Source organism: Flavobacterium sp. UW10123 (assembly GCF_040538975.1).
Classification (GTDB): domain Bacteria; phylum Bacteroidota; class Bacteroidia; order Flavobacteriales; family Flavobacteriaceae; genus Flavobacterium.
Genome location: NZ_JBEWQE010000009.1, coordinates 1 through 57,671, shown reverse-complemented (window position 1 = coordinate 57,671; position 57,671 = coordinate 1). Strand labels below are relative to the sequence as shown.

The 57,671-nt window shown below is 33.4% G+C and carries 52 protein-coding genes (1 of these 52 running past the window's edge); 32 read left to right on the top strand and 20 right to left on the bottom strand.

The window, feature by feature from the left end; translation table 11 throughout:
• The 4 genes from kbl to ABXT06_RS11605 all read right to left on the bottom strand — a co-directional run.
• Window positions 1-563, bottom strand: the beginning of a protein-coding gene (gene kbl / locus ABXT06_RS11620) for a glycine C-acetyltransferase (protein WP_286965179.1). It extends 631 nt beyond the left edge of the window; the window shows 563 of its 1,194 coding nt (coding positions 1-563); its start codon is at window positions 561-563; the stop codon falls past the left edge of the window.
• Between the two features lie 82 nt (window positions 564-645).
• Entirely contained in the window at window positions 646-3,804 is a 3,159-nt protein-coding gene (locus tag ABXT06_RS11615; protein WP_354590914.1) for a UvrD-helicase domain-containing protein, read from the bottom strand.
• A gap of 85 nt (window positions 3,805-3,889) precedes the next feature.
• Entirely contained in the window at window positions 3,890-4,486 is a 597-nt protein-coding gene (locus ABXT06_RS11610) for a lipoprotein signal peptidase (protein ID WP_354590913.1), read from the bottom strand.
• A 118-nt stretch (window positions 4,487-4,604) separates the two neighbouring features.
• Window positions 4,605-4,820, bottom strand: a complete 216-nt coding sequence (locus ABXT06_RS11605; RefSeq protein WP_354590912.1) for a hypothetical protein — start codon at window positions 4,818-4,820, stop codon at window positions 4,605-4,607.
• Between the two features lie 180 nt (window positions 4,821-5,000).
• Here ABXT06_RS11605 and ABXT06_RS11600 point away from each other — a divergent pair, with 180 nt between their 5' ends.
• Both ABXT06_RS11600 and ABXT06_RS11595 read left to right on the top strand, forming a co-directional pair.
• Window positions 5,001-5,357, top strand: coding sequence for a roadblock/LC7 domain-containing protein (locus tag ABXT06_RS11600; RefSeq protein ID WP_109190909.1), 357 nt, complete (start codon window positions 5,001-5,003; stop codon window positions 5,355-5,357).
• A 35-nt stretch (window positions 5,358-5,392) separates the two neighbouring features.
• A complete protein-coding gene (locus ABXT06_RS11595) occupies window positions 5,393-5,773 on the top strand; it encodes a hypothetical protein (protein WP_354590911.1) in 381 nt (126 codons plus the stop codon).
• 258 nt (window positions 5,774-6,031) lie between these two features.
• Here the strand turns inward: ABXT06_RS11595 and ABXT06_RS11590 are convergent, their stop codons facing one another.
• The 5 genes from ABXT06_RS11590 to gdhA form a co-directional block, all read right to left on the bottom strand.
• On the bottom strand, window positions 6,032-6,412 hold the full coding sequence (locus ABXT06_RS11590) for a TraR/DksA family transcriptional regulator (RefSeq protein ID WP_008465297.1): 381 nt from the start codon (window positions 6,410-6,412) through the stop codon (window positions 6,032-6,034).
• Window positions 6,413-6,418: 6 nt separating this feature from the next.
• Window positions 6,419-9,820, bottom strand: coding sequence for an isoleucine--tRNA ligase (gene ileS / locus ABXT06_RS11585; RefSeq protein ID WP_354590910.1), 3,402 nt, complete (start codon window positions 9,818-9,820; stop codon window positions 6,419-6,421).
• Between the two features lie 130 nt (window positions 9,821-9,950).
• Complete coding sequence (gene recO / locus ABXT06_RS11580; RefSeq protein WP_354590909.1) at window positions 9,951-10,664, bottom strand: DNA repair protein RecO; 714 nt, start codon at window positions 10,662-10,664, stop codon at window positions 9,951-9,953.
• 73 nt (window positions 10,665-10,737) lie between these two features.
• On the bottom strand, window positions 10,738-13,020 hold the full coding sequence (gene porZ / locus ABXT06_RS11575) for a type IX secretion system anionic LPS delivery protein PorZ (RefSeq protein ID WP_354591057.1): 2,283 nt from the start codon (window positions 13,018-13,020) through the stop codon (window positions 10,738-10,740).
• A 126-nt stretch (window positions 13,021-13,146) separates the two neighbouring features.
• Window positions 13,147-14,490 (bottom strand): NADP-specific glutamate dehydrogenase, encoded by a 1,344-nt coding sequence (gene gdhA, locus ABXT06_RS11570; RefSeq protein ID WP_177211774.1) that lies wholly within the window; start codon window positions 14,488-14,490, stop codon window positions 13,147-13,149.
• Window positions 14,491-14,818: 328 nt separating this feature from the next.
• Between gdhA and ABXT06_RS11565 the strand changes: the two genes are divergently transcribed.
• Window positions 14,819-15,610, top strand: coding sequence for a THC0290_0291 family protein (locus tag ABXT06_RS11565; protein ID WP_354590908.1), 792 nt, complete (start codon window positions 14,819-14,821; stop codon window positions 15,608-15,610).
• Window positions 15,611-15,770: 160 nt separating this feature from the next.
• Here ABXT06_RS11565 and ABXT06_RS11560 read toward each other — a convergent pair whose 3' ends face one another.
• On the bottom strand, window positions 15,771-16,913 hold the full coding sequence (locus ABXT06_RS11560) for a cystathionine gamma-synthase (protein WP_354590907.1): 1,143 nt from the start codon (window positions 16,911-16,913) through the stop codon (window positions 15,771-15,773).
• 104 nt (window positions 16,914-17,017) lie between these two features.
• Between ABXT06_RS11560 and ABXT06_RS11555 the strand changes: the two genes are divergently transcribed.
• Complete coding sequence (locus tag ABXT06_RS11555) at window positions 17,018-17,761, top strand: DUF3298 and DUF4163 domain-containing protein (RefSeq protein ID WP_354590906.1); 744 nt, start codon at window positions 17,018-17,020, stop codon at window positions 17,759-17,761.
• A 97-nt stretch (window positions 17,762-17,858) separates the two neighbouring features.
• Here ABXT06_RS11555 and ABXT06_RS11550 read toward each other — a convergent pair whose 3' ends face one another.
• The 4 genes from ABXT06_RS11550 to ABXT06_RS11535 all read right to left on the bottom strand — a co-directional run bounded on the left by ABXT06_RS11550 (window position 17,859) and on the right by ABXT06_RS11535 (window position 21,356).
• Window positions 17,859-19,004 (bottom strand): ATP-binding protein, encoded by a 1,146-nt coding sequence (locus ABXT06_RS11550; RefSeq protein ID WP_354590905.1) that lies wholly within the window; start codon window positions 19,002-19,004, stop codon window positions 17,859-17,861.
• 108 nt (window positions 19,005-19,112) lie between these two features.
• Window positions 19,113-19,868 carry an SDR family NAD(P)-dependent oxidoreductase gene (locus ABXT06_RS11545; protein ID WP_354590904.1) on the bottom strand — a complete coding sequence of 252 codons (756 nt, stop codon included), beginning with the start codon at window positions 19,866-19,868 and terminating at the stop codon, window positions 19,113-19,115.
• A gap of 87 nt (window positions 19,869-19,955) precedes the next feature.
• Window positions 19,956-20,462: a GNAT family N-acetyltransferase gene (locus tag ABXT06_RS11540; RefSeq protein WP_354590903.1), complete on the bottom strand. Its 507-nt coding sequence runs from the start codon at window positions 20,460-20,462 to the stop codon at window positions 19,956-19,958.
• 18 nt (window positions 20,463-20,480) lie between these two features.
• On the bottom strand, window positions 20,481-21,356 hold the full coding sequence (locus tag ABXT06_RS11535) for an aldo/keto reductase (RefSeq protein WP_354590902.1): 876 nt from the start codon (window positions 21,354-21,356) through the stop codon (window positions 20,481-20,483).
• A gap of 212 nt (window positions 21,357-21,568) precedes the next feature.
• Between ABXT06_RS11535 and ABXT06_RS11530 the strand changes: the two genes are divergently transcribed.
• The 8 genes from ABXT06_RS11530 (at window position 21,569) to ABXT06_RS11495 (ending at window position 30,911) form a co-directional block, all read left to right on the top strand.
• Window positions 21,569-22,573, top strand: coding sequence for an AAA family ATPase (locus ABXT06_RS11530; RefSeq protein WP_111425207.1), 1,005 nt, complete (start codon window positions 21,569-21,571; stop codon window positions 22,571-22,573).
• A gap of 80 nt (window positions 22,574-22,653) precedes the next feature.
• Complete coding sequence (locus ABXT06_RS11525; RefSeq protein WP_354590901.1) at window positions 22,654-23,517, top strand: DUF58 domain-containing protein; 864 nt, start codon at window positions 22,654-22,656, stop codon at window positions 23,515-23,517.
• Window positions 23,518-23,581: 64 nt separating this feature from the next.
• The gene (locus tag ABXT06_RS11520; RefSeq protein WP_354590900.1) at window positions 23,582-25,219 is read left to right on the top strand and encodes a hypothetical protein; all 1,638 of its coding nucleotides are present in this window, start codon (window positions 23,582-23,584) and stop codon (window positions 25,217-25,219) included.
• The gene (locus ABXT06_RS11515; protein ID WP_354590899.1) at window positions 25,219-26,220 is read left to right on the top strand and encodes a vWA domain-containing protein; all 1,002 of its coding nucleotides are present in this window, start codon (window positions 25,219-25,221) and stop codon (window positions 26,218-26,220) included. The genes ABXT06_RS11520 and ABXT06_RS11515 overlap by 1 nt, the downstream gene beginning before the upstream one ends.
• Before the next feature lie 142 nt (window positions 26,221-26,362).
• Complete coding sequence (locus ABXT06_RS11510) at window positions 26,363-27,397, top strand: vWA domain-containing protein (protein ID WP_354590898.1); 1,035 nt, start codon at window positions 26,363-26,365, stop codon at window positions 27,395-27,397.
• Between the two features lie 39 nt (window positions 27,398-27,436).
• Entirely contained in the window at window positions 27,437-28,201 is a 765-nt protein-coding gene (locus tag ABXT06_RS11505) for a tetratricopeptide repeat protein (RefSeq protein ID WP_354590897.1), read from the top strand.
• A 117-nt stretch (window positions 28,202-28,318) separates the two neighbouring features.
• A complete protein-coding gene (locus ABXT06_RS11500; protein WP_354590896.1) occupies window positions 28,319-30,064 on the top strand; it encodes a BatD family protein in 1,746 nt (581 codons plus the stop codon).
• Between the two features lie 100 nt (window positions 30,065-30,164).
• Window positions 30,165-30,911, top strand: coding sequence for a tetratricopeptide repeat protein (locus tag ABXT06_RS11495; RefSeq protein WP_354590895.1), 747 nt, complete (start codon window positions 30,165-30,167; stop codon window positions 30,909-30,911).
• Window positions 30,912-31,013: 102 nt separating this feature from the next.
• Here ABXT06_RS11495 and ABXT06_RS11490 read toward each other — a convergent pair whose 3' ends face one another.
• From ABXT06_RS11490 to ABXT06_RS11480, 3 genes are all read right to left on the bottom strand, one after another.
• Window positions 31,014-32,564, bottom strand: a complete 1,551-nt coding sequence (locus tag ABXT06_RS11490) for a vWA domain-containing protein (protein ID WP_354590894.1) — start codon at window positions 32,562-32,564, stop codon at window positions 31,014-31,016.
• 299 nt (window positions 32,565-32,863) lie between these two features.
• Window positions 32,864-33,433, bottom strand: a complete 570-nt coding sequence (locus tag ABXT06_RS11485) for a 5-formyltetrahydrofolate cyclo-ligase (protein WP_354590893.1) — start codon at window positions 33,431-33,433, stop codon at window positions 32,864-32,866.
• Window positions 33,420-34,400, bottom strand: coding sequence for a succinylglutamate desuccinylase/aspartoacylase family protein (locus ABXT06_RS11480; RefSeq protein WP_354590892.1), 981 nt, complete (start codon window positions 34,398-34,400; stop codon window positions 33,420-33,422). Before ABXT06_RS11480 ends, ABXT06_RS11485 begins: the two co-directional genes overlap by 14 nt.
• 134 nt (window positions 34,401-34,534) lie before the next feature.
• Here ABXT06_RS11480 and uvrC point away from each other — a divergent pair, with 134 nt between their 5' ends.
• Both uvrC and ABXT06_RS11470 read left to right on the top strand, forming a co-directional pair.
• Entirely contained in the window at window positions 34,535-36,334 is a 1,800-nt protein-coding gene (gene uvrC / locus ABXT06_RS11475) for an excinuclease ABC subunit UvrC (RefSeq protein WP_354590891.1), read from the top strand.
• Window positions 36,335-36,336: 2 nt separating this feature from the next.
• A complete protein-coding gene (locus tag ABXT06_RS11470) occupies window positions 36,337-36,852 on the top strand; it encodes an XAC2610-related protein (protein WP_354590890.1) in 516 nt (171 codons plus the stop codon).
• Between the two features lie 49 nt (window positions 36,853-36,901).
• Here the strand turns inward: ABXT06_RS11470 and ABXT06_RS11465 are convergent, their stop codons facing one another.
• Entirely contained in the window at window positions 36,902-37,075 is a 174-nt protein-coding gene (locus ABXT06_RS11465; RefSeq protein ID WP_354590889.1) for a hypothetical protein, read from the bottom strand.
• 1 nt (window position 37,076) lies between these two features.
• Here ABXT06_RS11465 and ABXT06_RS11460 point away from each other — a divergent pair, with 1 nt between their 5' ends.
• From ABXT06_RS11460 to ABXT06_RS11425, 8 genes are all read left to right on the top strand, one after another.
• Window positions 37,077-39,269 (top strand): patatin-like phospholipase family protein, encoded by a 2,193-nt coding sequence (locus ABXT06_RS11460; protein ID WP_354590888.1) that lies wholly within the window; start codon window positions 37,077-37,079, stop codon window positions 39,267-39,269.
• A 318-nt stretch (window positions 39,270-39,587) separates the two neighbouring features.
• The gene (locus ABXT06_RS11455; RefSeq protein WP_160783022.1) at window positions 39,588-40,745 is read left to right on the top strand and encodes a homogentisate 1,2-dioxygenase; all 1,158 of its coding nucleotides are present in this window, start codon (window positions 39,588-39,590) and stop codon (window positions 40,743-40,745) included.
• Window positions 40,746-40,858: 113 nt separating this feature from the next.
• Window positions 40,859-41,218 carry a four helix bundle protein gene (locus ABXT06_RS11450; protein ID WP_274254640.1) on the top strand — a complete coding sequence of 120 codons (360 nt, stop codon included), beginning with the start codon at window positions 40,859-40,861 and terminating at the stop codon, window positions 41,216-41,218.
• A gap of 79 nt (window positions 41,219-41,297) precedes the next feature.
• The gene (gene hppD, locus ABXT06_RS11445; RefSeq protein WP_354590887.1) at window positions 41,298-42,458 is read left to right on the top strand and encodes a 4-hydroxyphenylpyruvate dioxygenase; all 1,161 of its coding nucleotides are present in this window, start codon (window positions 41,298-41,300) and stop codon (window positions 42,456-42,458) included.
• Between the two features lie 298 nt (window positions 42,459-42,756).
• Entirely contained in the window at window positions 42,757-43,527 is a 771-nt protein-coding gene (locus ABXT06_RS11440) for a DUF3108 domain-containing protein (RefSeq protein ID WP_354590886.1), read from the top strand.
• Window positions 43,527-44,468, top strand: a complete 942-nt coding sequence (locus tag ABXT06_RS11435; protein ID WP_354590885.1) for a tryptophan 2,3-dioxygenase family protein — start codon at window positions 43,527-43,529, stop codon at window positions 44,466-44,468. Before ABXT06_RS11440 ends, ABXT06_RS11435 begins: the two co-directional genes overlap by 1 nt.
• A 25-nt stretch (window positions 44,469-44,493) precedes the next feature.
• Complete coding sequence (locus tag ABXT06_RS11430) at window positions 44,494-45,714, top strand: peptidoglycan DD-metalloendopeptidase family protein (protein ID WP_354590884.1); 1,221 nt, start codon at window positions 44,494-44,496, stop codon at window positions 45,712-45,714.
• Between the two features lie 23 nt (window positions 45,715-45,737).
• Window positions 45,738-46,358 (top strand): hypothetical protein, encoded by a 621-nt coding sequence (locus ABXT06_RS11425; protein ID WP_354590883.1) that lies wholly within the window; start codon window positions 45,738-45,740, stop codon window positions 46,356-46,358.
• A gap of 16 nt (window positions 46,359-46,374) precedes the next feature.
• Here the strand turns inward: ABXT06_RS11425 and ABXT06_RS11420 are convergent, their stop codons facing one another.
• Window positions 46,375-47,217: an AraC family transcriptional regulator gene (locus ABXT06_RS11420; RefSeq protein ID WP_354590882.1), complete on the bottom strand. Its 843-nt coding sequence runs from the start codon at window positions 47,215-47,217 to the stop codon at window positions 46,375-46,377.
• 95 nt (window positions 47,218-47,312) lie between these two features.
• On the opposite strand from ABXT06_RS11420, the gene ABXT06_RS11415 reads away from it, so the two are divergent.
• The 6 genes from ABXT06_RS11415 (at window position 47,313) to ABXT06_RS11390 (ending at window position 54,336) form a co-directional block, all read left to right on the top strand.
• Window positions 47,313-47,873 (top strand): short chain dehydrogenase, encoded by a 561-nt coding sequence (locus ABXT06_RS11415; protein ID WP_354590881.1) that lies wholly within the window; start codon window positions 47,313-47,315, stop codon window positions 47,871-47,873.
• Between the two features lie 11 nt (window positions 47,874-47,884).
• The gene (locus tag ABXT06_RS11410; protein WP_354590880.1) at window positions 47,885-48,370 is read left to right on the top strand and encodes a lipocalin-like domain-containing protein; all 486 of its coding nucleotides are present in this window, start codon (window positions 47,885-47,887) and stop codon (window positions 48,368-48,370) included.
• Window positions 48,371-48,487: 117 nt separating this feature from the next.
• The gene (gene pgi, locus ABXT06_RS11405; RefSeq protein WP_354590879.1) at window positions 48,488-50,131 is read left to right on the top strand and encodes a glucose-6-phosphate isomerase; all 1,644 of its coding nucleotides are present in this window, start codon (window positions 48,488-48,490) and stop codon (window positions 50,129-50,131) included.
• Between the two features lie 324 nt (window positions 50,132-50,455).
• Window positions 50,456-53,227, top strand: coding sequence for a TonB-dependent receptor (locus tag ABXT06_RS11400; RefSeq protein ID WP_354590878.1), 2,772 nt, complete (start codon window positions 50,456-50,458; stop codon window positions 53,225-53,227).
• A 107-nt stretch (window positions 53,228-53,334) separates the two neighbouring features.
• On the top strand, window positions 53,335-53,757 hold the full coding sequence (locus tag ABXT06_RS11395; RefSeq protein ID WP_354590877.1) for a hypothetical protein: 423 nt from the start codon (window positions 53,335-53,337) through the stop codon (window positions 53,755-53,757).
• Between the two features lie 90 nt (window positions 53,758-53,847).
• On the top strand, window positions 53,848-54,336 hold the full coding sequence (locus tag ABXT06_RS11390; protein ID WP_354590876.1) for a septal ring lytic transglycosylase RlpA family protein: 489 nt from the start codon (window positions 53,848-53,850) through the stop codon (window positions 54,334-54,336).
• A 30-nt stretch (window positions 54,337-54,366) separates the two neighbouring features.
• Here ABXT06_RS11390 and ABXT06_RS11385 read toward each other — a convergent pair whose 3' ends face one another.
• Window positions 54,367-54,822 (bottom strand): DinB family protein, encoded by a 456-nt coding sequence (locus tag ABXT06_RS11385; RefSeq protein WP_354590875.1) that lies wholly within the window; start codon window positions 54,820-54,822, stop codon window positions 54,367-54,369.
• A gap of 80 nt (window positions 54,823-54,902) precedes the next feature.
• Between ABXT06_RS11385 and ABXT06_RS11380 the strand changes: the two genes are divergently transcribed.
• The 4 genes from ABXT06_RS11380 to nadD all read left to right on the top strand — a co-directional run bounded on the left by ABXT06_RS11380 (window position 54,903) and on the right by nadD (window position 57,568).
• Window positions 54,903-55,250, top strand: coding sequence for an arsenate reductase family protein (locus ABXT06_RS11380; RefSeq protein WP_354590874.1), 348 nt, complete (start codon window positions 54,903-54,905; stop codon window positions 55,248-55,250).
• 95 nt (window positions 55,251-55,345) lie between these two features.
• The gene (locus ABXT06_RS11375) at window positions 55,346-56,206 is read left to right on the top strand and encodes a YicC/YloC family endoribonuclease (RefSeq protein ID WP_354590873.1); all 861 of its coding nucleotides are present in this window, start codon (window positions 55,346-55,348) and stop codon (window positions 56,204-56,206) included.
• 96 nt (window positions 56,207-56,302) lie between these two features.
• The gene (gene gmk / locus ABXT06_RS11370) at window positions 56,303-56,875 is read left to right on the top strand and encodes a guanylate kinase (protein ID WP_354590872.1); all 573 of its coding nucleotides are present in this window, start codon (window positions 56,303-56,305) and stop codon (window positions 56,873-56,875) included.
• 111 nt (window positions 56,876-56,986) lie between these two features.
• On the top strand, window positions 56,987-57,568 hold the full coding sequence (gene nadD, locus ABXT06_RS11365; RefSeq protein WP_354590871.1) for a nicotinate (nicotinamide) nucleotide adenylyltransferase: 582 nt from the start codon (window positions 56,987-56,989) through the stop codon (window positions 57,566-57,568).
• Window positions 57,569-57,671 lie beyond the last annotated feature (103 nt).

The following is a 57,671-nucleotide window of genomic DNA, read 5'->3' as shown; positions in this document are numbered from 1 at the left end:
CCATCCATAGAAAAAACTCCATCGGTTACAATCAATTTAAAGCGAGCCCCAGCTTCATTGGCTTTAATTAATTGTTGTTCCAGGTCTTCCATATTATTATTTTCATAACGATAGCGAGCCGCCTTACACAAACGAACTCCGTCAATAATAGAAGCATGATTTAAACTGTCTGAAATAATTGCATCGTTTTCTCCTAGTAAAGGTTCAAACACACCTCCGTTAGCATCAAAAGCAGCTGCGTATAAAATAGTGTCTTCCGTGCCATAAAAATCAGCAATCTTTTTTTCCAATGTTTTATGAATATCCTGCGTTCCACAAATGAAACGTACAGATGACATTCCGAAACCATGAGTATCCATTGCGTCTTTGGCTGCCTGCACTACTTCTGGATGTGAAGAAAGACCTAAATAATTATTTGCACAAAAGTTCAAAACTGTTTCTCCAGTCGAAATTGTGATTTCAGCACCTTGTGGAGAAGTAATAATTCTCTCCTTTTTGAAAATTCCATTTTCTTCAATCGTCTGCAATTCTTTTTGCAGATGTTCTTTTATTTTACCGTACATTTTTTATTTATTTAAAACGTTAAAAATTAACAACTTAACCCAAATTAAGCTTCGTTTTTTCTTTAACATCTGATTAATTTTTTCACAAATTTACTACTTCAATTTCCTCTCCTATATATACAAGAGCTTTTTTTAATACTGAATAACCCAAATCCTCAATGGCGTCTTGATACTCTTTAATTTGCTGCTGGTATTTAACATTGGAAGCTCCAGTCTTATAATCCAGCAAATAAGCCTCTTTATTCTCTAAAAACACAACCCTATCTGGTTTTAAAATTCTTCCCTCTTTTTGAACGATCGTCTGTTCATTGAGAACAGTATGATTTCCATCAAAACACATATTAAGTTCTGGATGATTTACAATCTCTTTCAAAGTCTGCAGCACTTGATCTACCTGATCATAGGTTATCAGACCATTCTCAATTGATTTAGTTACTGCCAAATCAACATCTGATTTATCTTTAACGAAAGCCAAAATTTCATGAATAATATTTCCATACGAAATCGCTTCCTGTTGGTGCGTTCCCCACATTAAGGCTTCGCGTTGGGCAATTTTGATGTTTTTCGGATTTAAAACTTCTCTCACAATCGGAATGGATTTAACCATATCTATAGTTTTAGAAGATTTTGACAATCTGGTCTTACTTCCGAATTCGTAATTCAATTTTTCTTCATCATAAACTCCTTCATGAATCAAAAATTTAATAAAAAAAGAAGCCATATTATTTGGATATTCACCATCATTTTTAGCTTTTAGCGATTGAGAAATCACATATAATTGCTCTTCGGCGCGAGTTAGAGCAACATACAGCACATTGATATTATCTAAAAGCTCTTCTTGCTTTTTTAAATTGAAAACTGCCGATGCACTTTCTCCAAAACTTTCAACCGCACTACTATTATCAACCAATGCTTTTGGAACTCCTAAATCTATTTCTTCTGTGTCCAGCCACAATTTGTCTTTTGGTTTTCGATTATAATCTTCATCTGCAAAAGGCATAATCACGACTGGAAATTCCAGACCTTTAGACTTATGAATAGTCATTATTCGAACAGCGTTATTTCCTTCAGGAGACGGAATGCTAAATTTCTCCGCATTCTTATCCCAGAAAATTAAAAAATCAGCAACTCCGGCTTGGTTTCTAATATCTCTTTCCAAAACAATATCAAGAAAAAATTGCACATAAGCATTTCCTTCTGACGGAAGAATGAATTTAGAAATGATAATTTCAACTGCTTCATACAAAGATTTTTTTCTAACATCTTCAAAAGAAAAAGCAACATCAAACGTTAAAAGCCATTCTTCAAAATCTTTTTCAAATCTATGATTCATTCCCATTGCAATAAAATCATGGATAGGCATAGACAAATCCTTAGTGGAAGCTAAAAAATGTAAAAAGTTAGCTTTTGATTCTAGATCCGAGCTATTATTTAAATATCTAAGAAGATGAATTATCAAACGAACTTCTGAGGCATTTTGAATCATCAAAGTTTCCGAAGACAACAGAGGAACACCCTGCTCGGTCAAATAGTTTGCAATTGCAATTCCCTGATCTCTTTTTCTGGTCAGAATAACAATATCTTTATATTCAAAGCCTTGTTTGACTACTTCTCGAATTGTATTTAAAGCTGCCAAAACATACAAATCAGATTTCTCTATAACTTCTTCGTCATCTACAGATTCATTTTTCTCGGCAATTGGAAGAAAAGAAATATTTACATATCCTCCTTTTTTCGAATTGGTATTTTGAAAACTATGATTTTCGTATAAATCTTTATAATCCTCATTTGTAAATTCAGCCGAAATCAATTTAAAAAAAGCATTATTGAATTCAATAACCTCACTATAGCTTCTATAATTTGTATCTAAGTGTTCGACTTTCTTTTCATGATGAAAAAAAGCGACTTCTTCTTTACTTAATTCAATAAATTGTTCTGCTTTTCCTCCGCGCCAGCGATAAATAGATTGTTTCGGATCTCCAACGATCATCAAAGTTCCTTTATTTCCATAATCATCCAAACCAGAAAGCGAATTATCAATAAGCGGAATCAAGTTCTGCCATTGCATTTCTGATGTATCTTGAAATTCATCAATAAAGAAATTACGATAACGCTCTCCCAAACGTTCGTAAATAAAAGGCGCTGGCTGATTCTGAATTTCGCGATGGATAATCGCATTGAATTCTGAAATGGATAAAACATTCTGTTCAGACTGAATTTTTGCAAGCTCATTGCTTACCGTATTCAATAAAGAAAGTGGTGTTATATTTTTTAAAAAAGCTTTATAAAAATCTCTTTTTTCAAAGTTTTGATAAACCTCTTTTAATATCTGAAGTAATTCTGGAATAATATTTTCAATTAACGCTCGGTCTTTTGCCGTTTTGTTAATCACAATATCATCAAACTCATGAAAGGTTTTATTTTTCGGATTGAATTTTCCGTCTCGAATACTTTGCAAATGATTCGGAAAAGTTCCTCTTGAAAATGATTTTGGGTCAATTCCGTTTTTATCAATCAACTCAATTGCTTTTGTTGCAAGACCCTCATTTATATCTTCTAATTCTTTGCAAAGCGCTTGCATTTTCTTTTTAATCTCAACAAACTCTCCAATTGTTTTATCTTGAAAATGAAGGATTTCATTTCGATTGTTTTCATTCAAAACCAATCTTCCTGTATCGAGAATTTCGCGAGAAACATCCCAACTTTTGTCGTCATCGGTTTTTTCCATTGTAAAATCGATGAGCAGTTTGGTCAATGTTTCGTCTTCTCCAGCTTGAGCAATAATAGCATCAACAGCTTCTACCAATAAATTTTCAGTATCCAACGTAACCTCAAAAGTCATCGGAAGATTTAAATCATGTGCAAAAGCACGAATAACTTTATGAGTAAATTTATCGATTGTAGAAATATCAAAAGCAGCATAATTATGAATTAAATGCTTAATGATTTGCTGCGATTTGGTTTTAATTTTAATGATTGAAAGCCCTGTATCACGCGACAAATCTTCCATCAAATCGGCCGCCTTTGAAGATGGATCGTCTTTCGCGAATTCAGATAGACTCCCAACAATACGGCTTTTCATTTCATGAACCGCTTTGTTGGTAAAAGTAATTGCTAAAATATTTCTATATGCATCGTTTTTTGGCGAAGAAAGAATAATTTTCAAATATTCTTTGACCAAAGTATACGTCTTTCCTGATCCCGCAGAAGCATCATAAATGGAAAAAGACGGACTTTGCATAGTTTTGATTTTTTATATCGTAAAAATAGCACTTCTAACGCACTATTAATTAAAAAATCAGATAAAATTGAGGAATCAATAAAAATTAGTGCTTTGGAAAAGCTCTTTTATTGAAAACCAAAAGTATTCCTACACCTGTAGAAATAGCTACATCGGCAACATTAAAAATAGCATTGAAGAATGCAAAATGTTTTCCACCAAATATTGGAAGCCAAGTTGGAAGATTCCCTTCCCAAATAGGAAAATAAAACATATCTACAACCAAACCATGAAACCAAGTTCCGTATGGAACTGGAGAAAAAATTGTTGCAAGATTATGAGTACTGTCATCAAAAATAACTCCATAAAAAACAGAATCTATAATATTCCCAGCTGCTCCTGCAAAAATCAATGCAATAGCAACTACTAAATAAGTAGAATGACGTTTTTTTATCGAATCAGAAAGCCACCATCCGATTCCAAATACGGCAAAGATTCTGAATACTGTTAAAATTAATTTTCCGTATTCTCCTGGTATTTTTGTTCCCCAAGCCATCCCTTCATTTTCAATAAAATGGATTCTAAACCAGTCAGCAATTACAACTTCCTCGCCAAGGACGAAATTTGTTTTGACATAAATTTTAGAAAGCTGATCAACAATTAAAACTAAGAATATAAGGAAATACGCTTTTCGTAATGACATTTTATAATTTTTTGATGGCAAAAATAACAATTAAATCAAAAAAAACGCTCCTAAAGGAGCGTTAATTGTTTTCTAATAAACTAAACGAGTTTATTTGCTAATCTAAGTCTAGTAGGGTTTACTTTTTTACAACAGCTTTTACTGGTGTCTTTGGACTGTCGGAAAAAAAATCTGAAATGGATTTGAATATTCCTTTGCTTTCTTTTCCGGCCGCCAACTTCTTAGCTTCTCCCTTTTTTACATCAGCTTTAAACTTAACGCGCAGTTTTTCAAATTCTTTCATTCTACGCTCTACATCAGAGTTTACCTCTTTGAATTTCAATACTTTAGTCATAATGTAAGTTTTTCGTAGTAAATAATTAAAATTATTACTGATTTGGTACTACAATGATACATAATTTAATTTATATTTGTTAATAAAAATTAACACTTGTTTAGGAAAAAACAATTTAATTTTAGAATCCAAATACCAACACAAACTGAATTTAACATTCTTCCCAAAATCCTACAAATTATGAATGAAATCACTACTACTTTAAATGACTTTCTTGTCAGCACCAAATCTACTGCTGCATTAATTTTGAACGGAAAAGGAAAACTCATTACTTCCTTAAATCTTGACTATGGCGATAGCATTGCCGCAATGAGTGCCGCAATTTTATCTATGAGCGAAAAATTTTTAATTGATTTAGAAAAAGGCTCTTTAAAACAATTATATCTAAAAAGTGCAGAAGGCGTTATTGTTGGAAACAAAATAAGCGGCTCCAACTTTATTGTTGCTTTTTCTAAAGAAGGAAGCAATCTAGCATTATTAATGCGCTCTACAGAAGAAGTTTCCGTTGAATTAAGCAAAAATTCTCTATTAAAATAACATAAAATTCTATTAACAAATAACCCAAATGAACTATGAGCAATGATTTTTTAAACGTGTTTTTAAATGAAATGAAAAGCAACGTAAACGGCTTTATCGCTGTCGCAGTAACAGAAATTGAATCTGGATTAAGCTTTGGAAATTTAACTATCGATCCAAGTTTTGATCCTGAATTAGCCGCAGCGTACAACTTAGAAGTTGTAAAAGCTAAATTGAACGCTGTAAAAGCACTTAACTTAAACCAGGACATCGAAGATATTTTGATTACACTATCTAATCAAATTCATATTATCGATATTTCTCCGAACAAAAAATTCATGATCTATCTTGCTGCTGATGCTTCAAAAGCAAATTTAGGTATGACAAGAGCTATTTTAAGAAAACACAAAGCAGACGTTGAAAAAAACCTAGCATAACAATGCAACAATTTTACTTTTAAAAACCGCCAATATCACGGCGGTTTTTTTGAGCTTATTCTAAAAATTTCTTAGGTAATTCCACCTGTTTTATTCTTACAAAATAAATCATTGTAAAAATTACTTTATTTTGATTAATTATAAATAATTTCCTTCAATAAAGAGTTGTACCAGTAGAATATAAGCTTGACAAACATTAAACAAAAAAAACGCCCCTAAAAAAGGAGCGTTTTTTTTATTTAGAAAAAATTCTAAAAATTATCTCTGCAAGTTTTTAGCTTCAATACTCATTGTTGCATGAGGAACGATTTTAAGCCTTTCTTTGCTAATTAATTTACCTGTTACTTTACAAATACCGTATGTTTTGTTTTCTACACGGAATAAAGCATTTTTTAAATCGCGAATGAATTTCTCTTGTCTGATAGCCAACTGAGAGTTTGCTTCTTTTGACATGGTCTCACTTCCTTCTTCAAAAGCTTTAAAAGTTGGAGAAGTATCGTCAGTTCCGTTATTCAAATCGTTCATATAGGCACTTTTGATCAAATCAAGATCTTCTTGCGCTTTTTTAATTTTTGCTTGGATTATTTCTTTGAACTCTGCTAAATCTGCGTCTGAGTATCTAATAATTTCATCTATCATTTTCTACTATTTTGAAATTAATATAATGGTTCTAATGTCATCAAACTCAATTTCTGTGCCGTTTTCTAACGTGTCAGCAAAAACAAGTTCGTCTGTTAATGTTTCAGACTTAATATAGTCTTCATTTTTTGAAACCGCATTTTCTAAAATGCCGTCTCGTTTTATTTGAACTTTAATCTTATCCGTAACCTCAAATCCTGAATCTTTACGAATGTTTTGTATTCTATTTACTAATTCTCTAGCGATACCTTCATTTTTTAATTCTTCGGTAAGAGTAATATCAAGCGCAACTGTTATTCCGTTTGAATTAGCAACCAACCATCCTTCGATATCTTGCGATGTTATTTCCACATCTTCTAGTGATAAAGTTACACTATTTCCTGCAATAACAATATCTAGCGTTCCTTGCTTGTCCAGCTGATTGATCTGCTCTGCAGAAAAACCTTGTATCTCCTTAGAAATCAAGCCCATATCCTTACCAAAACGTGGTCCAAGAGCTTTAAAATTAGGCTTAATCTGTTTCACTAAAATACCTGAAGCATCGTCTAAAAGCTCGATTTCTTTCACATTTACTTCAGCTTTTACAAGGTCAGAAATCGCCTCGATTTCAGCACGCTGATTCTCGTCAAGTACTGGAATCATTACCTTTTGCAGAGGTTGACGAACTTTGATCATCTCTTTTTTACGCAATGATAAAACCAAAGATGAGATCGTTTGAGCCTTTTGCATTTTGCTCTCTAACGTTTTATTAACAAAGTTTTCGACAAATTTTGGGAATTCAGCCAAGTGAACACTAGCAAAATCCTCGGTTCCCGTAGATGATGTCAAATCTCTGTATAATTTATCCATAAAAAATGGAGCTACCGGAGCGCTTAATTTACTGATTGTAAGCAAACAAGTATAAAGCGTTTGGTAAGCTGCAATTTTATCTTTTGCGTATTCCCCTTTCCAGAAACGACGACGGCATAAACGAACGTACCAGTTACTTAAGTTTTCCTGAACGAAGTCAGAAATTGCTCTTGTCGCTTTTGTTGGCTCGTAATCTTCGTAGCATTCATCAACAAATTTGATTAACGAATGTAATTCAGAAATAATCCATTGATCGATTTCAGGTCTTTCGTTTAACGGGATTTCAGCTTCAGCATATTTAAATCCGTCGATGTTAGCATATAACGAGAAGAATGAATAAGTGTTGTATAAAGTTCCGAAGAATTTACGTTTCACCTCAGCAATTCCTTCAAGGTCAAACTTCAAGTTATCCCACGGATTTGCATTCATAATCATATACCAGCGCGTAGCATCTGGACCGTTTTCTGCAATAGTTTTAAATGGATCTATAGTATTTCCTTTACTCTTAGACATTTTAATTCCATTTTTATCCAAAACAAGACCGTTTGAAACTACATTTTTGTATGCAATTTTATCAAAAACTAAAGTTCCGATAGCGTGTAAGGTATAAAACCATCCACGAGTCTGGTCTACTCCTTCAGCAATGAAATTCGCTGGAAAATCTTTGTTTCCATCAATTTTATCTTTGTTCTCAAAAGGATAATGCCATTGTGCATAAGGCATTGCTCCAGAGTCGAACCAAACGTCAATTAGATCACTTTCGCGCTTCATTGGTTTTCCAGAAGCTGAAACTAAAGTAATGGCATCAACAACATTTTTGTGCAAATCGATTAAATCATAATTTGACTCAGACATATTTCCGATTTCAAATCCTTTAAATGGATTTTCTTTTTGGAAACCCGCTTCGATCGATTTTTCGATTGCATTGTACAATTCTTCAACAGAACCGATAATAACTTCTTCTGTTTTATCTTCTGTTCTCCAAATTGGCAACGGAATACCCCAATATCTAGAACGAGATAAGTTCCAATCATTAGCATTTTTAAGCCAATTTCCAAAACGTCCTTCACCAGTAGATTTAGGTTTCCAATTGATAGTTTCGTTCAGGTCGAACATTCTATCTTTTACATCGGTTACTTTGATGAACCATGAATCTAGAGGATAGTATAATAACGGCTCATCTGTTCTCCAGCTGTGTGGATAACTGTGCACGTATTTTTCAACTTTAAAAGCTTTGTTTTCTTCTTTAAGACGAATAGCGATTTCAACATCTACAGATTTCTCTGGAGCTTGTCCTGCATCATAATATTCGTTTTTAACATATTTACCAGCTAAATCACCAACATGAGAAGTGAATTTTCCTTGCAAATCAACTAAAGGCACTGCAGTTCCGTTTTCGTCTAAAACTAACATTGGCGGAACTTCTGGCTTAGCTTCTTTTGCTACTTTAGCATCATCTGCACCAAAAGTTGGAGCCGTATGCACGATTCCTGTTCCGTCTTCTGTAGTAACGAAGTCTCCAGAAATTACTCTAAATGCATTTTCAGCATTTTGGTATGGCAATACGTAAGGCAATAATTGCTCGTAGCGGATTTCTACTAAATCTGCTCCTTTTGCTTCAGTTAAGATTTTGTATGGAAGTTTTTTGTCGCCGTTTTTAACGTTATCAAAATCAGCATCATCTTCACTTAAGAAATACCCTTTTCCGAATTGTTTTCCAACTAAGTTTTTAGCCAAAATCACATTAATTGGCTCAAAAGTATATTGATTAAAAGTTTTAATTAAAACATAATCGATTTTTGGACCAACTGTCAAAGCGGTATTTGATGGAAGTGTCCAAGGCGTTGTCGTCCAAGCTAAAATGTGAATATCTCCAAAACCTTGTAAAAAGCTCGGAAGCGTTTCTTTCAAAGTTTTGAATTGCGCTACGATTGTAGTATCCGTAACATCACGGTAAGCTCCAGGCTGGTTTACTTCGTGAGAAGAAAGTCCTGTTCCTGCTTTTGGAGAGTATGGCTGAATTGTATAACCTTTGTACAACAAACCTTTATCGTAGATTTGTTTCAAAAGCCACCAAACCGATTCCATATATTTTGGCTTATAGGTCACATACGGATCTTCCATATCAACCCAATAACCCATTTTTTCGGTCAAGTCATTCCATACGTCAGTATAACGCATAACGGTTTTTTTACACGCTTCGTTATATTCTTCGATTGAAATTGTTTTACCAATATCTTCTTTTGTAATTCCTAATTCTTTTTCGGTACCTAATTCTACAGGCAAACCGTGAGTATCCCATCCAGCTTTTCTTTTTACCTGAAAACCTTTTTGAGTTTTATATCTGCAAAAAATATCTTTAATCGCACGTGCCATTACGTGGTGAATTCCAGGTAATCCGTTTGCTGAAGGCGGACCTTCAAAAAATACGAAAGGCTCAGCACCTTCGCGAGTTGTTACACTCTTTTCAAATATATTTTCTTTCTTCCAAAAATCAAGAACTTCAGACGCTACAGTTGGTAAGTCAAGTCCTTTGTATTCAGTAAATTTTGTACTCATTTTATCCTTTTCTTAAACGAGGTGCGAAAGTAAGGAATTTTGAGGGAAATAGATAAAAGATAACGGAAAAAAGACCGATTACAGCAAATTTTGAGTAGATTCCGCAATAAATAATATCCTTTTTATTGATTTAAGAGAAAACTTCCTTTAAAACCTCTAAAGATTTAGGTTTCTTGAATCCTTCTAAATGCAGACTATAATAGTCAATTAGAATTTTCAGAAGAATTTGTCTTTCCACGACATGAAAAATTTTTTGACCATTATCAAATTTTAAATCAAGCAGTTTTTTAAACAAATTGGTTTCATGTTCTGAAAGCACATTTGCTTTTTGAAAAAGGGTAAAAACGCCTTCATTCATTTCAAAAAAAGGTAAATCGATCTCAGAAATATCGGGATAAAAACCAAGATATTTTGTAATTTCTAAAAGTAGAATTAAATGAAAATTAGAAATTTCATCATGATGATCCAGCCAAGTTAGCGCAGTTTCTAAAAAAAGAAATAACTGTTCGTTTTTTTCTTCCTCTTGAATAGAATAATGTAGCATTTCTGAAAGAAACATAACCATTGTACTTTTCACAATATCAGTATGGATAGTCTGAAACGGAACGGCACTTTTTATTTCCTTAAAATTTTCAAGTGTTCCTTTATTTTTATGAACTGCTTCAATTTCTAAAATCGAAAAAGGCTGAAAATAAGCAATCTTCTGACTTGCCTTTCTGCTCGAAAAAGCGTCACGCACAAAATAAGATTTCAGTCCGCTAGAAAGTGTAAAGCATTTTACAATCAAGCTTTTTTCCTGAAATTTTAGAGAAGAGATTACTATGGCTTTAGTTTTTACGAGCACAAAATAATTTTAGATTTTAGATTGAAGATTCTAGATCGTTTGGACTTTCAACTTTTGACTTTCAACTTTCAGACTAACGTATAATCATAACTTTCTTAACTTTAGTTTCCCCTCCATCTTCTGCTGAGATAAAAACCATATAAACGCCAGATGCTACTTTATATCTACCAAAAGCAGTTGTGTCCCATTCGATTGTTCCGCCTTCAGAAGTTGTTTCGTAAACTAAATTACCTTCAATATCCGTAATTTTAATATTCGCTTTATCAATTAGTCCAGCAACTTTTACTGTTCCGTTATAATTTGGACGAACTGGATTTGGATAAACATATACATTACTCAAATCATCGTTTGCCTCTGTTGCAATTCCGTTAAACGAAACTAATCCTTTATTGGTTGCAATGAAGACTTCTCCCGTTTTAGCATTTATCTTAATATCATTTACATAATTACTTGGTAATGGAGAATTATTTATAGTAAAGTGATATTTCGTTTCTTGACCATTTGGAGAGACCATAAATACTCCAGAATCGGCAGTTCCGATCCATTTATTATTCGCACCATCAACTGCAATAGAAGTAACAAATTGCTCGTATAATAATTCTTGAGCTAAATTATCTTCTGTAATAATAATTGGATTAGCTTTCAGTTGACTTTCTGACTGAAAACTCGAGACGTTAGACAAAACTCGCAAACCTTTTGTTGTTCCGATCCAAAGCTGATTTTTTGTATCTAAAGCTATTGCTCTAACATCTGCAATAGGCAAATTACCAGCATCAGTACCAAAAGTCATTTTTTTAAAGGTATTAGTACTTTCATTAAATCCAATAACTCCAGTTTTATAAGTCCCAATCCACTTTACATTATTGCGATCTATGGTTATACTTGAATAATTCTCTTCTTCTACATCTTCTGATATAGAAGCCATCGAATAGCTACTCCATTGCTCATTTGTTTTTAAAACTTTCAGTCCATTTTTAATTCGGCTGTTTGTCACCCAAAGATTTCCAGATTTATCAAATGCCGTTGCATTAATACGAACATCGATATAATCTGGCCCAGCTGTTGTTATAGATTCTAAACCGCTATTTTTTTCGTTGTATAAAAAATTCGGCACATCATTTTCAATTTTTACCAAACCAGAAAAGAATGAACTCGCATAAACTTGTTTTTCATTGTTTGGATTAACAAGAACTCTTGTAATAGATTTTGCGTCATACACCTCAGAATATGGAATATTGAGCCAGCCTGAGGTATTATATCTGCTGATTCCATAGCTGTCTAAAGGATAAGGGTTATACGAAGCGTCGTAATCACCATAAACTGTCCACAAAACGCTTGAACCCGCATCTATAGCAAAAATATTATTCCGGATTGGTCCCGAAGGAGTAATATTCTCAAAACCTGCAATATTATTAAGCGAAGATGCGAATAAACCTTTTTCTTTTGTTCCAATAAAAACCTGATTTCCAACCGCCGTTGCACAACTAAAATTCAAAGTATTATCTAAAACCTCAGAATTTGTAATTTGTCGATTCAGCACCATCTGATTATTATATACATAAACAGTATTAGCAGTTGTAACAAATAAATTATGATTTTTTGATCTTGTGTCAACTGCTGCTTGAGGCAGTTGCAAAAAGCCTACAAATGTGTTTGAATTTAATCTATGAATATATCCAGAATCATTTATCGCTATAAGCTGACTATCTAAAGTTTCTACGCTAGACCAGTTTCCTCCGTTTACAATCGACCATTGATTGTAATCGACAAGGTTAAGATTTGTCTTATCCGCTTTTCTAATCCCGCTCGATGTTGCTGCAAAAATAAATCCGTTAAATACGGTGGTTTGCTTAACACTTATTTCAGCTCCGTTATCACCAATAAAATATGTATCGCCAAATTGTGAAGTTTTCAGATTGAATTGCACAATTCCAAAATCACAAGAAACATAAACCAATCCATTGTCTTCCATAAAATGATTGATCTTTTTTGTGTTAGCTGGCAGTTGTTTATTAATTATATCAACTACTTTTAGAATACTTCCGTCACTGTCACTAACTAAAATCATTAAACCATTTTCGTAGCCGATTATTGTTTTTTTGAATGCTTCACTATAATAAACCGCAGAAATAGTCTGACCTGATAGCCCATCAACGGTGGTGGTGGTTTTAAGAATATTTATTGCTGTATTTTTTGAAAACAATGCATTTTCTGAAGCCGCAAATACACTCGTTGCAGACTCCGAAATATCTTTTATTTCATTAAATGAGAAATATCCCTGCCAAGACAATTTGCTCTGCGCCCCGCAAAACTGTATGAGAAGTAAAAACAAACCGCAGAAAAATACTCTTTTCATCATTTAATGTATTCGATTAAGGCAAATATACTACAAACCAGATTCTATTTAATTTTTAGCACAAATAAAATACCCTCGATATCTTATCCAGACAATCGAGGGTATTTCTATAGTAGTAAGTAAATTTTAAACGACACCTTGTGCAAGCATCGCATCGGCAACTTTTACAAATCCGGCAATGTTTGCTCCTTTTACGTAGTTCACATATCCGTCTTCTTCAGCACCGTATTTTTTACATTGGTTATGAATTCCGATCATGATTTCTTTCAATCTCAAATCTACTTCTTCACTAGTCCAGTTCAAACGTATTGAATTTTGAGTCATTTCTAATCCAGAAGCAGCGACACCACCAGCATTTGCAGCTTTTCCTGGCGCAAATAATACTTTGTTATCTAAGAAAAGTTTAATAGCGTCTAATGTAGAAGGCATATTTGCAGCTTCAGTCACACATAAAACGCCATTATCGATTAATTTCTTAGCATCATCACCGTTTAATTCGTTTTGAGTAGCACATGGAATTGCGATATCTACTTTTACTTCCCAAGGACTTTTCCCTTTATGGAATATTGCATTTGGATATTTCTCTAAATACCTTTCTGCTCTGTTATCTCCAGTAGCTCTCATTTCAACCATATGGTCAATTTTTTCTCCAGAGATTCCTTCTTCATCATAAATGTATCCGTCAGGTCCAGAAATCGTAACTACTTTTCCTCCTAATTCATTTACTTTTAAGGCTACTCCCCAAGCTACGTTTCCGAAACCAGAAATAGCTACTCTTTTACCCTTAATCTCATGTCCGATAGTACGAAGCATTTGATCTGTAAAATAAACTACACCATATCCTGTTGCTTCAGGTCTGATTAATGAACCTCCGTAAGCCAAACCTTTTCCAGTTAAAACTCCAGTAAATTCATTTCTGATTCTTTTGTATTGTCCGAACAAATAACCAATTTCTCTTGCTCCAACACCAATATCTCCAGCTGGCACGTCAAGATCTGGCCCAATATGACGGCATAATTCTGTCATAAATGATTGGCAGAAACGCATAATTTCTCCATCAGATTTTCCTTCCGGATCAAAATCAGATCCTCCTTTACCTCCGCCCATCGGAAGAGTTGTTAAACTATTTTTGAAAACTTGTTCGAAAGCAAGGAATTTTAAAACTGATAAATTTACTGTATGGTGAAATCTAATCCCTCCTTTATAAGGTCCAATTGCAGAGTTCATTTGAATTCTGAAACCTCTATTTACAATGATTTCTCCTTTATCGTCTACCCACGGAACTCTGAATATTATTGATCTTTCCGGTTCGGCAATTCTTAGAAGAATATTCTTTCCATCATATTTTTTACGCTCAGATATAAAAGGAATTACTGTTTCAGCAAATTCTCTAACAGCTTGAAGAAATTCTGGCTCGTTTGGATTTTTTGACTCAACAAGAGCCATAAATTCATTTATTTTTTGTTCCATCTTTGAAATAAATTTTTCAGATAATTTAGATTTAATTTTTACTCTTATAAAAATAAGAAATTACGTTTAAGAAAACGTTTTCGTTTTAACTGACAAAGATATAGCAAATAATGATTCAATGTTACATTTTTCACTTTTTTGAATCGATTTGTGGTTTTTTCAAACATTCCAAAAAAAACACATTTTTCATGTAGGTGTTTACATGCAAATCACCTTTTAAAAGTTAGTAAATTAAGTATTTTGTTAGTTATTTTTCAATACAGCGATTTAATATTTTGAATCGATTAGGTTTTTTATATATTTGCCTCGATTTGTAAGCCCCTAAAAAATGCCTAAGCACCTATTTATCACATTATTTGCCTTATTGGGCATCTCAACTGCTGTATCAGCACAAGGATTAGCCCAAGAGATTGGAATCTATGCAGGACCAGTTACTTTACAGTCCGATTTTGGTGAAAGAAACAACTTCGATACCAATGTGGGAAACACTGGTTTTGGTGTTGGAATTATGCACTTCATTAATTTTTCAACTTATAGTAATAGAGAAAGCTTTTTCACCGAACATTTTAAGGTAAGAACTGATCTATCATACAGTAAGACTACATTAAAACATTCTGGACAATGGGTTGAATACAAACCAAACGGATTGTTTGCTACACAATTAAAAAATATGCATGCTAGCTCAAGCATAGTAAGTTTGGGAGCCCAAGTTGAATTTTCCCCTTTTATGAAAATCCACGATTATGAAAACATAGTTGGTAGTTTCAGTCCGTACGGAGCTCTAGGGTTTCAGGTCAGCTATTATTCAGCAAAAGTTGGCTCTCATTTAGGAGACATTTCACTTCCTGCTAACACTCCAGGAAAATATTTAACTCCATCTGACGGACGTGCACATGGATTTTCTACCGAAACAGGTGTAGCTTTATCTGCAACCGCAGCAATCGGAGTTCATTACAAACTAACAGAAATGAGCGATTTAATGTTCGAAACTCGTTTCCAAACGTATAACTCAGATTGGATCGATGGATTAAACCCAAATAAAGATATCTACAAAGAAAACAAATCTAACGACTGGCAGGTTTGGTTTAACTTCGGATATATTTACTACTTAGAATTCTAAAAAAACAAAATCCCAAAATATAAAAATCCCAAATTCCAAAACTATTAAAGTGGAATTTGGGATTTTTCATTTAGACATTTAAATATCTAAGTATTAAAAAAGAAATCCCAAACTCCTAAAAGAAAAATTGGAATTTGGGATTTTCTTATTGGATTTTATCTTAAGCCAAGGCTTGCTCCAAATCGGCGATTAAATCTTCTGCATCTTCGATACCAACGCTTAATCTCACTAAATCATCAGTAATACCAACTTCCGCTCTTTTATCAGCAGGAATCGATGCGTGTGTCATTAATGCTGGGTGATTAGCCAATGATTCTACTCCACCTAAAGATTCAGCAAGAGTAAATACTTTCAGTTTTTCTAAAAACGCAATCGAATCTTCTTTTTTACCTGATTTAAAATCGAAAGAAACCATTCCACCAAAAGCTTTCATTTGCTTTTTAGCAATTTCATGAAATGGGTGACTTTCTAAACCTGGATAATAAACTGTTTTAATTTTTGGATGATTACTCAAATATTCAACTACTTTTTCTCCATTTTCACAATGTCTCTGAACTCTTAAAGCTAAAGTTTTAATTCCTCTTAAAACTAAAAAACTGTCCATTGGCCCAAGTGTAGCTCCAGTTGCAAATTGCTGAAAATGCAATTGATCCCCTAAGTCTTTATCTTTTACAATTAAAGCACCGGCAATTACATCAGAATGTCCTCCTAAATATTTAGTTGCCGAATGCATAACAATATCAGCTCCTAAATCAAGAGGTTTTTGCAAATATGGAGTTGCAAAAGTATTATCTACAGCAAGAAGGATTTTTTTCTCCTGAGTAATTTTTGCTATTTCTTGAATGTCCGCCAATTTCATCAACGGATTTGTTGGCGTTTCTACCCAGATTAACTTTGTATTTTCGTTAATTAAACTTTTCAATTTTTCGATATTCGTCATATCAACAAAATGAAATTTAATACCCGAATCTTTATAAACTCGAGAAAACATTCTGTATGTTCCGCCATACAAATCATCCATTGCAATGATTTCGTCTCCAGCTTTAAAAGATCTTAAAACGCAGTCTGTCGCAGCAAGACCAGACGAAAATGCTAATCCGCGAGTTCCGTTTTCAATACTAGCCAAAGCATCTTCTAAAGCAGTACGAGTCGGATTTGAAGCTCTACTGTATTCGTAATCTGCCAAAGGTTTTCCTGGACTTGTTTGTACAAATGTTGAAGTCTGATACACTGGTGGCATAACAGCTCCTGTACTTGGATCATGATGCTGTCCTCCGTGAATAACTTTTGTATTGAATTTCATATAGTTATAAATTTTAATTCCTTAATTCTTTTACAAATTTACCGCTTAATTTATTTTATCGCGACACAACTTCTTACCTTTGTAGATAATTAACACTTTTTGATATGAAAAATTACATATTTATACTCTTTTTGTGTTTGATTTTTACAAGTTGCAAAAAAGAGCTTTCATTTGAGAATGAAATGTTTGAAGAGAAATCTACTATTCCGTGCGCAAATGACTGCCCAAAAATCACCATAGAAGTTCCAATTGCTAAAAATATTAAAATAATATCAGACAGTATCAATAAAAAAGTCTTCGCTGTTATTAAGGAGATTGTATTTTTCGAAGAAGATTCAGTGAAAGTCGATGATTATCAATCATTGGCAAAATCTTTTATTGTTTCTTATGAAGAAATGCATCAAAAATTTCCAAACGATACTTTTGGCTGGGAAGCTAAAATAATTGGAAATGTAGAATTTGAATCTGATCAAGTTCTGAATCTTAAAATTGATCATTACACTTTTACTGGAGGCGCCCACGGATATCAAGGCTACCGCTCATTGCTATTCGATAAAAAAACAGGGAAAACGATTTTCAACAAACAATTATTTAAAAACGAAAAAGAGTTTAAAGCTTTCGCTGAAAAAACATTCAGATCAAAATATAAAATCCCCGAAAAAGCCAATATTAATGCTACAGGTTTAATGTTTGAAAATGACAAGTTTCAACTCCCTCAAAACATCTTTTATACTTCTGCAGGTTTACTTTTATATTACAACTCATACGAAGCCGCATCTTATGCAGATGGTCCAAAAGAACTTATATTTCCTTATGAAGAAGTGCGGCAATATTTGAATTTTAAATAAATAATTAAAAAACAAATTCAGCAAATGTTAGACGCACTGCAGTGCGCCTCTACAGGAAAAACTTTGTCACTTTGTTGCTCTGAACCTTTGTACCTTTCTATTGAACATCATACTTCATCTTACGCAAAACCCTCAATGCTTCTTTAAAAGAAGAATACACGTTTTTGTAAGGTTTCAAAAGCAATTTTGCATCAATTAATTTTTGTCTGGCATCTTCAAAACCATTCAAATGACAAATCATAAAGGTAGAAGGCAAATTCTCTAGATCTTTCATTTCGCGATCAGATAATGATATCTCCTTTTCAAGTTTTCTAAGCAGCGCTATATTAGAATTATAAATATGATGCAACATTTTTCGGTTAAACTCTGGTGGCTGAAAAAGCATTTGACGATCAATTTTATAATATCCATTATCAAAAAAATGAATGGTTTGTTCTTCAAGCGGATAATAACTCGTTTTGTCATTCAACCCTAAAGGAACATATTCTGTAATGGTAAAAGTATCATCATTATAATCAATCGTAACAACGTCTTGTGCAGAATAAAAAAGTTTAATCTGTTCGTTTATCAATTCAATATCAACTCGCGATAAATACGTTTTATCTCGCATTTTTTTTGGAACTCCAGCCCAACAGATTACAAACAATTCTTTGAAAACGCGATATTTTGGCGACATATCTTTATGTCTGAAATTCATAAAATCGATAACTCCGTCTAAAGTATATTGAATACTATTTCGAGAGCTGTTTTCTATTCCGATTACGGTTTCTGTATTCTGATTGCTTTTTTCGATTTCCTCGTGTTCTTCTAAAGGAATAGAATTACTGCCGCGTCTTATAAAAACACTATTAGCAAGAATGGTGTGAATTCCTTTTTTAAAGTATGAGATTTTACTTTTAGGTTTAATAGTAACCAGACCGATTACTTTATCTTTTGGAAGGTTCGGAAAAGGGACGTTTTCATATTGAATCTTAGGCGGATTTTCTAAAAAAGCATTGACCAGATTCTGAATTCGGCTATCATCAAAGAAATCATCGCCAACAATTTCATTATCCTGATCTTCTACTCCAACTACGATATAAGAATTATTGTTTGGATTGGAATTGGATAATGCGCAAATATGTTTTAAAAACTTTCCTTTTCCTTCTCTAGAATGTAAATTCAATTGCCTTTTCTTATCATAAAAACTGCTTTCGTCATTATGAGCGAGGAGATTTTTAATTAAAAGGCGCTTATTAATCATGTCGGTTTTATTTTGCCACGAATTGCACTAATTCGCACTAATTTAATTTATTAAAACTTAAAATTAAAAAAAAGACGCACTACTGTGCGTCTCTCTATTCGATTTTATTTAAATATTTTTCTTCACAATCGTCGAAGATGCCTGCGCCGTACTCATCACAACCAAATCGGCAATATTTACATGATAAGGTCTTGAAACCACAAAGTGAATTATATCGGCAATATCTTCTGCTTGTAGCGGATCAAATCCTTTATAAACGTTTGCTGCTCTTTCTGCGTCTCCTTTGAAACGGACTTCGCTGAATTCTGTTGCTACCATTCCTGGATGAATACCTCCAACTCGAATTCCGAACGGATTCAAATCGATTCGCATTCCTGCTGTAATAGCATCAACTGCATGTTTGGAACCACAGTATACATTTCCGTTTGGATACACTTCTTTTGCAGCCGTCGAACCAATATTAATGATATGTCCCGATTGTCTATCAACCATCTGCGGAATAATTGCTTTTGAAACATACAAAAGTCCTTTTACATTAATATCAATCATCGCATCCCAATCGTCTAAATCGCCATTTTGAATTGGATCTAAACCATGTGCATTTCCTGCATTATTAATTAAAACGTCGATTGTCGAAAATTCGTTTGGCAAAGCGCCTATTTTTTCTAAAACTTCTTCTTTGTTTCGAACATCAAATGCTAAAGAATGTACTTCTGTAAAAGCAGAAAGTTCTTTTTGAAGTTCTTCTAAACGGTCTTGACGTCTTCCGCAAAGAACAACTTTATAATTGTTTTTTGCTAAAATCTGAGCAGTTGCTTTTCCAATTCCGCTTGTAGCGCCAGTAATTAAAACTGTTTTTTTCATTTTATTTATTTCATTTTGCCACAGATTGAAAGGATTTAAATGATTTTTTCAATCTGTGAAAATCCTTTTAATCTGTGGCAACTATTTTTAATTCTTATTCATCCACTCCTCTAAATTCAATACCATATTGAGCGCCGTCCAAGTTTCTCCATCTACTTCTCTTAGGTTTTTTTTATCGGGATTTAAAGTAAACCCAACTTTTTCATAACACTTTTGAGCTCCGATATTAAAGTCAAAAACATTCAACTCAACATTTCTTTCTTTCCTGCTTTCAAAAATATAGTGCAGCAATAAAGTCACCATCTGCTCGCCAATTCCTTTTCCTCTTTGATTTTGATCCATAATCAAGATTCGACCTAATTTTGCAAAACCATCGTAAAAGTAAATTTCGCAATGTCCAATCGTATTGCCATTAGAAATATTTGCAACTCTAAAAGCAATTCTATTTACATCAGAAAGCGTTTTATCTATCTGCTCTTCTGTTAAAGGAAAAGCAAATTCTGGCCCACCAAATTGCATTAAATCTTTGGCATTTTTGACAGAATCGATCAATTCAGAATAATCTTTTTTATCAAATTTTTCTAGGTATATCATTTTTCAGAATAGTATAAATTAAGGCACATCGTCGCCCATACTTTCTGTCCAGATAGCAAACCAATCTTGATTATCCATTTCCAATTCTACAGCTTTCATCAAAGATTGAATTCTAGCAATGTTTACTGTTCCCGCAATCGGAATTATTTTTGCTGGGTGTTTTAAAATCCAAGCTAATAATAAAGTATCAGACCCTAAATGGTATTTTTCTACTAATTCAGAAAACAGCTTTTTCAAACGACGTGTTTTTTTGGTATCTTCTCTAAAAACAGTTCCAAGCGGATTCCAAGACAACGGACGAATGCCATGTGTTTGCATGTAATCTAAACTTCCGTCTGTCATTGCTTCATAATGCGTTGCCGAAAATTGTACCTGATTATAGCTCACTTCAGTTTTACTGCGAATTAACTCCGTTTGAGAACTTGTAAAGTTTGAAAGACCAAAATCAATAATTTTTCCTTCGCCTTTTAATTTCTCTACCGCTTCTGCGATTTCGTCAGCCTGCATTAACGGACTTGGTCTGTGAAGTAAAAAAACATCTACATAATCTGTTTTTAAATTCTTCAAAGAAGTTTCTACAGACTTAACAATATAGTCTTTAGAATAATCGTAATGTTTGATTTTGTTTTCAGGGCGTTTTTCAGCAATCATCTGAATTCCGCACTTGGTAATTAATTGTAATTTTTCACGATCAATCTTACTTGCGTGAAAGGCTTTTCCAAAATCGGCTTCGGTCGTATACGAACCGTAAATATCCGCGTGATCAAAAGTCGTAATTTTGTTTTCGATACTCACTTGTATCATGTTTTCCATTTCTTTGGTTGTAAGGTTTTTATCCCAAACTCCCCAATTCATAGTGCCCGAAATTATAGGCGATAAGACTGTTTTGCTCATAATAATTATGCGTTATTTTTGGTAATAATTATGCTTTTATAAAACATAATCATCAAAGTTCTTAAAAATATAAAAATAGATTCACAATTACTCCTTAAAATTAGGTCATTGGTCGAAGTTTTAACCATTCTTTAACATCTTACTTCTCAAAAAATATTCAATTTGCACTCTCAAAAATTAGGCGTAAAAATCAAGGTTTTAAAAATATTTATATGGAAGAAAATACAACGACTTTAGACATTAGAGCGATAAATGAAAAAATTGAAAGAGAAAGTGCTTTTATAGACCTTCTTACAATGGAAATGAACAAAGTTATTGTGGGTCAGAAACATATGGTCGAGCGTCTATTGATCGGATTACTTGGACAAGGGCATATTTTATTGGAAGGAGTTCCTGGTCTGGCAAAAACTTTAGCCATCAATACGCTTTCTCAAGCGGTTCAAGGATCTTTCAGCCGTATCCAGTTTACGCCAGATTTATTACCTGCCGATGTTATCGGAACCATGATTTACAACATTAAAGCAAACGAGTTCTCTATTAAAAAAGGACCAATTTTCGCCAATTTTGTACTTGCCGATGAGATTAACCGTGCTCCTGCAAAAGTTCAGTCAGCGCTTTTAGAGGCGATGCAGGAAAAACAAGTTACAATTGGTGACTCAACTTTCAAACTAGATCGTCCGTTTTTAGTATTAGCAACTCAAAACCCTGTTGAACAAGAAGGTACTTATGCACTTCCTGAAGCACAGGTTGACCGTTTCATGCTAAAAACTGTGATTGATTATCCAAAAATTGACGAAGAGCGTTTTGTAATCCGTCAGAACTTAAAAGGAACTTTCGAAAAAGTAAATCCTGTAGTTTCTGTAGATCAAATTTTACGTGCGCAAGAAGCTGTTCGTGAAGTTTATATGGATGAAAAAATCGAAAAATACATCTTGGATATCATTTTTGCTACGCGTTATCCAGAAAAATACAAATTAGCCGATTTAAAACCGCTTATCAGTTTTGGAGCTTCTCCTCGTGGAAGTATCAACTTGGCTAATGCAGCTAAATGTTATGCTTTCATCAAACGCCGTGGTTATGTAATTCCAGAAGACGTTCGTGCGGTTGTTCACGATGTTTTACGTCACAGAGTTGGAATCACTTACGAAGCAGAAGCAGAAAACATTACTTCTGTAGACATTATCAACAAAATCGTTAACGAGATTGAAGTACCTTAAAAATTTGTTTCAAGTTTCAGGTTTCAAGTTGTTGTAAGACAAACTTGAAACTTTTAAACTTTAAACTTTAAACAAATCAAATGGATACAAAAGAGCTTTTAAAAAAAGTACGGAAAATAGAAATCAAGACGAAAAGACTGAGTAATCATATCTTTTCGGGAGAATACCACTCTTCATTTAAAGGACGAGGAATGACGTTTAGCGAGGTGCGTCAATACCAATACGGAGATGATATTCGTAACATCGATTGGAATGTAACCGCACGCTACAACGAAGCTCACGTTAAAGTTTTTGAAGAAGAACGCGAATTGACGATGGTTTTAATGGTCGATATTTCGGGTTCTGAGTCCTTTGGTTCTAAAAATCAATTTAAGAAAGACATCGTAACCGAAATTGCGGCAACGATGGCTTTTTCGGCTACGCAAAACAATGACAAAATTGGTTTAATCCTATTTTCTGATACTGTAGAATTATATATTCCACCAAAAAAAGGACGTTCGCATGTACTTCGTATCATTCGCGAATTAATCGAATTTGAACCAAAAAGCCATAAAACAGATATCGCTCAAGCTTTAAAATTCTTATCTGGAACTCAAAAAAAGAAAGCGATCATTTTTATGATTTCCGATTTCATGTCTGATTCTTACGAGCATACTTTAAAAATTGCTTCTAAAAAGCATGATATTACTGGTGTTCGTGTCTATGACATCCGCGAAGAAAAAATTCCAAATTTAGGAATGGTTACGATGCTGGATGCCGAAACTGGAAAAATACAATTGGTAGACACAAGTTCAAAAGCTGTTCGTATGAATTACGAGAAACATTATCAGGAAAAGTTAAACTACTTTAAAGATACTTTCCGTAAATCAGGAGCAGGAATTGTAAATACCAGAGTAGACGAAAATTACGTTACTAAACTATTAGGCTATTTCAAATCACGATAAAAATTTGACAGTTTTGATTAACCCATCAAAAATCGTTAATCTAAAATCTTCAATCATAAATCAAATGAAATTTAAACTTTATATATTTTTATTGCTTTTCTCTACTATGATTTTTGCGCAGCAAAAACAAGTAGAAACGAGTATTGATACCACCAAAAATAAGATTGGTGCTGAGTTCAAACTGACCTTAAAAACGGTTGTGACTTCAACATCAAAGGTTGAATTTCCAAAACTTAAAAATATTGGTCCATTAGAAGTAATTCAATCTTATCCAATTGATACGGTTAAGAAAGATGCTACTAATTATGAATTGATTAAAAAATATGGTTTAACACAGTTTGATTCTGGCCATTATACTATTCCAAGCGTTAAAATCTTAATTGACAAAAAGCCTTTTTACAGCGATTCGATTAAAGTTGAAGTTGCCAATGTAAAAGTGGACACTTTACAGCAAAAAATGTATGACATCAAGGACATTTCTAGAGCAGATGAAGGAATGGGAACTTGGTGGATTTATGTTTTAATTGCCTTAGCAATTATTGGAATTGGAGCTTTCGTTTATTGGTACGTTAAAAAACGTCAGCTGAAAAAAATTGAAGAAGAAGTTTATAAAACACCTATCGAAAAAGCAACTAGCTTATTAAACAACTTAGAGCAAAAAGAACTGGTTCAAAAAGGTGAAATTAAAGAATACTATAGCGAATTAACTGATATCGCTAGAAATTACATCGAAGAAGCAATTCATATTCCAGCAATGGAAAGCACAACTTCTGAGTTAATTGCAGCAATTAGAACAGCATCGACTCAAAAGAAAATGACACTGACTCCTGAAACAGTAGAAAACTTAGAGCGCGTTTTGCGTCAGGCCGATTTAGTAAAATTTGCGAAATCAAAACCGCTTGAATTTGAAATCAAAGAGGATAAAAATAAAATTCAGAAAGTAATTTTAACACTTGATAATGCTATCCCGACAGAAGTTCCTGAGGATATCGAAGATCAATTATTAAACGAAGCGCAAAGACAAAAACAAATTCAAGCACAGCTTAAAAAACAGCGTAATGCAAGAATTGGTTATTCTGTTGGTGCTATCATACTTTTATTATTTGCTACAACAACTTTCTTTGTGGTTACTAAAGGATTCAATTATGTAAAAGATAATATAATTGGTCATCCATCTAAAGAATTATTAGAAGGCGAATGGGTAAAAAGCGCTTACGGAAATCCAGCTGTTCTTATTGAAACTCCAAAGGTTTTAAAAAGAATGGATGCGCAAAAAGTTCTTCCAAAAGAAGCTATGGCACTTATCAAAGAAATGCAGCTTTTTACATATGGAAGCATGATTGACAATTTCTATGTTACGGTTTCTACATCTAAATTTAAACAGCCAACCGATATTGACTTAAGCAAAACCCTTGAAGGAACTCTAAAAATCATTGAGGCTCAAGGCGGACAAAATATTATAGTAAAACAAGAAGATTTTCAAACAAACGAAGGTATTCAAGGAATAAAAGGCTACGGAACAATGACAGTTTTGAATCCGGCAACCAAAACGAGTACGAAAGCATATTATGAATTACTGCTTTTCAAACAAGATCAAGGTTTACAGCAAATTTTGATTTTACATGAAGAAGGCGATACTTATGCGAACGAGATTACAACTCGAATCTTAAATTCTGTTGAACTTCAAAGAGCAAACAACTAATGGGTAATTTCAGTTTTTTAAATCCAGAATTTCTTTGGTTGTTTCTATTAATTCCGATTGCAATAATCTGGTTTTTCTGGAAACGCAACCAGCAATCGGCTACCTTAAAAATGAGTTCGACTGCAGGATTTCAAAACAGCGAATCGTTTTGGACAAAATTCAAACCTGCTTTATATGTTTTTAGAATTCTTGCTTTATGTTCTTTGATTATAGCTTTGGCTCGACCACGAACAGTAGATATTAGCAACCAGACCAAAACAACAAAAGGAATCGATATTGTAATGGCAATTGACGTTTCTGGTTCTATGCTGGCAAAAGATTTAAAGCCAAACCGTATGGAAGCTTTAAAAAGAGTTGCTGCAGATTTCGTTGGAGAAAGACCAAACGATAGAATCGGATTGGTTTTATACGCTTCTGAAGCATATACTAAGACTCCTGTAACTAGTGACAAAGCAATCATTCTTGAAGCCATAAAAGGTATTAAATACGACACGGTTTTACAAGACGGAACAGGAATTGGAATGGGATTGGCAACTGCTGTTAACCGTTTAAAAGATAGTAAAGCAAAAAGCCGTGTTATTATTCTGCTTACTGATGGTGTAAACAATGCTGGATTTATCGAACCTGAAACTGCAGCTGACATTGCAAAACAATACGGTATAAAAGTATATACAATTGGTCTTGGTACAAACGGAATGGCAGAATCACCATATGCTTATGCGCCAAACGGAGGTTTCTTATTCAAAATGCAGAAAGTTGAAATCGACGAAAGATTGATGAAGAGTATTGCCCGTAAAACAGACGGAACTTACTTTAGAGCTACTAGCAACGATAAATTAGCAGAAATATACAACTCAATCAATAAATTGGAAACCACAGAAATTCAAGAATTGAAATTCTATGATTATGATGAAAAATACAGAGCTTTTGTTTTATTTGCAGGCTTTTTATTATTGCTCGAAGTTGGATTAAGAAATACAGTTTACAGAAGCTTCATTTAATTTTGAAAAAATTAAAAAATTCCAAAAATGAAATTCCAAATAACAAATTGGAATTTGAAATTTTTAGAATTGGAGTTTAAACAAGTTTGGAATTTGGAATTTATCTCAACAGTTATTTGAGATTGGAATTTTAAAAATATTTATGGAATTAGACGAAAAAAAATATTTATATCTTTTAATACTTATCCCAATTGTGGTGTGTATTTTTCTTTTCAATATGTATTGGAAAAGAAGAAAACAGCAAGAATTTGGTGATCTAGAAATGGTAAAAAGATTGAGTCCGGAGAAATCGGTTTTTAAACCTGTTTTAAAAATTGTTGTAATTCTTTTGGCGCTTACCTGCTTAATTATTGGTTTAGTAAATCCGAAGATCGGAACTAAAATGGAAACCGTAAAACGAGAAGGTATTGATATTGTTTTTGCAGTCGACGTTTCTAAAAGTATGCTTGCCGAAGACGTTGTTCCAAGCCGTTTGGATAAAAGCAAACAGTTAGTTTCGCAGATCATCAACAATTTAGGAAGTGATAGAATCGGAATTGTAGCTTACGCAGGAAGTGCTTTCCCGGTTTTACCAATTACATCAGATTATAGCGTTGCGAAAATGTTCCTGCAAAGCATGAGTCCAGGAATGGTTTCTTCTCAAGGAACTTCTTTGGATGAAGCAATTAAATTGTCTTCAACTTATTTTGATGAAAAAAGCAAAACCAGCAAATTATTAATTCTGATTTCTGATGGAGAAGATCATTCTGAAGGTGCGATGGCTGCTGCCGAAGAAGCCAATAAACTAGGAATGAAAATTATCACAATTGGTGTTGGAACAGAACGAGGAGGAACAATTCCGTTAAAAGAAAATGGTGTTGTAAGAGGCTATCAGAAAGATCAAAACGGAGAAACCGTAATCACCAAATTAAACCAAGAAGGTTTAAAAACAATTGCAAAAGCAACCAAAGGTGGTTATGTTTACGGCGGAAGCACAAAAGAAGTTTTAGAATATGTGAAGAATGCTTTAAACAATATTCAGAAAACAGAATTTGAAGCTACTCAAATGGCCGAGTTTCAATCGCAGTTTCAATGGTTTATCGGATTTGCATTTTTACTGCTTTTCCTAGATATTTTCTTATTAGAAAGAAAAACAAACTGGATCAAAGAGTTGGATTTATTTAATGAAAAGAAATAAATGTTCAGAGTGAAATTCAGAACAGAAAACAAAATTAGAATGAAAAATTTACTTCTTTATATTTTACTAACCGTTTCTTTTGCAGTTTCTGCACAAGAAAAAGACAAATCATTGCCTGTTGGGAATGAAGAATATAAGCAGAATAAATTTACTGATGCTGAGGCAAACTATAGAATTTCGGAATCAAAATTCCCTAAAAAAACTGCAGCAGCCTATAATTTAGGAAATACCATTTACAGACAAAATCAAGTTTCGGAAGCTAAATTTGCTTACGCGAAAGCGATAAAAAATGCCAAAACAAGACCTGAAAAACACAAGGCCTACCATAACCTTGGAAATACTTTCATGAAAGAGAAAGATTACACTCAGGCAGTTGAAGCATATAAGCAAGCCTTACGCAATGATCCGACAGATGAGGAAACGCGTTACAATTACGCTTACGCGAAACAAAAACTAAAAGAAAATCCTCCGAAAAACGACCAGAACAAAGATAAAAACAAGGACAAAGACAAGGATAAGGATAAAAATAAAGACAAGAACAAGGATAACAATAAAGATAAAGACAAGGATAAAAAAGACGATAAAGGCGACCAAGACAAGGACAAAAAAGACGGCAAAAATGATCCTAAGCAAGATGATAAGTCTGACAACCAAGGACAGCCAAAACCACAGCCAGGCGGAATATCAAAAGAGCGAGTTCAGAATTTATTAGATGCGGTAAATAATGAAGAAAAGAAAATTCAGGACAAAGTAAATGCTCAGAAAGTAAAAGCAAATCCTAAGAAAACAGAAAAAGACTGGTAGGATTTTGAGTTTAATCGTTTAATTGTTTATTTGTTTATTTGTTTAATCGAATATACAGTTAAACGATTAAACGGTTAAACAGTTTAACAGCTAAATAAACAACGACTAAAACAAAGAATGAAAAGATATTTAATTCTATTTCTAATCACTTTTCAAGGACTGATGGCTCAGGTGCAATTTGAAGCCAGAGTCAGCAAGAATACACTTGGAGTAAACGAAAGACTTCGCATTGATTTCATCATGAATGTTGACGGAGATAATTTCGAACAGCCTTCTTTTGATGGATTTAAAATGGTTGCTGGTCCAAGCCAACAGATTAGCCAATCTTGGATAAACGGACGCAGTTCTTTTCAAAAAATATATTCTTATATCTTACAGCCTGAGAGAAAAGGCGCTATAACAATCAAACAGGCAGCAATAGAATTTAATGGGCAGGTTTACAAAACCAATCCGATAAAGGTTACAGTAACCAATGCAGTTGCTCAAGAAAGAGATCCAAATGACAGACCTCCAGGATCTCCTGACGAATTATTGGAACTTGTTGCCGAAATCTCAAAAACAAATCCTTACTTAAACGAACCAATTACAGTTGTTTACAAATTATATTTTAATAATATCGGAGTAAACCGTTTTAAAGAATTGGCAAAACCTAAATACAATGATTTCTGGAATCAGAATATAGCCATTAAGCAATTACAGATTGAAGAAGGAAATTATAAAGGTCAGAGATGTTATTCTGTAATCTTGATGAAAACCGTTTTATATCCGCAAAAGTCTGGAAGATTGACAATTGATCCTCTTTCTTTAGATATTGAAATAGAAATGGCTTCCAATCGTCGTGATATGTTTGGCCAAATGATTACAACACAAGGCAATAAAGTAGTTTCTGCTGGGGCAAAAACAATTAACGTAAAACCACTTCCTGAAACTGGAAAACCCGAAAGTTTTACTGGTGCTGTCGGAAAATTGAACTTTACGGTTACTCCATCAAAAACAACACTTAAAAATGGCGAAGGCCTAGACTTAATTGTAAGTGCTCAGGGAACTGGAAACATGAAGTTATTTACGCTTCCAAAACCAGTTGTTCCAAATGCACTAGAAATGTATGATCCTGTTCATGATGAGAGTGTAACAACTTCTCTAACGGGTATGTCTGGAAGAATTACAGATAAGTATACTATTGTTCCTCAATACAGAGGAAAATATGCCATTAAACCAATGCAGTTTTCGTATTTTGATTTGAGTAGCGGAACTTATAAAACGATCACTTCAAAAGAAATTATGATTGATGTTTTAGACGGGCCAACACCTGCTGAGGCAAATACAGGAGCAGCTTCTAAAAATGTTGTGGCCAAAGCAGATCAATTCAAAAACATTAAATCTAAAACAGCATTAATTCCAATTGAGAAAAAGGATTTTTACGATTCAAATCTGTATTTAGGATTATTGTTTGCTCCATTCATCATTATTCCGATTATCATTTTAGCTAGAAAGAAAAAAGAAGCTATGGATAGTGATGTTACTGGAAACAGAATAAGAATGAACAATAAGCTGGCTAAGAAATATTTATCGCAAGCGAAGAAACATCTTAACAACAAAGAGCCTTTCTATATCGCACTTGAAAAAGCAATGCATAATTTCTTGAAAGCTAAACTGCATATTGAAACTTCAGAAATGAGTAAAGACAATATTAGAGAATTGCTATTGTCTAGAAATGCAAATGCAGAAACGGTTCAGAATTTTATTGCTTTAACTGAAAACTGCGAATTTGCACGTTATGCACCAGCATCGAGCGCTTCGATTCAGCAGGATTATGATAAAGCGGTTATGATTATTTCTGAATTAGAAAAACAGATTGTTTAATTTTTTTACGCAATCCCGATAGCTATCGGGAGCTAAGAAAAATGATTTAGATTGGGTCGAATTTAAGTTCGCAAAGTTGAAAATCTTATTAAAAAAGAAAATGAAAAACATACTATATCTCTTTTTATTCATCTCGCAGGTTTTCTTTGCGCAAGGGCGCTTTGAAGCAGGAAATGCATTGTACCAAAAAGGGCAATATAAAGAAGCGGCACAGGTTTATGAGAACATTATAAAAGAAGATAAACTGCAGTCTGCCGAATTGTATTTTAATCTTGGAAACTGTTATTACAAACTAAATCAAGTTGCGCCTTCAATTTATAATTATGAAAAGGCTTTGGTTCTTAAACCGAACGATCCTGAAACTTTAAACAACCTAAAATTTGCCAAAAAACTGACTATTGACGAAATCAAAGAAGTTCCAAAAGTAGGTTTTGCCAAACTGATTCAGAACTTTACTTCTATTTTTGATTATAATACTTGGGCTAAAATTTCTGTTTCGCTTGGTTTTGTATTTTTATTGAGTTTTATCGGGTATTATTTTTCAAATGCTACATTGGCAAAAAGAATTTATTTTGTCGGAATGTTTATCATTCTGGTTGCTTTTACTTTAAGCATTTCGGCTGGAATATCTGAAAAAAATCATTTTGAAAACGATCGTGTTGCTATTGTTTTTTCTGAATTAAGCCAAGTACGACACAAACCTGAAAAATCTTCAAATGGCATTATTTTATTGCACGAAGGAGCAAAAGTTTATGTTTTGGAAAGTATTGCTGGCTGGAAAAAAATCGAGCTGACAGACGGAACACAAGGCTGGATTGATTCTTCAACAATTAAAGAAGTGAAATAAAGTTTTAAAATATTTAAATATAAAAATCCCAAATTCCAATTACTGTTTTGGAATTTGGGATTTTATTTTTTTTGGAATTTTAAATTATTTGGAATTTAATAATTAATTCACTGCATCAACCAATCGTACAAATTCAGATCTGTAACCATCTTCATCATTAGATAAACCAGATTTTGCCAATTTTTTGATTTCCGAACTTGAACTGCTGGCAATGTATTTTGAATCTCTCAGTTTTAATCCGAACCAAGAAACTGCCGTTGTAAATTTGAAATCTGCAGAGCTGTTTTCTAAGTCTGTTTTCTTATCTGCTATAACATTTACGATTTCAACACTTTTGTTGCCATCAGGTTTTTTATACCTGAATTTTACAGTTGCCAACTCATCGTTATGATTTTCAGTTGCTTTTGGCGTTTTAGTGTATTTCAAATCTGACGGAACATAATCACTCTCTACGCCAACTGGAACTATTTCATACAAAGCCGTAACCGAATGTCCGCTTCCTAATTCACCCGCATCAATTTTATCATTTTTAAAATCTTCTGCATTCAATTTTCGGTTTTCATAACCAATCAATCGATACGCTTGAACATGATTCGGATTAAACTCAATTTGGATTTTTACATCTTTCGCGATAGCAAACATTGACCCTTTAAATTCTTTTCCAAGAAAACGATTCGCTTCCTGAATATTATCGATATAAGCATAATTTCCGTTTCCTTTGTCGGCAAGAATTTCCATTTTACTGTCTTTGTAATTTCCCATTCCAAATCCTAAAACGGTTAAGAAAACACCAGATTCTCTTTTCTGTTCAATCAATTTCAGCATATCATCATCAGAAGAAGCGCCAACATTAAAATCTCCGTCCGTAGCTATCACTACTCTATTGTTTCCTTCTTTGATAAAATTCTGTTGTGCGAGTTTGTACGCCAATTCGATTCCTTCTCCTCCTGCTGTGCTTCCGCCTGCATGCAAATCATCAAAAGCATCCATAATTTCGTCTTTATTATCTCCCGAAGTTGGCTCCAAAACTACTCCTGCAGATCCCGCATAAACCACAATCGAAACTTTATCGATGCTTCGAAGTTCTTTCACTAAAATTTTCATTGATTCTTTCAGCAATGGTAATTTGTTTGCCTCATCCATCGAACCAGAAACATCCACAAGAAAAACAAGATTAGTAGCCGGCAAATTTGCCATTGGAATATTTTTTCCCTGCAAACCAATCTTTAGCAGTCGGCTGTTTTTATTCCACGGACAATCGCTGTATTCTGTATTAATCGCAAACGGATGTTCACCATCTGGCTGTGGATATTTGTATTTAAAGAAGTTGATCATTTCTTCAACACGAACGGCATCTTTTGGAACTTTCTGCCCTTCGTTTATAAATCTGCGGATATTGGTATACGATGCATTATCAACATCGATAGAAAATGTAGAAAGCGGTTCTTTTAGCGGAGATTCAAACGGATTTTCTTCTAATCCCGCATAGCTTTCTGTATTGGTCTCAGGAATATAATTTTCCTCTTCAATTAAATCGGTCGTAGCTGCAATTGCAGTAGAGTCTGCAGTTTCCACGGTAGCATAATCAACTTTCTTACAGCCGAAAATAGTAAGTACGAGGAATGCCATCATAAAGAAATTAAGATTTCTCATAAAGTAAGTTTTTAAAAAATTAATAAAAGGTTATAGGCTTCAAATAAGGACTAGCATTCCGGATTTACTAGAGGCGATTATTTGCAATTTTTCGAGTATCAAAATCGTGCCAAAATTTTTACAAATATTTTTCTTACGTGAAAATAAAATGAGAAACCTTGATTTTTAAAGGGATTTGGTGTGGAATATTTTTTTTGAATGTGAAGATTTTTTTGCCACAGATTAAAATGATTCCAAAAGATTAATCCTTTTTAATCCTTTAATCTGTGGCATTAAATTTTGAACGCTAGGATGCAAAATTAAAATGTATAAATTTTCTCTGGCGTAACGCAATAGTCCAATTTGATATCCGATTCAAAAACATCATCTATTTGGCTTACCGATTCAAAAAATGAAAGTCCGATTTTTGTGGTTTCGGGTTTGCATTCCGCTAGGAATTTATCGTAAAAACCTTTTCCGTATCCAATTCGATTTCCAAAAATATCAAAAGCTAAAAGCGGCACAAAGACAACTTCGACTTTAGAAGATGGAACTTCAATTCCGTCAACAGGTTCAGGAATATTGTATTCGTTCTTTTTGATTTTGGTGTTATCTGTTAAAAGAAAATGAGTCATTTTTCTGGATTCGAAATCACTTTTAGAAATTAGGATTTCTTTGTCTTTTCCAGAAAGTAAGTGCAACACATATTCTGTATTTACTTCTTTATGCTCTTCAATCGGAAGAAAAACATGATAATACGTTTTATCCCAAATTGGCATTTGGATTAATTGATTGGCAATAGCGAGGCTTTTCTCTTCTATTTCATCAAAAGAAAGTGCTTTACGAAGATTTTTATATTCTATTCGAAGTTCTTTTTTACTCGTCGGCATTGTCGTCTGGGGTTTTGGATAAATGATAAATGGCATCGCCTTCGTAAACAATTGGCGAATGGTTGGCATTGATTACATAACCATCATGCGGCGCTTTGACTTTTTGTTCAAATTTCCCGAACGGATCTGTAATAATGGCTAAGATAGTGCCTTTGGTTACAAATTTCCCAACCAAATTAAAATCATGAAGCAGTCCAGAACATTTTGCACGAAGCCAAATGGATTGTTTTATATAAATTGAAGGCGTTAATGCTGGTTCCATAATTTGTTTAGAATCCAACATTCCTAAATAATGAAGTAAACGTTTGGTTCCTAAAACACCTTGATTTGCAATTTCATTATTGATGTCTAATGATTTTCCGCCTTCAAAAAGCAGCATTTTTACATTGGCATTTTCGGAAGTTTTTCTAAAAGAACCACTTATATTTTTAGAATAAAGTGTAAATGGCGCATTAAAAATATCGGCCAAAACTTTTAGTTCGGGATTATTCTCCGTAATTCTAATCTGCGGTGCATTAAAACGGCTAGCACCACCTGCATGAAAATCGACAGCGTAATCTAAAATCGGCAGAATTTCTTCGACAATATGATAAGCAAATCTACTGGCAAGCGAACCTTTTTTACTTCCTGGAAAAACACGATTCAAATCACGTCCGTCTGGAAATTCTCTCGATTTATTCACAAAACCGTACATATTGATTACCGGAATGCAAATTATTGTACCACGCGCTGGTCTGTTGATTTTTTTACTGATAATCTGACGAACAATTTCTACACCGTTAATTTCATCCCCATGAATTCCTGCAGAAAATAAAACAACAGGGCCTTCATGCTTGGAACGGCGCACAATAACCGGAATATTTAGCTTTGTTGTAGTATGAAGTCGAGCAATTTCGACATTTATGGTTCTATGTTCTCCTGGCAAAATCGATTCGCCAAAAATAACCAATGGAGCACTATTTTTCATGTGAATTATAAAATCTAAATATAGAAATTATTCTTTTGATTTTGTAAATTTGAAACTAATTCAATGTTAAGCTTCTTTTAGAAATCGGAATGGTTTTTGAAAAGCTTACGGAACATCTTCAGAAACACAATAGAATGCAAAAACCGTCCTTAGATCTTCAAATTTTAACGTTGCCTGATAATCCGGGCGTCTATCAATATTATGATAAAGACGGGAAAATCTTGTACGTCGGAAAAGCTAAAAATTTAAAAAAAAGGGTTTCCTCCTATTTCAATAAAATTCACGATACTGCCAAAACCAACGTATTGGTAAAAAAAATCGTGACCATTAAACACATCGTAGTTCCAACCGAAACCGATGCGCTTTTACTGGAAAACAATTTAATTAAAACACTTCAGCCGCGATACAATGTTTTGCTTCGCGATGACAAAACATATCCGTGGATCTGTATTAAAAAAGAACCTTTTTCGAGAATATTTTCAACTCGAAACATGGTCAAAGACGGCTCTGAATATTTTGGTCCTTACACCAGTTTCAAAACTGTACATACGATTTTAGATTTAATTAAAGAGTTATACCCGCTTCGAACTTGCAATTACGATTTGAGCGAATCGAACATTAATTCAGGAAAATTTAAAGTTTGTCTGGAATATCATATTGGCAACTGCAAAGGCCCATGCGAAGGCTTGGAGCCTTTGGAAGAATACCAAAGACAGGTTAACGCGATTCGCGAAATCTTGAAAGGAAACTTCAAAGAAAGTTTGAAGGATTTTAAGAAAATAATGAATACTTATGCGCAGAATTTACAATTTGAGGAAGCGCAGAAAATAAAAGAAAAGATTGAAGTTTTAGAAAACTATCAATCCAGATCTACTATTATCAATCCAAAGATTACCAATATTGATGTTTTCTCTATTGTTTCTGACGAAAGTGCGGCTTATGTCAACTTTCTACAGATTTCTCACGGTTCAATTATTCGTTCTCATACTTTAGAAATAAAGAAAAAGCTCGATGAAAGTGATGAAGAATTACTGGAATTGGCAATTATAGAACTTCGCGAGCGTTTTCAATTATTATCAAAAGAAATCATTGTTCCTTTTGAAATGGATTTAGGCGAAAACATTAAAGTGACCGTTCCGCAACTTGGAGATAAAAAACAGATTTTAGATTTATCGATTCGAAATGCAAAATTCTACCGAATCGAACAGTTAAAACAATTACAGATTGTAGATCCTGATCGTCACGTAAACCGAATTATGGCACAGATGCAGAAAGATTTACGTCTTCCGTCTGAGCCAAGACATATAGAATGTTTTGATAACTCGAACATTCAAGGAACAAATCCTGTTGCTGCTTGTGTAGTTTTTAAAGACGGAAAACCGAGCAAAAAAGATTATCGCCATTTTAATGTCAAAACCGTTGAAGGCCCGAATGATTTTGCTTCGATGACCGAAATTGTGTATCGCCGTTACAAAAGACTTTTAGATGAAAATGAGCCTTTACCCCAATTAATTATTATTGACGGTGGAAAAGGACAACTTTCGGCAGCCTTAAAAAGTATAGACGATTTAGGTTTAAGAGGAAAAGTGGCCATTATTGGAATTGCAAAACGTTTGGAAGAACTTTTCTATCCTGGCGATTCGATTCCGTTATATCTCGATAAAAAATCAGAGACTTTAAAAGTGATTCAGCATTTAAGAAACGAGGCGCATAGATTCGGAATCACATTTCATAGAGACAAACGAAGCAAATCGGCACTTAATTCTTCCGTTGAAAGCATTCCTGGAATTGGAGAAAAAACCATGACTACGTTAATACAACATTTCAAAAGTGTTAAAAGATTAAAATTGGCTACAGAAAAAGAAATTTCAGCCATTGTAGGTGTTTCTAAAGCCAAAAAAATTGTCGAATTTTATCACAATAATCAATCTTAAGAATGAAAATAGCAATATTGTACATCCTTATTTTATTTTCTGCAAATTGTTTCAGTCAAAAAAATATTGAGTTTTATCAAAAAGATCAAACAAAAATAAAAATAAATCTACCGAAAGATTCTGAAAAATTAGAAGTGCACTCTTCTAAAAACAATAAGCCACAAATTATACTTAACATCGAAATTTCAGGTTCAATTACAGGTAAAGAATCAAATATCGAAATAGAAGATTATAATTTTGATGGTTACAAAGATTTTTCCGTTTACCATACAGATGATGGAATGGGAGTCTACAGGGTTTATCAAATCTTTATTTACAATCCGACAAATGGTTTGTTTAAAGAAGCAAAAATACCATCAAACTCTAGCCCTGAATGCAGTGAATTTTGTGATGTTGCAATAAATAAAAAAGACAAAACGTTTGAATCTACCTGCAGAGGCGCCGCAAGATGGCACACTGACAGATGGAAATTTAACAAAAACAATAAGTTAACACTGCTAAAAAGTAAATCAGAGTAATACAATATATTAAAGTCAAAAAAATGCCGACTTTTACAAAAACAATTAGCTAATAGTTTATGCGCCTAAACCAGCTGTCCATTTCAAATACTCGGTCAAAAGGATTTTTTTCCAATCCCAAAAAAGGAGCTTCTTGCGTCGCTCTTTTTTGGCAGGAAAAAATAACCTTTTGCATCTCGCAGTTTTCCATTTCCATCTGGGGCGTGTCAACACTCATTTTCATAATGACATTTTTATTTTCGCAGGAAGTATTTTCACAGGAAATAAAAAAAGACAGTGTTAAAAGACCCAAAATCGGATTGGTTCTAAGCGGCGGTGGCGCCAAGGGTTTTGCCCATATCGGAGTTTTAAAAGTTCTGGAAGAAGCCGGAATCAAAATTGATTATATTGGCGGAACTAGTATGGGATCTGTAATCGGTGGACTTTATGCTTCTGGCTACAACGCCTCGCAAATTGATTCGATTTTTAAAAAAACCAATTTTGACGAATTAATTAACGATTATATTCCGCGTTCGTCCAAAAACTTCTACGGTAAAAAGAATGACGAATTATATGCTGTTGTTTTGCCGTTTAGCAATTTCAGAATTGGCATTCCTGAAGCTCTTTCAAAAGGAATGTATAATTATAATTTATTGAGCAGCTTAACTAGAAATGTGCGTCATGTTCGTGATTTCAACAAACTTCCGACTCCGTTTTTATGCATCGGAACCAATATTGAAACTGGCGAAGAAGTTTTATTAAACAAAGGAAATCTTGTTCAGGCCATGATGGCAAGTGCTGCTTTTCCTTCCCTATTTACTCCTGTAGAAATTGATGGAAATTTATTGGTTGATGGCGGTGTGGTAAATAATTACCCAATACAGGAAGTTCGCAATCTTGGTGCAGATATCATTATCGGGGTTGACGTTCAGGACGATTTGCTGAAAAGAAAAAACCTGAAAAATGCCACGAGAATTTTGGTTCAGATTACCAATCTGCAATCTATCGAAAAAATGAAAAACAAAAGAAAAGATACCGATGTTTATATCAAGCCGGATATTCGTGACTTTGGCGTTATTTCATTTGACCGAGGAGAAGAAATCATCAGAAAAGGAGAAGAAGCGGCTTTTGCTGTCTATGAAAAACTCAAAACATTGACAGATGAAAATAATTTCTATAAAAAACCAAAATTAAAACTAGTTTCAGATACTCTTCATATTCAAGATATAAATACTGATAAATTAGAAAATTACACCAAAGAATATATTCGCGGTAAACTTCGTTTCAAACCAGGAAGCACCATAACTTATGATGGACTTAAAGCTGGAATTAACAACTTAAATGCTACACAAAACTTTAGCACGATTTCCTATTGTCTTCAGCCAAATGGAGACAAAGACAACTTAGATTTAGTTTTAAGAGAAAACCCAACTCAGACCTATCTAAAACTTGGTCTTCATTATGATGGGCTTTACAAAAGTGCTGTTTTATTAAATCTCACTCATAAAAAGACTTTCTTAAAGAATGACGTTACTTCGCTCGACATTATTTTGGGCGATAATTTCAGATATGATTTTAACTATTATGTCGAAAATGGTTTTAATATCAGTTTTGGTTTTCGTTCCAGATTGAATCAATTTAATAGAAATGTAACGACTAGTTTGAGTGGCGTTCTTAAAGAAACCCCAAATGTCAATCTTATTAATGTTGATTTCATGGACATAAATAATCAAGCTTATTTTCAAACTATTTTTGTACAGAAATTTTTAATGGGCGGTGGTCTAGAATATAAATATTTAAAAATCAGTTCGCCAACACTTACCAATGAAGACAATATAATTGATAAAAGCAGTTACTTTAGTGCCTTTGCTTATTTGAAATATGATTCGTTTGATGATAAATATTACCCAAGTTCTGGATTATATTTTTCTACAGATTTGCAGACCTATATGGCATCATCAGATTATACCAATGAATTTAAACCATTTTCTATCGCAAAAGCCGAGGTAGCAATTGTTAGACCTCTATTTAAAAAAGCAACCATAAAATTTGGGTCCGATGCCGGGTTTAATATTGGCAGTGACAGCGTTCCGTTTTTTGATTTCATATTTGGAGGTTATGGCTACAACAAAATAAATAATTTCAATTATTTCTACGGATATGATTTTCTAAGCATTGCTGGCAACAGTTATATTAAAACTGATATTAATATTGATTACGAAATCTTCAAAAAAAATCACATCAATGTATCAGCAAATTTTGCCAACTTAGGAGATGATATTTTTTCTTCTGTAGATTGGGTTTCTATGCCTAAGTACACAGGATACGCAATTGGTTATGGTTTAGAAACCATAATTGGACCAATTGAAGTAAAACAATCTTGGTCTCCAGAATTGTCAAAAAGCTTTACGTGGTTTAGTATCGGGTTTCAATTTTAGCCTTAAAACAGAGAATACTTCAATAAATTCTGTCTATTTTTTTACATCATAAAAATTAAATCGAAAAAACTAAGTTATTTTATAGTTATAAATAATATAATTTTTATTTTTACTTCGAAAAAATTACGACATTTGTTATAATGAAAACAAATTGGACAGGTTTATTAGAGTATCTTCAATTCCTCATCAAGAGAAATCCCGAGTAATGGCTCTATCGAATTGAAATAATTAGTCAATTGAAAAAATTGAACTGATTGTTTATCTCTGCAATTCAAATTTTCGAATTATCTAATTTACTAATTATCTAATTGAAAAGCCATGCCACTATATCATAAACTTGGGGATTTCCCTCAAAAAAGACACACCCAATTCGAAAAACCAAATGGAGGTTTTTACTACGAACAATTGTTCGGAACTGAAGGTTTTCACGGACATTCGTCTCTATCTTATCACGTACACAGACCAACACAGGTTAAAGAAATTTTAAATTCTTATTCGGTTGAACCTAAAATTGCAATCGGAAAAAATATAAAATCACTTCTTTTTAAAGGTTTTGAACTAAAACCTGAAAATGATTTTTTGGATAGTCGAAAAGCTATGTTAGTTAATAAAGACTGCATCATAGGTTTGGCTGCACCAAAAGAATCGCTTCGAAATTATTTCTACAAAAATGCCGATGCCGATGAAATGCTTTTCATTCACAGAGGAAAAGGAAAATTAAGAACCATGTTAGGAAATATTCCGTTTGAATATGGCGATTATTTAATTATTCCGCGTGGCATTATTTATCAGATTGATTTTGAAACAGAAGACAACCGATTATTTTATGTAGAATCGTACTCTCCTTTTTACACTCCAAAACGTTATAAAAACCAATCTGGCCAGCATTTAGAGCATTCTCCGTTTTGCGAGCGTGATTTTATTCTGCCTAACGAATTGGAAACGCACGACGAAAAAGGCGATTTTTTAATTAAAATCAAAAAAGAAGGGATGATGCACGAAGTGGTTTATGCCACACATCCGTTTGACGTTGTGGGCTGGGATGGCTACAATTTCCCATACGGATTTTCAATTCACAATTTCGAACCTATAACTGGGCGTGTACACCAACCGCCACCAGTACATCAAACTTTTGAAACAGCAACTTTTGTTGTTTGTTCATTCTGCCCAAGACTTTACGATTATCACCCAAAAGCTATTCCAGCACCATACAATCACAGCAATATAGATTCTGACGAAGTACTATATTATGTTGATGGTGACTTTATGAGCCGTAACAATATCGAGCAAGGTCATATTACTTTACACCCAAAAGGAATTCCACACGGTCCAGCGCCTGGCGCAATGGAACGCAGTATCGGTCACAAAGAAACTCAGGAATTAGCCGTTATGGTGGATACTTTCCGTCCATTAATGGTTACTGAAGAAGCTATGGGTCTTGATGACGGTCAGTACTATAAATCTTGGACTGAATAATTTTTTAATGTGGCAATATGTCAATTAGATAATTAGACAATTAAATTTTGTAATTTTAAACCTACAAAATTAATTATCTCATTATCAAATTTTCTAATTATCATATTAAACAAATGACTTTTAATGAAAAATACAAAGACAACGCTCTTTTAATTAAGACTTTCAATTTCGCGCTAAACATAATTGATTACACAACAGAACTTCAAGATCAAAAGAAATTCGTAATTGCAAATCAGTTATTAAAAAGCGGAACATCTATTGGAGCAAATTCTAAAGAGTCACAAAATGCAGAAAGCAAAGCTGATTTTATTCATAAACTAAAAATTGCAATCAAGGAAGCAGATGAAACAGAGTATTGGCTGTTTTTATGTGATGCTCATAGAGAATATCCAAATTGCAAACGTTTATTAAATGATCTTTCAGAAATTTTAAAAATTTTAAATAAAATAATATCAACATCAAGGAGGAATTAGAAAATTAGAAAATGTGTCAATTAGAAAATTAACGCATTTCAAGAATTATCTCATTTTCTCATTATCAAATTATCTAATTATGAGCAAAGAAGTAAAATCAGTAGAATACGGATTAGAAAAAATATTTGAGGGAGCACAAGATTTCCTTCCATTATTAGGAACAGATTATGTAGAATTTTATGTAGGTAATGCTAAACAAGCAGCGCATTATTACAAATCTGCATTCGGATATCAATCATTGGCTTACGCGGGATTAGAAACTGGAGTAAAAGACAGAGCGTCTTATGTTTTAAAACAAGATAAAATCAGAATTGTTTTAACTACTCCATTAACAGCAGATTCTCCAATTAATGAACATCTGAAAAAACATGGTGACGGAGTAAAAGTTGCAGCTCTTTGGGTTGAAGACGCTACAAAATCATACGAAGAAACTATGAAACGTGGCGCTCGTTCTTTCATGGAGCCAACTGTTGAAGAAGATGAATTTGGACAAGTGATCCGTTCTGGAATTTATACATACGGAGAAACTGTTCACATTTTTGTTGAAAGAAAAAATTACAATGGAGTTTTCTTGCCGGGTTATAGAGAATGGAAATCTGATTTTAACCCAGAATCAACTGGATTAAAATATATAGATCACATGGTTGGAAATGTTGGATGGAACGAAATGAACACTTGGGTAAAATTCTACGAAGAAGTTATGGGATTCGTAAACTTCTTATCTTTTGACGACAAACAAATCACTACAGAATATTCTGCTTTGATGAGTAAAGTAATGTCTAACGGAAACGGAAGAATTAAATTTCCAATCAACGAACCAGCTGAAGGAAAGAAAAAATCTCAAATCGAAGAATATTTAGATTTCTATGGTGGTCCTGGAATTCAACATATTGCGATAGCTACAGATGATATTATCAAAACCGTATCTCAATTAAGAGCACGTGGTGTTGAATTTTTATCAGCCCCTCCTCATACTTATTATGAAGCAATTCCAGAAAGATTAGGAGTTCACATGGACATGATGAAAGAAGATTTGAACGAAATCGAAAAATTAGCGATCATGGTAGACGCCGACGAAGATGGTTACTTATTACAGATTTTTACTAAGCCAGTTCAAGACAGACCGACGCTTTTCTTCGAAATTATTCAGAGAATGGGTGCAAAAGGGTTCGGCGCAGGTAACTTTAAAGCCCTTTTTGAGTCTATCGAAAGAGAGCAAGAATTGAGAGGAACACTATAAATTGTTAATTTTGATACACAAAACAGCATAATTCGCCAAAAAATGATGGTTTTTTTGCAAATGTTATGTTAAACTTGACTTTTGCTATTTGATTTTTGAACTTTCTATCTATCTTTGCACTCGCAAATCAGGAAGGGGTGGTTTCCTTCCGAATTGATATAAATTTCATAATTTATAGTTTTTTGGTTAGTTAATAGCATAAAAACTCAGTCATCTTTGACTGAGTTTTTTTGTTTTGGTACATTTGGAATAGAATTTGCATTTATCTATCTTTATAATTAAATGTAACGATTGTACTATGAAAAAGCTCATCCTCACTATATTAGCACTAACACTACTAGCTTTCAGCCCTCAAAAAGAAGACGCTTTCGACACTGGAGAATATTTCAAATTTAGAATACATTACGGAATTGTAAATGCTGGATATGCAACACTTGAAGTTAAAGACGCTACCATAAACAACAAAAAGGTATATCACTCTGTTGGAAAAGGTTACACAACTGGAATGTCGAAATTTTTCTTTAAAGTGGAAGATTTATATGAAAGCTATTTTGACAAAGAAACAGGAAAACCGTACCGTTATGTCAGAAAAATTGACGAAGGCGGTTATACCAAAAATCAAGAAGGTTTTTTTAATCAAAATGAAAATAAAGTTTTAGTAAAAGACTATAAACGAAAATCAGAAAAAACCATTATGGTTTCAGAAGAAGTCCAAGATATTGTTTCTGCATTTTATTTTCTGAGAAACCATCCAAATATCGACAAACTCAAATCTGGAGAAGCCATTACAATCGATATGTTTTTTGATGATGAAATCACAAAATTTAAGTTAAAATATGTAGGTCGTCAAGATATAACGACTAAATTTGGAACCGTTTCTACGATGGTCTTCAAACCATTAGTACAGACTGGAAGAGTATTTAAAGAAAAAGAAAGTTTAACGCTCTGGATAACAGACGACGTAAACAAAATTCCAATTAGAATTAAAGCAGATTTGGCAGTAGGATCTCTTAAAGCCGATCTTGATGAATATAAAGGATTGAAAAGTCCACTTAAAGCAAAAAAATAATGAACCCTACAGATCATTCTGAAGCAATTTTAAAAGAAATTGACCTTAAATTTCAAGCCATAAATCAAAAAACTGACGTTCAGTTAGAAGGATTGCTTTGGGCAAAACCAATTACTTATTGGGATTACATTCAAACTGATGCGCTATTAAATCTACAAATTCAGCGCACTACACTTCCTGACGAAATGGTTTTTATCATGTATCATCAGGTAAATGAATTAATCTTTAAAATGATTTTGTGGGAAATTGACCAGATTGCAGAAACAGAAAACATTCAGGTTGATTTTTTCAGCGAAAGATTATCAAGAATTACAAGATACTTTGACATGCTTACCAATTCGTTCAGCATTATGGAAAACGGAATGGAAGTAGATCAATATATGAAGTTCAGAAATACTCTTACTCCAGCAAGCGGATTCCAAAGCGCTCAATATAGAATGATCGAATTTGCTTCAACTGATGTTATCAATTTGACAGACCGCAGATACAAAGCAAACTTTGATGAAAACACCGATTTGGAAACCAGCTTTGAACATCTTTATTGGCAAGCAGCCGGGAAAGATTATCAGACCGGCGAAAAATCATATTTGTTGAATGAGTTTGAAAAGAAATATAAAGAGCCGTTTTTAAGACAAATGGCTTCTTTCAAAACAAAAAACCTTTGGCAAAAATTCATCCAATTACCTATTGAAGATCAACAAAATGCAGCATTGATCGATGCAATGCGTCATTACGACAAAACAGTAAATATTACTTGGGTAATGCAACATCTTAATACTGCAAGAAAATACATCTTGGAAAGTGGAAAAGGCAATGGCGAAGCTACAGGTGGAAGTGATTGGCAAAAATATATGCACCCAAAATACCAAAGACGCATCTTTTTTCCTAAATTGTGGACCGAAGAAGAATTGTCCAATTGGGGAAATGAAACCGAAGTTTAATTTCACCACAAAAAATTTATAAAGTTTGAAAAAAGCAGTCGTAATTTTAATTGTCTTGTTTTCTATTTTTTCATGTAAAAAAGAAGAAGAAAAAGTAGAAGCAAAAATTACTAAACCAGCAACCAAAAAAATAGAATTCGGTTTTAATTACGCAGACTTTAATGTTGTTAATGATACTATTTCAAAAGGAGATTCTTTTGGATCAATTCTTCAAAGCCAAAATATTGGAGATAAAAAAGTACATGATATTGTTGAACAAGTAAAGGATTCTTTTAATGTTAGAAGTATTCGTTACGGCAAACCTTTTACATTGCTTCGTTCAAAAAATAAAACCAATAATCTTCAGGCTTTTATATATCAACCTGATGCATTAACCTATTATGTAATTGATTTCAGAGACAGTATTGCAAAAGCTTATAAAAAAATAAAACCGGTAACTTTAAAAAGAAAAATTATTGGCGGAGTTTTAAAAACTTCATTATCTGAAACTTTAGGAGGCGAAGATGTAGAAACAGCTTTGGCCAGCAGAATTACAAAAGTATTTTCTTGGTCTATTGACTTCTTCAAACTTAAAAAAGGAGATCGTTATGGGTTAATTTTCACAGAACGTTTCATTAACGGAAAAACGTATGATGGCGTTGAAGATCTTGAAGCCGCATTTTTCGAGTATAAAGGTAAAATCGTTTATGCTTTTCCTTTTGAAAGAGACACTACTTCTGGAAAGATTGAATATTATGACGATCAAGGAAAAACACTTAAAAATTTCTTCCTAAAAACGCCGATCAAATTCAGCCGAATCACTTCAAGATTCACAATGAATAGATTTCACCCTGTTCAGCATACTTGGAAAGCACACAAAGGAACCGATTACGCTGCTCCAACAGGAACGCCAATTTCTACTACGGCATCGGGAGTTGTAGAAACTACAGGCTATACTGCAGGAAACGGAAACTTTGTAAAAGTAAAACACAACGGAACCTACTCTACTCAATATTTACACATGTCTAAAATCTTGGTTCGCCGCGGACAACGCGTTACGCAAGGCCAGACAATTGGTTTAGTTGGAAGTACAGGTTTAGCTTCTGGTCCACACGTTTGTTATCGTTTCTGGAAAAATGGCGTACAAGTAGATGCGCTTCGATTGAATCTTCCAACTGGAGAATCTCTAACAGGAAGCGATAGAACTCGTTTTATGACTCAGATTGAACCTCTGAAAAGAGAGTTAGACAGTATTGGAAATCTGTAAATCATCTTTTTGAATTGAAAATCATGAAAAACGCACGCCTTAAAACCATGTATCATGAAACTTTTTCTGGTTTAAAATTATTTTACAGAGACAGCAATCTTTCTGAGAATTTGATTTCAAATTATAAAGTCGGACAGATCATTCAAGAAAAAGGTTTTACTGATATGAGTTCGATTGGCGGTGGACTTTCTGGAAATTTGAGATATTTAATTGCAAGCGCGCATGCCAAAGATTTGTCAAAATTTAATCCTGATTCCGCAAAAATTGGACATTTTCTTTTAGACTCAATTACCTATTTTAAAGTATTGGACATTCAGAAAGTAGATGATAAAACGCAAGTCTTTCTTTTAAATATTCCAGACAATTCGATTTCACTTTTCAAAAATTCATCTTCAAACTTAGAGGAAGAAATTATAGAAAAAGCTCAAAAACGCTTTCGCGAAAAAATCGATGCCGTTTTAATCCCAGAATTGCAAACCGAAATTTGGAAAGAAAGAACTAAACTTCCAATTGGAATGGATGAAAACGGTCAGTTATTTTTTGATGATTCTAAGATCAAAACTGAATCTCCAAAAAGAATTGATGTTGATATCACAAAGAAAATAATAGAGATTAATAAAAAGCCTTGGTGGAAATTTTGGTAAACAAACTTCTTAATTATTAGGAATATCTTTTTCTAAATTCAGAAGGATTCATTCCTTTATGTTTTTTAAAAACTTTATTTAAATGGCTTTCATCCGAAAAATTTAACTCATCTGCAATTTCATTAATTCGCATATCGCTGTTTAAAAGTCTGGCTTCAATTAATCTCAGTTTGTAGTTTCCAATATATTCTTGCAATGTTTCACCCGTTTGCTTTTTAAAATATTTACCCAAATAATTAAGAGCGATACTAAAGTGACTACTTATTTTTTCTGATTTTAATTCTTTTGGATTGTAGATATTCTCTTGAATATAATGGAGAATTTCAAGAACCATTTCTCCGGTTGTTTCTTTAATATTCTTTGGGAGTTTCAAAGCAATGTTTCTTGCAACAATTATAATTATTGTATTTACAATCTGCTCAATAATCTTTTGATGATATATCTGCTGATTGTTTTGCTCACTGATTATATTTTCTATCAATGAAGCAATTAAAGGTTTATCAATTTGATTTTTCAAAATACAACATGGGCGATGACTTGCATTTTGCAAAATATACTCCATTCTCAAAACTGTTTCGGATTGCCCATTTTGAGAACCTGCTTTTACGTAATATTCATTAAATCGAAGAAAGAAGAATTTTGTTGGTGTTATAATTTCAAACGAGTGCACATCTTGTGGTGTCACCAAAAATAGATTTCCTTTTCGATATTGAAACTTATTGTCATTAATAACTTGAATTCCTGTTCCATCAACAATATAAATCAATTCAAAGAAATTGTTTTTCCGAATTGTTTTCGGAAACTGCTCCAGTTCTTTAAAATCAACTTCAAAAGGAAGATATAAATTCTTGTTTGTCATTATGCTAAAATACAATTTTAGTACCAATAAGTACAATTTTCAACGAAAGCTAACTTCTTAATTTTGTTTCAGATAACAAACTAAAAATCTGCAAAATGAAAATACTTTTAATTGGAGCAAATGGTGAAATTGGTAAACTATTGCATCCTGCTTTCGCAAAAAATCATGAAATAATTTCGGCTGGAAGAAACAGCGGCGATTTCAAAATCGACTTATCAGATTCAAATTCGATTGAAAAATTATTTGAAGAAGTAAAAAACATTGACGCTTGTATTTGTGTGGCGGGCGATTGCTACACAGGAGATTTACTTTCGCTTGACGAAAAAAAATTAAATATTGGCATTCAAAACAAATTGCTTGGACAAATTAATCTAGTTTTAATTGGCCAAAAACACTTAAACGATAACGGATCAATTACACTCACTTCAGGAAAAATGGGCGATAAACCCGTGAAGAACAATATAAGCAAAGCTATTGTAAATGGCGGAATCAACAGTTTTGTTTTGGCAACTTCGTTAGAATTAGAAAGAGGAATCAGAATAAATGCTATTAGTCCGGCAAAAGTCGTGGATATTCCAACTGAAGATTTAATAAACGCTTATGCGAAGAGTATTGAAGAAACTATAAATGGAGAAATTATTAAGGTAAACTATTAAATTTTTAAAAGATGAAAAAAGCAATTTTGATTCTATTGATTTTGATTTTAAATTCAATACACGCACAAAAAAAATCTGATTTTTCGGGTTCATGGACTTTGGTTTCGGTTGAAAACACAAATTCTGACGGAACCAAAAGCCTTCCGTACGATGTAAATCCGAAAGGCTTTTTGTTCTTTGATGAAAAAGGAAATTATACAGTTCAGATTTATAAAGACAAAAGAGCAAAAATTATTTCAGGAGATAAAAATAAATGCACACCCGAAGAAAACGCGGCAATTGTTCAAGGAAGCAATTCGCATTTTGGCGAATATGAAATTGACGAAACAAATAAGACAATAACTTTTAAAATAAAAACGGCATCTTTTCCAAATTGGGAAGGAACGATTCAAAAGAGATCGTATACATTTACAAACAACCAACTTAAATATGCTGTAACCAATACTACGCAAGGCGGAAAATCGGTAACAGCTGAAGTTGTCTGGAAAAAGTTATGATGTCGTTTTCATAAAACGTTTTCGTAACTAATTGTTATATAATTGCAAACCGCTCCCCTTTTAAAAGTTATTTCAGTATTTTTGTGTTTCAGAAAACAAACTCAATTATAGATAAAAATGGCTTTAAACACAACAAACCCAACTGGGACTGAAGCGTGGAAAAATCTACAAAACCACTATAACGCAATTCACGAAACCACAATACAAGAATTGTTTCAACAAGATAGTGCACGTGCTGAAAAATTCAACTTGCAATGGAATGATTTTTTAGTAGATTACTCAAAGAATAATATTAGTCAAGAAACGGTTTCTCTTTTATTAGAATTAGCAAACTCGATTGGACTGAAAGATGCAATTGCTCAATATTTTGGAGGAGAGCTAATCAATCAGACAGAAAATCGCGCTGTTTTACACACTGCATTGCGCGCTCCAGAATCGGCAATTATCAAAGTAGACGGAGAAAATGTAATTCCTGAAGTTTACGAAGTAAAAAATAAAATCAAAAACTTTACACAAGAAGTAATCTCTGGACAAAGAAAAGGTTACACTGGAAAAGCTTTTACTGATATAGTAAATATCGGAATTGGTGGTTCTGATCTTGGTCCTGTTATGGCTGTTGAAGCTTTACAGTTTTACAAAAATCACTTAAATACACATTTCGTTTCAAACGTTGACGGCGATCACGTTAATGAAGTTATCAAAAAACTAAATCCTGAAACAACGCTTTTTGTAATTGTTTCTAAAACTTTTACTACCCAGGAAACACTTTCTAATTCTGAGACTATTAAAGAATGGTTTTTAAAATCGGCTTCTCAAGAGGATATTGCAAAACACTTCGTGGCAGTTTCTACAAACATTCAAAAAGTAACTGAATTCGGAATTAACCCAAACAATATATTCCCGATGTGGGATTGGGTTGGAGGAAGATTTTCTCTTTGGAGCGCTGTTGGATTAAGCATTGCTTTGGCTGTTGGATTTGATAACTATAATGATTTATTAAGTGGCGCCTATGAAATGGATGAACATTTTAAATCAACAGAATTTGACGAAAATATTCCTGTTATTTTAGCTTTATTAAGCGTTTGGTACAATAATTTTTATGCTGCCGAAAGTGAAGCTTTAATTCCATACACGCAATATTTGCACAAACTTGCTCCTTATTTACAACAAGCTTTTATGGAAAGTAACGGAAAAAGTGTTGGCCGTGACGGAAAACCGGTTAATTACCAAACAGGAACGATTATTTGGGGAGAGCCAGGAACAAATTCTCAACACGCTTTCTTCCAATTAATTCACCAAGGAACAAAAAGAATTCCAACAGATTTCGTCGGATTTGTAAAACCACTTTATGGCAACGAAGATCATCACGATAAACTAATGTCAAACTTCTTTGCACAGACTGAAGCTTTAATGAATGGAAAAACTCCAGCTCAGGTTCAAGCAGAATTTGACAAACAAGGATTAGCTGCTGAAAAGGCATCTTATTTATTGCCTTTTAAAGTTTTCACAGGAAACAAACCGACAAACACTATTTTGATTCAAAAACTTACTCCAAAAAGCTTAGGATCATTAATCGCATTATACGAACACAAGATTTTTGTGCAAGGTGTTATTTGGAACATTTTTAGCTTTGATCAATGGGGTGTTGAATTGGGCAAACAATTAGCAAATTCAATTTTAGATGAAATTAATTCTAAAACTGTAAAAAATCATGATAGCTCGACTTCATTTTTGCTAAACCACTTCTTAAAAAATAAATAAGAAGCAAAAAATTAAAAATTTCCTAACCTACTGAAACGTCTTAATTTAATCGAAATTAAGGCGTTTTTTCGTATAAAATATCGCTGAAAAACACAAAAAAGCAGTTGATTTGCACGTTTTCACTTACAACTCAATTAAAATTATTGCATTTTTAACAAAAAATGCTATTTAAAATTCAACAAAACTATATTTTTTTTACATAAAAGAGGAAAATTCATTTTAATGCGCAGCACAAAAGACAAAACTTCTTTTTCTTAACATTTCGATAACATTATCTGAGTTATTTGTTATAATTTTGCCAAAAACAATAAACTCAATAACAAAATGAAGAAAATGAAAAATTGGTTACTGACTGGACTATTTTTTATGATAGTTTCGACCGTATTTTCTCAAGGAAAAGTTACTGGTAAAATTACCGACGGAACAGGCGGATTACCAGGAGCAAATGTAGTTATCAAAGGATCTACTACAGCAACTTCAACAGATTTTGATGGTAAATTTACACTTAGCACACCATCAAGCACAGGAGAGATTGTAATCTCTTTTTTAGGTTATGACAACCAAACTGTAAAATTTACAGTAGCAAACGGTGCAACTACTAACTTAGGAACAATCACTTTAGTTTCAAATTCTAACGAATTGAGCGAGATTGTAGTTAAGAGTAGCACAGTCGACATTGCAAAAGACAGAAAAACTCCTGTTGCTGTTTCGACAATTAAAGCTGCTGACATTCAAGCAAAATTAGGAAACCAAGAACTTCCTGAAATGCTAAAAAGCACACCATCTGTTTATGTAACAAAATCTGGTGGTGGATTTGGAGATTCAAGAATTACAGTTCGTGGATTTAGCCAAAACAACGTTGCGGTAATGGTTAACGGTATGCCAGTTAACGACATGGAAAATGGTTCTGTTTACTGGAGTAACTGGGCTGGTTTATCTGACGTTACTTCTTTCATTCAAATTCAAAGAGGTTTAGGATCTTCAAAATTAGCTATTGCTTCTGTTGGAGGAACTATGAACTATGTAACTAAAGCTTCTGATTTGAAACAAGGCGGTACAGTTGGTACTTCTCTTGGTAATGACAATTTCTTCAAATCTAATGTTGCTTACAACACAGGAAAATTAGACAGCGGATTCTCTGCATCTGTTTTATACAGCCACACTCAAGGTGACGGTTATGTAGATGGAACTCAATTTAACGGAGATAACTACTATATAGCTCTTGGTTATACTACAAAAAACAACAAGCACGATTTCCAATTTACAGTTACTGGTGCTCCACAATGGCACGATCAAAGAAATACTTTTATCACGATCGCTCAGTATCAAAAATATGGTTCAGTATCTGATCCAAACATTAGATATAACTCAGATTGGGGGTATAAAGATGGTCAGGCTTTCAACATGACTAGAAACTATTACCACAAGCCTGTAACTTCATTAAACTATGATTTCCAAATTAATGAAACATCTAAATTATCTGCTGTAGCTTACGCTTCTTTCGGACGTGGAGGAGGATCTAGAGGAGCAGGTGGTGCTGGAGGAAACAACTATGCTTCTGATGTATTTAGAACTGCAGATGGTTTAGTTGACTATGACAAAATTGTTCGTTGGAATACAGGACAAGAAGTTATCAGATATAACAATACAGATAATGTTCGTACAACAAACGGAACAACTGGAGAGTTCCAAAATAGTGTTGCAACTGGTAGAACTGGCACAAACGCTTCAAACTACAAGTATGACACTACTTCAGGTATTTCTCAAATTTCTTCTGTTAACTCTCACAACTGGTACGGTGCAATTGTTAACTTCAACAAAAAATTTACAGAAAATTTAACTTGGGATCTTGGAATTGACGTTAGAGGATACAAAGGTCTTCACTACCAAAATGTAAATAACAGATTAGGAGCAGATTCATACATTGACAATTTGGATATTAACAATCCTAATAGAACTTTATACGGCACATACTCTACTTACGCTCCTTGGAATGTATTTAAAGATACTGACAAAGAAGAAAAAATCAACTTCAACAATGATGGTGATGTAAGATGGTATGGTGGATTTACTCAATTAGAGTATACTTCAGACAAATTTACTGCATTCGTTCAAGGTGCACTTTCACAACAAGGATTCAAGAGAGTTGATTATTTCAAATATCCTGCAGGAACACCTTTAGCAAGTACAGATTACGAGAATATCCTTGGTGGTAACGTAAAAGGTGGTGTGAACTACAACATCAATGAACACCATAACGTTTTTGTTAACTCAGGATACTATTCAAAACAGCCATTCTTTAACGCAGTCTACCCAAACAACAGTTCAATTGTAGCAGGTAACTTAACAAACGAAAAAATCTTTGCTGTTGAAGCGGGATATGGTTTACGTACAAGTAAGTTCTCTGCAAACGTTAACTTATACAGAACTTCTTGGAAAGACAGATACCAAAGATCTAATGATGGTGCTGCTGATAATCCAGGTGGCTACTTTGATTTCGCTGGAATTACAGAAATCCACTCAGGTATTGAGATTGATGGTACTGCTAAAGTACTTGACAAACTTACTATTACCGGTATGCTATCTCTTGGAGATTGGAAATACGAAGGAACAAGTACAAGTAACCGTTACGATTCAGGTAACAATCAAATTGGAACTGGTTCAACATTATACCTTGATGGTGTAAGAGTTGGAGACGCTGCTCAAACAACTGCTGCTTTAGGTGCAACTTACGAGATTTTACCACGTTTTACTGTTGATGCAAACTACAACTACGTTGATAAATTGTATGCTAGCATCTCTCCTGGAAACTTTACTAAAGAAGATAACAGAGGAGCATTACAATTGCCTTCTTACGGAACTGCTGATGCAGGATTATCTTACAAACTATTAGTAGGTAAAAACAAAAGCAACTCAGTAGGTTTCAGATTAAACGTAAACAACGTTTTTGATTACACTTACATCGCTGAAGCAAAAACAAATATTTTTGCTGCTGATGTTCCTACTGTTTCAACATACAAAGGTATTGCTACTACAAACCAAGTATACTTTGGCTTTGGTAGAACTTGGAACTTCGCATTACGTTACGATTTCTAAAATTTAGAATCTAAATAAATAATAAAAACGGCATTGACTTTTAAGTTTAATGCCGTTTTTTTATAGCCTTTTTTGCTATATTTGTTTTTAAACAAAAAACACCCCTTATGTATAATTTTCTACAAAAATTTCACTCTGGTTGGGCGTATTTAGCATTACTGCTTTTAGTTATTGCAGTTGTTAATGCCATTCTTGGAGTAACTTCAAAAAAAGAATTTACTGCTAAAGATCGTAAAATCGCTTTATTTGCTTTAATTGGCACGCACACTCAATTATTGATTGGTTTAATCTTATATTTTGTTTCTCCACTTGGAAAAGCAGCTTTCGGACAAATGTCTAATGCAGAACTAAGATTAACTTCATTAGAGCACCCTCTAATTAACATTATTGCTATCATCCTAATTACTATTGGATGGTCTAAACATAAAAAATTAGTAAATAGCGAAGCTAAATTTAAAACCTTTGCTATTTTTTACACATTAGGACTATTGCTTATTTTAAGTAGAATTCCATGGAACCTTTGGTTCTAAAAATACCAATTAAAGGCCCTTAATCAGGGCTTTTTTTATCTCGGCATATTATTTGTACAAACTCCCCCCAAGTCTGAAAAAGAATAACCCATGAGAAATAAAAAAAACATTTTATTCGCCACAATCGCTTTAACCTTAATTAGCGGCTTTACTTATGTGATAAGCCAAACCAAACCTACAACAGAACCTAAAATCATTCAAGATACTGTTAAAAATATAAAACCAACTATTATCCCATTACCGGATTCGGTTTTTACAGACAAAGGTTTAAAACTTAGACCATACAAGAAAAACGCTCATGCTTCCTACTATGCTGATCGTTTTAATGGAAAAAGAACCGCTAACGGAAGCCGATTTAACAACAACAGCTATACTGCAGCTCACAAAAAGCTTCCTTTTGGAACTAGAGTAAAAGTAACTAATGAAGCCAATGGCAAATTTGTTATCGTCAAAATTACAGACCGCGGTCCATTTGTAAAAACTCGTGAAATCGACTTATCTAAAAGAGCTTTCATGGATATTACAAAAAGTAAAGGTGCCGGAGCAATGAAGGTTACCATCGAAACCATAATAGAATAAAAAAATCCCGCTTAAAGCGGGATTTTTTATTTAAACGAATTTTTTTATTGACATTATAACTCCAGTATGAAGCCCTTCATGAAAATTATTAAAATCTAAAGCTCCTTGAATATGGCGAAGCGTAAATCCGATACTAGTAGTGTATTCATGATAATTAACAAACAGACCGCTTTCAAAATCATTTTTTGTTTTTTCTAATGTTGTAGAAAGCAATGTTCTAATTTCATCAACCTCAGCTTGAGAAACATCTCCTTCTGGTTTGGTTCCTTTTTTATATTTGTTAACGAAATCTTCAGAAACCATTGTTGGAAGACCCGATAATTTATAAACCAAAACCTGTTGCGAAGAAATACAATGGCCCATATTCCAAATAATATTATTACTGAAGCCATCTGGAATTTTGTTTAATTGTTCTAATGAATGACTATCTAAGATTTTCAAAAGAACTTCTCTAATTGTTTTTTGTACATCAAAAACTGAACTCATAATTTTATTTTTTTTTCTAAAATTAGTCATTTTTAAGTTTCAAATGGATTTTCTTTGCATTCTAACAAATTCATAAAATAATGGACAAAATATACTACTTATCGTCTTGCGATACCTGCAGAAAAATTATTAAAAGTCTACCTGAAAACAATTTGGTTTTTCAAGACATCAGACAAGATCCAATTACAGAAGAACAATTGGAAGAAATGCACAAACTTGCCGGAAGCTACGACGCTTTATTCAGCAGAAAAGCACAGTTATACAAATCAATGGGACTTAAAGATCAAGCTTTAACAGAAGCCGATTATAAAAAATACATTTTAGAACATTACACGTTCTTAAGCCGTCCAGTTTTTATCATTGATGGTAAAATTTATATCGGCAACAGCCAAAAAAATGTAGCTGAAGTGATAAACGCACTATCGTAAGAATAAACGTAAATTTTGATCTATAAAACTGATTCACAATTTACAACACAAAGCAGCAAACTTTTATTTATCTTTGCGCCTTTATACTCAATTATATGATACAATCTATGACAGGGTTTGGCAAAGCTTCTTTGCAATTGCCTACAAAGAAAATTACCGTTGAAGTAAAATCTCTAAACTCTAAAGGTTTGGATTTAAATGTAAGAATGCCATCGGTTTATCGTGAGATGGAACTTGGATTACGAACTCTTATTTCGACTAAACTGGAAAGAGGAAAAATTGATTTTGCAATCTATGTAGAAAACACCGCAGAACAAACTTCAACTAAAGTAAACGTACCTGTCGTAAAAAATTATATCGCACAGTTAAAAGAGGTGAATCCAGATGCCGATGAAACTGAATTAATGAAAATGGCTGTTCGTATGCCTGACACATTAAAAACAGAACGCGAAGAAATTGATGAGAATGACTGGGAGCAGATTCAAGTTATAATTGATGAAGCACTTCAAAATATTTTAAACTTCCGTAAAGACGAAGGAGAATCTCTTGAAAAGGAATTCAATTTAAGAATTGGAAACATTCGTCAATTCATGAACGATACATTGGCACTTGATCCAGAACGCGTACAAGCAATTAAAGATCGTCTGCAGACTGCAATTTCAGAATTACAGGTTAATGTTGATGAAAACCGCTTTGAACAGGAACTAATCTACTATTTAGAAAAATTAGATATCACAGAAGAAAAAGTACGTTTAGGGAATCATTTGGATTACTTTATAGAGACTTTAAACGGAAATGAAGCCAATGGTAGAAAACTTGGTTTTATCACTCAGGAAATGGGACGTGAAATTAATACTATGGGTTCAAAATCAAATCATGCTCAAATGCAGAAATTGGTAGTGATGATGAAAGATGAATTAGAGAAGATAAAGGAACAGGTCTTGAATGTTTTGTAAACGCTATAAGCTTTAAGCAATAAGCCATAGGCAACAAAATACCACAAAAACATAAGAGCTTAGAGCATATTGCTTAAAGCCTAAAGCACAACAATAATGAACAAAGGAAAATTAATTGTTTTTTCGGCACCATCGGGATCAGGAAAAACAACTATCGTAAAACATTTACTTGGGAAAGAAGATTTAAACTTAGAATTTTCAATCTCAGCCGCTTCACGTGAACCACGCGGAGAGGAAGAACACGGAAAAGATTATTATTTCATTTCACTAGAACAATTCAAAAAGCACATTAAAGCAGAAGAATTCTTGGAATGGGAAGAAGTGTACCGCGATAATTTCTACGGAACTTTAAAAGCAGAGATCGAAAGAATCTGGGCTATGGGAAAAAATGTGATTTTTGACATCGATGTTGCTGGAGGATTACGCATCAAGCATAAATTTCCCGAACAGACTTTAGCCGTTTTCGTAAAACCACCAAGTGTTGACGAATTAAAACGCCGTTTAAAACAACGTTCTACAGAAAGCGATGACAAAATCAATATGCGTATCGCTAAGGCATCAGTTGAATTGGCAACTGCTCCTCAGTTTGACACTATTATTAAAAACTACGATTTAGATACTGCTAAAGAAGAAGCTTATCAATTAGTGAAAAAATTCGTAAACAAGTAATTTTATTACGCAGAGATACACAAAGAAAAAACACAGAGATTCGCAAAAGCTTTTATATAAACTTTGCGAATCTTTGTGCTATCTTAGCGACTCTCTGTGAAACCACAAAAAATGAAAGTAGGTCTATATTTCGGAACATACAATCCTATACACGTTGGTCATTTGATCATTGCCAATCATATGGCTGAGTTTGCAGATTTAGATCAAATTTGGATGGTCGTTACGCCTCATAATCCGTTAAAAAAGAAAGCAACTTTATTAGACGACCAGCAACGCCTTCAAATGGTTTATCTGGCAACAGAAGATTATCCAAAGATAAAACCTTCAGATATTGAGTTTAAATTACCTCAGCCAAGCTATACCATAATTACTTTGGAACATTTAAAAGAAAAATATCCAAATCACGAGTTTTCCTTAATTATGGGCGAAGACAATCTGAAGACATTTCATAAATGGAGAAACTATGAAGTAATTCTCGAAAATCATAATATTTATGTATATCCGAGAATTTCTGATGAACCTGAAAATCTGGAACTAAAATTGCACCCAAAAATTCATGTAATCGATGCGCCGATTGTAGAGATTTCTTCGACTTTTATTCGAAATAGCATTAAAGAAGGTAAAAATATTCAGCCTTTGCTACCGCCGAAAGTTTGGGAGTATATTGATCATAATAATTTTTATAAGAAGTAATTAAACACAATCTTGTCATTTCTGTAAAGGTTAGATATTTCGGTAACAAAATTTAACTTTAATAAATTTTGTTGCGATGAGAAATAACAGTCAGGATTCAACA

What these genes read in the sequence shown, in the direction of transcription:
- ABXT06_RS11400 (WP_354590878.1), top strand. Translation starts at nt 50,456, where the DNA reads ATGAAGAAAATGAAAAATTGGTTACTGACTGGACTATTTTTTATGATA.
- ABXT06_RS11380 (WP_354590874.1), top strand. Translation starts at nt 54,903, where the DNA reads ATGGACAAAATATACTACTTATCGTCTTGCGATACCTGCAGAAAAATT.
- ABXT06_RS11375 (WP_354590873.1), top strand. Translation starts at nt 55,346, where the DNA reads ATGATACAATCTATGACAGGGTTTGGCAAAGCTTCTTTGCAATTGCCT.
- ABXT06_RS11610 (WP_354590913.1), bottom strand. Translation starts at nt 4,486, where the DNA reads ATGTCATTACGAAAAGCGTATTTCCTTATATTCTTAGTTTTAATTGTT.
- ABXT06_RS11615 (WP_354590914.1), bottom strand. Translation starts at nt 3,804, where the DNA reads ATGCAAAGTCCGTCTTTTTCCATTTATGATGCTTCTGCGGGATCAGGA.
- ABXT06_RS11520 (WP_354590900.1), top strand. Translation starts at nt 23,582, where the DNA reads ATGAAATTTAAACTTTATATATTTTTATTGCTTTTCTCTACTATGATT.
- ABXT06_RS11530 (WP_111425207.1), top strand. Translation starts at nt 21,569, where the DNA reads ATGGAAGAAAATACAACGACTTTAGACATTAGAGCGATAAATGAAAAA.
- ABXT06_RS11510 (WP_354590898.1), top strand. Translation starts at nt 26,363, where the DNA reads ATGGAATTAGACGAAAAAAAATATTTATATCTTTTAATACTTATCCCA.
- ABXT06_RS11395 (WP_354590877.1), top strand. Translation starts at nt 53,335, where the DNA reads ATGTATAATTTTCTACAAAAATTTCACTCTGGTTGGGCGTATTTAGCA.
- ABXT06_RS11435 (WP_354590885.1), top strand. Translation starts at nt 43,527, where the DNA reads ATGAACCCTACAGATCATTCTGAAGCAATTTTAAAAGAAATTGACCTT.
- ABXT06_RS11495 (WP_354590895.1), top strand. Translation starts at nt 30,165, where the DNA reads ATGAAAAACATACTATATCTCTTTTTATTCATCTCGCAGGTTTTCTTT.
- porZ (WP_354591057.1), bottom strand. Translation starts at nt 13,020, where the DNA reads ATGAAAAGAGTATTTTTCTGCGGTTTGTTTTTACTTCTCATACAGTTT.
- ABXT06_RS11605 (WP_354590912.1), bottom strand. Translation starts at nt 4,820, where the DNA reads ATGACTAAAGTATTGAAATTCAAAGAGGTAAACTCTGATGTAGAGCGT.
- ABXT06_RS11590 (WP_008465297.1), bottom strand. Translation starts at nt 6,412, where the DNA reads ATGATAGATGAAATTATTAGATACTCAGACGCAGATTTAGCAGAGTTC.
- gdhA (WP_177211774.1), bottom strand. Translation starts at nt 14,490, where the DNA reads ATGGAACAAAAAATAAATGAATTTATGGCTCTTGTTGAGTCAAAAAAT.
- ABXT06_RS11415 (WP_354590881.1), top strand. Translation starts at nt 47,313, where the DNA reads ATGAAAATACTTTTAATTGGAGCAAATGGTGAAATTGGTAAACTATTG.
- ABXT06_RS11410 (WP_354590880.1), top strand. Translation starts at nt 47,885, where the DNA reads ATGAAAAAAGCAATTTTGATTCTATTGATTTTGATTTTAAATTCAATA.
- ABXT06_RS11485 (WP_354590893.1), bottom strand. Translation starts at nt 33,433, where the DNA reads ATGCCGACGAGTAAAAAAGAACTTCGAATAGAATATAAAAATCTTCGT.
- hppD (WP_354590887.1), top strand. Translation starts at nt 41,298, where the DNA reads ATGAGCAAAGAAGTAAAATCAGTAGAATACGGATTAGAAAAAATATTT.
- ABXT06_RS11490 (WP_354590894.1), bottom strand. Translation starts at nt 32,564, where the DNA reads ATGAGAAATCTTAATTTCTTTATGATGGCATTCCTCGTACTTACTATT.
- uvrC (WP_354590891.1), top strand. Translation starts at nt 34,535, where the DNA reads ATGCAAAAACCGTCCTTAGATCTTCAAATTTTAACGTTGCCTGATAAT.
- ABXT06_RS11515 (WP_354590899.1), top strand. Translation starts at nt 25,219, where the DNA reads ATGGGTAATTTCAGTTTTTTAAATCCAGAATTTCTTTGGTTGTTTCTA.
- ABXT06_RS11390 (WP_354590876.1), top strand. Translation starts at nt 53,848, where the DNA reads ATGAGAAATAAAAAAAACATTTTATTCGCCACAATCGCTTTAACCTTA.
- gmk (WP_354590872.1), top strand. Translation starts at nt 56,303, where the DNA reads ATGAACAAAGGAAAATTAATTGTTTTTTCGGCACCATCGGGATCAGGA.
- ABXT06_RS11500 (WP_354590896.1), top strand. Translation starts at nt 28,319, where the DNA reads ATGAAAAGATATTTAATTCTATTTCTAATCACTTTTCAAGGACTGATG.
- ileS (WP_354590910.1), bottom strand. Translation starts at nt 9,820, where the DNA reads ATGAGTACAAAATTTACTGAATACAAAGGACTTGACTTACCAACTGTA.
- ABXT06_RS11465 (WP_354590889.1), bottom strand. Translation starts at nt 37,075, where the DNA reads ATGAAAATGAGTGTTGACACGCCCCAGATGGAAATGGAAAACTGCGAG.
- ABXT06_RS11560 (WP_354590907.1), bottom strand. Translation starts at nt 16,913, where the DNA reads ATGAAATTCAATACAAAAGTTATTCACGGAGGACAGCATCATGATCCA.
- ABXT06_RS11470 (WP_354590890.1), top strand. Translation starts at nt 36,337, where the DNA reads ATGAAAATAGCAATATTGTACATCCTTATTTTATTTTCTGCAAATTGT.
- ABXT06_RS11455 (WP_160783022.1), top strand. Translation starts at nt 39,588, where the DNA reads ATGCCACTATATCATAAACTTGGGGATTTCCCTCAAAAAAGACACACC.
- nadD (WP_354590871.1), top strand. Translation starts at nt 56,987, where the DNA reads ATGAAAGTAGGTCTATATTTCGGAACATACAATCCTATACACGTTGGT.
- ABXT06_RS11385 (WP_354590875.1), bottom strand. Translation starts at nt 54,822, where the DNA reads ATGAGTTCAGTTTTTGATGTACAAAAAACAATTAGAGAAGTTCTTTTG.
- ABXT06_RS11425 (WP_354590883.1), top strand. Translation starts at nt 45,738, where the DNA reads ATGAAAAACGCACGCCTTAAAACCATGTATCATGAAACTTTTTCTGGT.
- ABXT06_RS11555 (WP_354590906.1), top strand. Translation starts at nt 17,018, where the DNA reads ATGAAAAATTACATATTTATACTCTTTTTGTGTTTGATTTTTACAAGT.
- ABXT06_RS11535 (WP_354590902.1), bottom strand. Translation starts at nt 21,356, where the DNA reads ATGAGCAAAACAGTCTTATCGCCTATAATTTCGGGCACTATGAATTGG.
- ABXT06_RS11600 (WP_109190909.1), top strand. Translation starts at nt 5,001, where the DNA reads ATGAATGAAATCACTACTACTTTAAATGACTTTCTTGTCAGCACCAAA.
- pgi (WP_354590879.1), top strand. Translation starts at nt 48,488, where the DNA reads ATGGCTTTAAACACAACAAACCCAACTGGGACTGAAGCGTGGAAAAAT.
- ABXT06_RS11420 (WP_354590882.1), bottom strand. Translation starts at nt 47,217, where the DNA reads ATGACAAACAAGAATTTATATCTTCCTTTTGAAGTTGATTTTAAAGAA.
- ABXT06_RS11440 (WP_354590886.1), top strand. Translation starts at nt 42,757, where the DNA reads ATGAAAAAGCTCATCCTCACTATATTAGCACTAACACTACTAGCTTTC.
- ABXT06_RS11460 (WP_354590888.1), top strand. Translation starts at nt 37,077, where the DNA reads ATGACATTTTTATTTTCGCAGGAAGTATTTTCACAGGAAATAAAAAAA.
- ABXT06_RS11525 (WP_354590901.1), top strand. Translation starts at nt 22,654, where the DNA reads ATGGATACAAAAGAGCTTTTAAAAAAAGTACGGAAAATAGAAATCAAG.
- ABXT06_RS11595 (WP_354590911.1), top strand. Translation starts at nt 5,393, where the DNA reads ATGAGCAATGATTTTTTAAACGTGTTTTTAAATGAAATGAAAAGCAAC.
- ABXT06_RS11565 (WP_354590908.1), top strand. Translation starts at nt 14,819, where the DNA reads ATGCCTAAGCACCTATTTATCACATTATTTGCCTTATTGGGCATCTCA.
- ABXT06_RS11545 (WP_354590904.1), bottom strand. Translation starts at nt 19,868, where the DNA reads ATGAAAAAAACAGTTTTAATTACTGGCGCTACAAGCGGAATTGGAAAA.
- ABXT06_RS11450 (WP_274254640.1), top strand. Translation starts at nt 40,859, where the DNA reads ATGACTTTTAATGAAAAATACAAAGACAACGCTCTTTTAATTAAGACT.
- ABXT06_RS11550 (WP_354590905.1), bottom strand. Translation starts at nt 19,004, where the DNA reads ATGATTAATAAGCGCCTTTTAATTAAAAATCTCCTCGCTCATAATGAC.
- ABXT06_RS11480 (WP_354590892.1), bottom strand. Translation starts at nt 34,400, where the DNA reads ATGAAAAATAGTGCTCCATTGGTTATTTTTGGCGAATCGATTTTGCCA.
- ABXT06_RS11505 (WP_354590897.1), top strand. Translation starts at nt 27,437, where the DNA reads ATGAAAAATTTACTTCTTTATATTTTACTAACCGTTTCTTTTGCAGTT.
- ABXT06_RS11540 (WP_354590903.1), bottom strand. Translation starts at nt 20,462, where the DNA reads ATGATATACCTAGAAAAATTTGATAAAAAAGATTATTCTGAATTGATC.